We start from the raw sequence: 57671 nt of genomic DNA on the forward strand, positions 1-57671 counted from the left end.
CTTATTTTGCTATACACATTTTTAATCGACTTGAAGAAGCCCTTTTTGTGTTGTTTTCAGGTTTGCAGGCGGGGTTATTTTTGATTTATAAAATAACAAATTAAAAAGTAGAGGAGATAAAAAATGAAAAACGATTGTAGACACTTAAGACTAATACCAACAGTAGAGGAACATAAAAAACGAATGGAAAAAAACCGGAAGTCATATGCTGCATCAGCAATGTTAATCGAATCCAGATCGAGAATTAATCAATTGCGAGGTTGTTTAGAGGCAGAAATCATATTACCTGATGGTAAAATGCAATATTTTAAACCAAACGCCATTCATGAAAAGGAAGCCATTCAAGAAATTGCATTATTTATTGAAGGCGTACAGGAAGCAAAAGGAGGCTATGTTATCTTATGGCGCTTTGTCGGGCAACAAAGTTTTTTCCAGGGTACAAAGGTCGTAGCTGAACCGAAGTTTCGTAAAATTATGCGTAAGCTGAAAGATTATTTTTTTGACTACGAGGAAGTTGTTTATGAGACTGAAAAATAAGGAAGATAGAGGGATAGATATGAAAAAAGATAACATTTGGACAGTATTAGATGATCCAAAAGAGCAGGAAACAAGAGGGCCATCTCAAGAACCGGATGATATATTCGCTGGTGTGGATGAACTACCGGAGATTACAGATGAAGAACTACCATTCTAATTATGTCGAGGTAGTGTATAGAGGGTAAAAGGAAGAACTAAGTAATGTATATACTTGGATCTTCCTTTTTTTATTATAAAAAAAGAACTTGGAGGAAAATATAATGAGAATCGGAAATGATTTAGCGGCTGGATTTTATCCAACACCACTAACAGAAGGGAAACATTTAGTACAATTATTACAAATGGAATCACAGCGAGCTTATGCTTGCTTTGACCCGTGTTGTGGAGAAGGTACAATTTTACGAAGTTTTGCAGATGAGGTGAAACAAGTTGGTATACAACTTGATACATATGGTGTGGAATTAGATGCAACTCGATATTACAAAGCAAAAGAGCAATTAGATGTAGTGGTACGCTCGAGCTTTGAAAGCATGATGATTAGTCATGACTATTTTCCACTAATCTTTTTAAATCCACCTTATAATACGGAGCTTCGTATAGATAATGAAAAATCAGAGGAAATGGAGTTCAACTTCCTAAAACGTGCTCACCATTATTTAGCAGAAGGTGGGATTATGGTATATGTAATTCTATATGACAGATTTGCTAGAGACGATATCAGTTATTTCTTGGCTAAGAATTATGAGGAAATAGGCTTAATGCGTTTTGGTGATGAAAATAAGGAGTTCGATGCATTTAAACAGTGTGTCTTCATCGGTCGTAAGCGTGAAGCTATGAAAAATGATACATACTTTAACGATCGGTTCGCTAATTTTTGTGAAAATATGTCAGACCTTATTTTCGTCAAAAAAAATGTGAATACATTAGCAGAAATGGTGAATCGTAAAAGTTGGATTATACCTGAATTGCATCATCAGAAAAAAATCATTTTTACATCAAGAGTGGATTATAAAAGTGCTTATGAAGGAGTAGGGAAATCGGAAGGTATCTCGTCGCTCAAAAAGCGTTTAAATAGAGGGAATGGTTACTCACTACAAGGCGAGAAAACAGCTGCAGAGAGAGCAAAGATGCCAATTGCTTCTGGACAATTAGGACTATTGCTGATAACAGGTGTGGCAGATGGTTTGCTTGGTGAAGGTGATACACTCCATGCAGTTCGTGGATCTGAAAATGTGTATTATGAACATTCATTTGAGCAATTAGAAAAAACAACAAAAGAAGTTGTTTTACAAAAACGTCGCGCTAAATTTATCATTGCAACGCCAAAAGGTGAAGTCAAAGAACTTGTCTAGGAAAGGAAGAAGGCTATGTATGTACTATTAGGAATAGGAGCATTATTTATCGTATGGGAATTTAGTAATCGTATGTTTCGTATTGCTATTGTACTTACAGTCATTTGTTTATGTGCTTCTCAATTAGGTGCAGGTGATATGTTACATGCGGCTGAACAGTCATTACCAGAGTGGAAACAGTTTATAGATTTTCAGCCAATAAATTGAATGAGTAGGACATGAAACGTATCGAATAAGATGCGTTTTTTATTTTAGGAGGGAAACTTATGTTACAAGAAATGATTCAACAAGATACATTTGATCAGGGACAAACACCAGCGATGTTGCAATTGGAGACGGGAACTGCTTCCCATTCAGCCTTCTGCTTTGCTATGGCAATAAATCATCATCGTGAAATACAATTTGCAGTACTAGGGGCGAATGATAGTACATTAAAGTCATTTAGGGCTGCCATATCGATGGGAACTAGCCGTTTGTATTTTGGAGAAGGAAAAAGGGAAGAATCACATTACACATTAGATAAAAAAGTGAATGTGATCTCAAAAGGACAATTTGAATTTATTAATACGCAAACTATCAATAAAAAGAAAGCAATTATTGCGTTTTCTAAACAATTAGAGACGAAATACATTGTTGCAATTGACGAAGCACCAGAAATGCAAGTGAGAGACTTCTTAATGGCTCCTCCGTACGGCTTGCCAATTTTAGAAGAATGGGCGAAGCCAATTTATGAGGAGATGCTAACAAGAAATCTATTACAGCCATTAAAGGTATATTTTGATAAGAATGAATTTTCTTCTCTATCTATTGCACAAGTCGTACTAAAAGAAAAGGATTGTAAAGAGTTTTTATCAGAAATGATTCGCTCTGGAAAATGTCAATTTCCACAAGAGGGTACAGGTGAAAAAATTAATAAAATACAAGATTTAAATGAATATCTATTGGAATATTCACCTGTCATGCTTGATAAGGTAACAAAATTAGATGAGCCATTGCATCAACCAATGAAAGATCAGGCATTATCTCATTTTGATACATACAAAAGACCATTATTCCCTGTACAGGCACATGTAGCAACAGGTGCAGCAAAAGCATTACAAGTACAAAAAGGAATCATTATACAGGGGGAAATGTCGTCCGGCAAAAGTGCAATTATGACAGCGACAGTAGATGGATATTTCCATTTAACCGGGAAAAAAGGGTATCGTACCTGCGTATTTGTTCCACCTACTCTTACTGAGAAGTGGGCAAAAGAAGAAATACGACACTTAATACCAGAAGCAGAAGTACATCTGATTAAACGTACAGAGGATTTAATTGGCATTCATCAATCATGGATTCAATCTGGAAGACCAAAACCAGAAAAACCAACCTACTTTGTCATTAGTTTTACTACGATGCGAGGGGATTCTATTAAACACATGCCATTACGCTATAAGAAAATTGCACTTTCCAAGAAATCGGAGGAAGAGGTGCAAAGATATTATAAGAATGGATACTACTGTCCAGATTGTGGTGCTAGGTTACGTAAAAAAGTGTCTTCTATTATGGTTCAACAAGCTAATGGCGAACAAAAGGAAGTCTGTCAGTATAAAGAATTTACAGGAAGTGACTTAGATTCTAAAACCAATAAAAATAGTGTATGTGCCGATTGTAATTCAAATATTTGGAGCCCGAAGGTAAAAACAAAATATGCAAGTTTTAAAGAGTGGACAAAATATGAGAATAAATTAGTACAGGCAATTAAAGAGGGAAATAAAACTTTACAAAAACAACTAGAGTTAGAAAATCGCAACAAACCTTATAGTGCAAAACACTCAGGAAGAGCATATAGAAAAGTAGCTACAGTTGAGTATATTCGTAGGAAAATGAAGCATTTCTTCGATGCTCTTATCGCTGACGAAATACATGAACTGAAAAGCGAAACTGCACAAGGAACTGCTCTAGGGAGTTTAGTTAAAGTTTGTAAGAAATTCGTAGGTGGAACAGGAACTCTATTTGGAGGGAAGGCAAGCGATGTATTTTATACGTTATGGCGTTTATATCCTTCCAAGATGGTTAAAAGTGGGTTTGAATATAGCTCTTTAATGGATTGGAATGAAACCTACGGAAATATTGAGAGAACGTACTACCATGATGGTGAAGTTGTATCTAATGTAGCTTCACGTGGTGCGCAAGGAATGCTGGATAAGACAAAAGTTGTTCCTGGTATTTCACCTTATGTGTTTACTCAATTTTTAATGGATACAACAATAAATATACGCTTAAAAGATGTATGGCCAAATCCAGTCGAATTAATCAATGTACCTACGATTCTTGTTGATATGTCAGATGAGCAAAAACAAGCATATGAGCATATGAAAGAGTCGTTTGAAAAAGCAATTGAAGCAGCGAAAGGTACACCTGATGTCGGCAAATTATGGCTTTCTTACATCCGTACAGGCAATGCATACCCAGATAACATGAATCATTATCCTGACTATTACTTAGATGGTAATGAAAAAGATGTTGTTTGGTCCAATGGAGAATTTAGATTCGATGAGGATTGTATACAGCCTAAAGAAAAGAAGTTGCAAGAGATATTGTGTACTGAAATTTCTGAGAGCCGACCTACTATCATTTATGTATCAGATACAGGATCTACAGTGAAGGAACGAGACATTCAGCCTCGTTTACAGAAAGTTGCAGAGCAAGTACCTGGTGCGAAAGTAGCAATTTTACGTACCAATACAGTTACTCCGCCAAAACGTAGCGAATGGTTAAAAGAACAAGTAAATAGTGGTGTGAATGTTATCATCTGTTCACAAGAATTGGTAAAGGTAGGATTGGACTGTGCGACAAGAAGTTGCTAACAGATAGTGCTTCATAAGAAGTCATCTTAGTCGTTAGAGATGTTCCCGCCCAAAACTGCTTTTCGAGTAATCGAATTGTTGGGTTGCATGAGGGTTAAATGCTTAATGGAGGACTTTACACAGAAGCTCAACAGAGCTAGGGAAAGATTGAGAAGGTATAAGCGAAGCTGAACCTTTGTAGACTCCGTCACCGACAGCAGACGTACTGTGGTAGAAAAAGTCTGTAGAAGCGGATAGGAAAAGTTCTACGGTCGAGGGACTGTGCGACGACCCATAGATCCGCCGGAGGAAAGAAGGATGCCTAACCCAATCGTATCTATCGTTAGTGAAACTTGGTAAGCCCTATGTATTCCTCTCATTCGAGGTAGGAGAATCGTAAGAGACTTACAACATACAGAGGGTAAAGGATTGTGGAAAAAGCGAATGCCAACAGAACGAAAGTTCAGACGAAAGTTCATTTGTATAAGTCGTTGGATAGGGCAATACCCGAACTGAAAGGTTGCTGACTTCCACATGGTCTTCAACACGAAAGAAAGCGAAAAGAATAATCCTATAGAGAGGGAGATATGTTATGAAAACTAACGAGAGTGTTAAGTCGGCTGTTTCCCCACTAGTGGAGAATTGGCACTCAATTAATTGGGTGAAAATTCAACGCTATGTTAGGAAACTTCAACAACGAATCTATCGTGCCGAACAGTTAAACCAAACAAGGAAAGTAAGAAAACTTCAAAGATTACTTTTAAGAAGCAAGGCTAATCTACTTCTAAGTATTAGACGAGTCACTCAAGAGAATAAAGGTAAAAAGACAGCAGGTATAGACAGTTATATCTCTAACACGCCTCAAGAAAGAGTTGATTTATTCAACAAATTAAGCAGATATAGTGTTAGAAATATCAAGGTTAAACCAGCTAGAAGAACCTATATTCCTAAGAAGAACGGTAAACTTCGTCCACTAGGTATTCCAGTTATAGTTGACAGAGTATATCAAAATGTATTCAAAAACGCATTAGAGCCACAATGGGAAGCAAAATTTGAAATGACCTCTTATGGATTCAGACCTAAACGCAGTACGCATGATGCAATGAGTGATTTATTCACTAAATTAAGCAAAGGTAGTGCTAAGGGATGGATTTTTGAGGGGGATTTTGAAGGTTGCTTTGACAATTTGAATCATGATTACATTATGGGTTGTATTAATAACTTCCCTAATAAATCAATAATTCGAGACTGGCTCGAAAGTGGATATGTAGACAATGATGTATTCAATGAGACAACAAAAGGAACGCCACAAGGTGGAATTATCTCACCATTGTTAGCAAACGTGGCACTACATGGAATGGAGAAAGAAATCGGTGTTAGATACATCCATACAACACGACAAGGAGATACATTGTACTCAAATTCAGTCGGTGTTGTTAGATACGCTGATGACTTTGTAATTGTCTGTCCTACAGAAGAAGAAGCATATGGCATGTACGATAAGTTAGAACCATACCTGAACAAACGTGGATTAAATCTTGCGAAAGACAAAACAAGAGTAGTACACATTAGTAAAGGGTTTGACTTCTTAGGATTTAATTTCAGACAATATCCAACAAAAGACGGAATGCGCTTGTTCATTAAGCCTTCCAAAGATAGTGTCAAACGAGCTAAACAAAAGATTAAAGAAATATTCGAATGGGGTAAAGGTAGAGAAACGTCGGTCCTAATTGATAGATTAAATCGTGTCGTTAGAGGAATAACGAACTATTGGTCTCCTACGGTTGCCAAGAAGATCTTCAGAGATATAGATAGTTATATTCTGAAAAGAACGCTAATTTACTTGAAACATAGACATCATCGTAAATCAATTAAATGGATTAGAAAGATATATTTCAAACCCGACCATACTGGTGTGAGCAAGGACAAATGGATTCTTACGTGTCCACATGATAATACAAAACAACTCATGAAAATGAGTTGGGTAAAAATCGAAAGACATATTAAAATCAAACAATATAACAGTCCATTTGACGCTTCACTAAAAGAGTATTTCGAGCGACGAGATAAAAAAGAGTTCGATAAGGAGAACACTTTAGCGAAACAAAAACTTGCTAAAAAGTCTAAATACAAATGTAGGGTCTGCCATGAATCGCTTGTTGGAGACGAACCATTAGAAGCAAATCATATAATACCGAAAATTATAGGTGGTCGTGACACTTATGAGAACCTTGAGTTACTTCATAAGTCTTGTCATAAAACACATCATGCATTATTAGAGAGATATGGTAACGGTAAGCAATTACCAAAAGTTCAGTCTTACCTTAAAAGAAATAATGTGGATGTAAACAGTAAACAAGCGGTCAAATATATGATGGATGCATTTAAGAAGTTTGCATACTAATTGTCTTCGGATGAAAGAGGGCTTGAGCCGGATGTGCTGAAAGGTACAAGTCCGGTTCTTAGGGGGGAAAGAGATGGTAACATCTTTGACCTACCCGACTGCTGGCAACGCCAACATTGATTTTCGTGCGAAACGTTCATCATTGAAAAGATGATGCACTATCAATCAGAAGTTTCTATGTGAATAGCAACACAGAAAGATAGGAGAACTTTTATTCCGAGAAGTGGAATGACGGAGTAACGCCCCGAAACGCTTCCCCTAAAGCTACGACGTGCATTGAAAGATGTGTTTATTTCTTTGTACGAGGCTCGTTAAGGTCGGCAGAAGTTTGCCGTAAATTCATTTTTATAAATGAAATGCGAAAAGGCGCTGGAGGCAGTGTCCGTAGATGATATGCCGGGGGTCATAAAAAACTAGATATGGCGAGAATGTGTGGAAACACTGACGAACTTGCGAATGTACGGCTCCTGAAGTGACCATATAGAAACTGTATGGCACGCAACAAAAGCGTGGTATCTGTGGTTTAGTACGATTGAAGATTAGGAAAAACCATATGTAGTTATAGGCTACATCAAGGATACGGGGTTAAAGCAAGCGCCTAAGTCTAGGTCTGATAGGAATAAAGGAACGTTGGAAGCTATGGATGTGGAGGGAACACACCCGTTGAAGCAGTACAAGGGAATTCATAACCTTGTTTAATCATAGTGAAAGTAGTGGCACGACCGTTGAAGTCCTTGTAATGAGGATGGAGGAACAGCCACAAGTCGTACCTAATAGAATTGAAACCTCACACTTCATGGATTCTCGTAAGACTTAAAAGGTCACAGATCCAGAAAGGAGTGTGATAAACCATGAGATTCAATTTGGAGAACAAAGCAAGAAAAAATGCTAATCTTCGCCACGCAGAGTATTACGATATGCAAAGCGAATTTGATGCACTATACCAAGATAGCAAGGATGGTAAGAGCTTCAAGAATTTAATGAAACTCATAACATCTGACAATAACATCATACTCGCCTATCGGAATATCAAAAGAAACACTGGTAGCCCGACACCTGGAACTGATGGAATCACTATCAAGGATATAGAGAAAATCGAGACTAATGAGTTTCTTATAATGGTTAAAAAACGGTTTAATTTCTACAAACCAAGAAAGGTAAGAAGAGTAGATATTCCTAAAAGTAACGGTAAAACAAGACCTCTTGGCATACCGTCAATATGGGATAGAATCGCTCAACAGTGTATCTTGCAGGTAATGGAGCCAATTTGTGAAGCTAAATTCAATAGACACAGCTACGGTTTCCGACCATTCCGTTCAACCGAACAAGCCTTTGCCGATGTTTCACATCGAGTCAATAGTAGCAACATGCAATATGTCGTTGATATTGATATAGAAGGATTTTTCGATAACGTGAGCCATACAAAGCTAATGCGTCAAATATGGTCACTAGGAATACAAGATAAACAACTATTGGTCATAATCAGACGGATGTTAAAAGCACCAATCGTCATGCCCGATGGTAAGATCACTTACCCAACAAAAGGTACTCCGCAAGGTGGGGTTCTTTCACCCCTACTAGCAAACATCAATCTAAATGAATTTGATTGGTGGATTGCCAACCAATGGGAGGAAAGAAATCTAAAAGAAATTACACCGCAATATCGCAAAGATGGTAGAAGAAATCGTAAAAATGAAAATGTGAAGCTAAGGAAATCGACCAACCTTAAAGAAATTTACCTTGTAAGATATGCAGACGACTTTAAGATTTTCTGTCAAACCAGAAAGGAAGCGGTCAAAACATATCATGCAGCTAAATTATGGTTGGAAGAAAGGTTGAAACTAACCATTTCCAGTGAGAAATCAAGAATAACTAACCTCAAAAGAGAACCCAGTGAATTCTTAGGTTTCACATTCCGAATGGCGCAAAAGGGAAAAAGAGCATCAGGCGAAACAAAATTCGTCATACGCTCCAATGTCTCACCAAAAGCCATAAAACGAATTCATAACCAATTACGCGACCAAATTAAGAAAATTCAAAAGGCAAATAGAGGATACAAAGCCCTAGCAGAAATGAACAAATACAACAGCATGGTAAACGGTATTCACAACTACTACCGTTTAGCTTCTCATGTATCAAGAGATTTCGGCACACTAGGGGGTCACATCCTAATAACCTTATATAACAGGTTAAATGGACTTAGTAAGATAGGGAAATATGAAGGGAAGCATAAAGGCATTCTCGCATATATGGAATCATCCGGTGTGAGATACTACCGCAAATATCCCATCTTGCCCATTTCTTATGTTCAACACAAAAGTCCAATGAATGCCAAAGTTTCGATCAACAAGTATACAAAAGAAGGTAGATTAGGAATTCACAAAAATCAGTCAATCATTCCTGAATGGAAATTGAAGTGGCTGCGAGAAAATCCTGTAGTAAACAATAGGGTATCCATTGAATTTGCAGATAATAGAATATCCAAATTCATAGCTCAGGGTGGAAAATGCGCTATTACTGGAATCGAATTAGACCTTGAAACCATGCAATGTCATCACGTCAACCCTTACCATAAAACGAAGGATGACTCGTATAAAAACCTTGTAATTGTAAGTTACGAAGTCCACGCACTAATTCATGCAACCAACCTTGAAGTTATTAAGAAATATCTAAAGGCTCTGAAATTAAATGACGAGCAACTGGACAAGCTTAATAAATTGAGGAAAAAAGCAGGAAATGACAAAATTTAAAACCTAATCACCTAAGATGTTAGGAAAAGCAAACTATCCAAATTAAATTGTTGTGAGGGAAACAGATATTTTATTAGATACGAGGGAGCGCCGTATGTGTTGAAAGGCGCAAGTACGGTGTGGATCGGGGGAAAAGGTGGAGATTACCTCAAAGCCTTACCTATCGATATTATCAATTATCATTTAGCTTATTTACGTTAAATCAGGCTGCAAGAAGACATTGGCGTATTGGTCAAACAAAGCAGTGCAGAACTTTCTATCTTGGTTACCGAGAAACGTTCCAAGAACAACTGGCGCAATTAATTGCCCAAAAGAACAAAGCTGCTGAAGCAATGAACGGTGATGCAACAAGCGACGGACTGAATGCAATGCTTGGTGATACTGGTGATCTACAGACTCTATTAATTCAAAACATTAAGAGAGGGAATCAATTAAAAGGTTCAACAGAGGAATGGACAAAAGCAGCATCTGATGAATCTAAACGCGTCCTTGAAAACTTTGGCAATGTAATAAAGACTGTATTTGAACCAATTGAAATTCAATTTATGAATTGGGTGGAAAAATTGCCAAAAACAATGAACGTAGCATTTATGAAAGAGGCTAAATTTGTACAAAAAGCTGTTGAATGTATTAAAAAAGAGCAAGTACCTGGTGTTCGAATGAAGCAGAATGTACTTGAAATAGATGGAGAAATAGAAGATGTGATTCGAACTTTAACAACACTGAATACAGATAAGCGTATGCTTGTACAAAAACAAGACATTACACTGTGGGATGAATTGATTGTGGAAGTAGATACTTCTCAAAAGAAAGGGAAAGGGAAACAAAAAAATAAAGTAATTGAAGGACAATTTGAGTTTGATTTATTTGGTTAAATGAGAGGGGAAAATCATGTTTAAGATGCTTCTTATCGCATTAATTTGCTATATATGTTTTGTAGTTTACAAAACAAAAAGAAATATGTTGATAGAAGAGAAAAGTAAAGAAAAAGGACCAGAACCGGTGGAACGACCTGTTTATTGGTGTCCAAGAGAAAATAGGCCTATTGGCAGGGAACAAGAACGTGTTACTGTTCCAACGAGAGAAATTACCTTAGAAAAGGATGTAGCAAATATATATGATTTAGTTGCTGCATCGATTCAAATGAATGTAGGTGAAGAAGAAAAAACGTTAGAACAGAACAAGGACGTTGCAAAGGAAGTGGAGTATGTTGAAGATTTTCACCATACTCCTGCTTCTGAAGCAGTATATAATATCCCTTTTCCTAGCGATGAGGATATACCAGAGGAATTACTAGAATATGAGGAGACATTTCTGGAACTAGAACAGTTGCCGATCCCACAAGAAACAGAGCATATCGTCACTTTTCAACAAGGAATTTCAGGGGTAGATGATATGGATTTTGTAAAATGGATCGCAAAAGTAATAGGGCGAGAACAAGGACTGACACGTGTACTTAATATGTCTAATAACAAGCGTTATTGGATTCATACAGAGGGAGAAATATTACCAGAAAATCAACTGTTGTATATAGAATTACAAATTGATTCATTGTATTCCTATACACTAGTTAGATGGAGTGAAAGATAACTAGGAAATAGCTGAATGTATTTCCTAGTTGTATTTTCTTGGTTAAATAGCATGAAATACAGCATTTTCTCACTCATTTGTACAAGGATAAAATATTTTTTTATTTTTGTACAAATGAGTGGGACAGAATGATTCACCATATAAGGATATTCGACTATAATGAGACATTGTACGTCATTGTAATATTAAAATGTTTTGAGATTCAGGTGATTAACAGTCTTAAAACAGGAGAATTGAGAACTCTTCGTAATATTACAATGCTTTAAATAGATAGCATCAAATCATGAGAAGTGTATGAAGAATTATTTTATCAAAGTAAATAGGAGTGATAATATATGGCAATCGATCATATAAGCAACAACGTAGTAGAAAAATTAGAACAAACGGTGCGCTATGAAAAGAAACAAATCCAGGTATTACGTGTAAGTAAAAGTAGTTCAAATGTACATGCTTACATGATTTTTCCGGAATTCTCAGAGGTTAAAATTTCAAATACCGAACTGGATGAATATATAGAAAACCTGTCAACAAGCGTGAAGTATGTCATTGATCGCAAGTTGAGTCAACAAGAAATTGAAAAACAAAATCATTCTTTCATCATGACGTGTGAAGTCGAGGAAGATGGTGTGATAGATGATGAAACAATTCATTTTAATACGACGTATGTCAAACCACCAACAATTGCAAATAAAGTATTTAAGTTAGTGTGTGGATTAGGCAATCGATTAGATAGCTTAAAAGAATTACATATTACAGTATTAAATAATAATATTAATCGAATTGAAATTGAGTTTTACAATGAAAATGAAACATATGTGGCAGTAGAAAAAGAAGAAATTGCAAATGCAATTATGGGGGCATATACAAAAGCAAATATCTATTATGCAGCAGATCTTTATTATGCAGCAGTAGGAAATGAAATCAAATTAAAGAGCATCAAACCAAAATTAGCGGGTGATGTGTGATGAAACGAGATAAAGGAATGATAGGAGTCTTATGCACGCTTATTTTAATGATTTTATTACTTGTACCCTTACAAGCAGCTCAAGCTTCTGTAAAAGTAGATTTTAATGAATTAAAAGGAAATGATGTTTCGTCATCATTTAAAAATGGACTAAATAATCGAACGAAAACAACAGAGAAAGATGATTCCTTTGGATCATCAATCATACAAAAGATTGAAGGATTGTATGCACCGGCTTTTAAAGTAGGAGTCAATATCTTTTCTATTTCATTCGTATTGGGTGTTATTGTCATGGTTATGGCATTAATTACAAAGAATGGTCAATGGATGAAGTGGGCAACTGGAAGTATGATTTTCTCATTTATCAGCATGATGTCGATGAGACTAAGTGTATACTTCTTGTTTAGTTCCGATGTATTTTCATTTATGAACATCTTTACGGATTTTTTAGACCTGTTTAAAGCAACAGCACTTATTTTCACACCATTTATGTTAATCGCAGGTATTCGTTTAAGAAGAATTCATGAGAGTACGAAACAGCCGGAATATTACCGTTGGGCAAATCGTGTCATAACGGGATCTTGTTTGCTGTGTATGTTAGCCGTACTCGCTCCATGGCTATTTGCTAATATGTAAAGAACCATATGTAAAGATAGAAAAGGTACTGAATCTGCATTCAGTACCTTTTATCTACCCATTAGGTTGTTTCTTTCATATTCTTCAAAGACTTCTTCTGAAATTGGCGATAGTATGCCGCTCAAATACACAGCGGTATATAAAAAGTATTGCTCATCCCTTGTTTTAATTGTATGAGTACCGTGTTCCTCATTGTTTGGAATAATTCGTTCAATTTTGAGTTGTTTTTTATCACAAATGATCTCTTTTACTCTATATAAATTATGTATCGGTAAACGATCAATATACAAACAAAGGTACTCTAGTAGAAATAGAATAACAGTCATTTGTAGAATGAAAGCAATCTTTAATAGAGTTGGTATGGATGCAAATAATACTAGAAATATAGAGACCAAGAAAATATTTAACTTTGAAAACCACTTTTCGTGTTGATTTAAAGAAATAATACTTTTTTTATTCTGAAACACCTGGAACCTCGTTATAAGAAAAATAGTTGCAAAGATTCCTTCATAACTAAACCAGGTTTTCCACTCCGTATCAGTAAGTTCTAGCAATATATATATGATACCGGTAGATACGAGCAGTGGTACCAGCTGTACCAAACTAAATAGTATGGTATGTTCTAACATTCTTTTCTTGTAGATACGATTAGTAATTGAATCCAAGTTTCTTAACTCCTTCTGCAATTTTCATGATGACACCACCAATAAGAAGATGGTATTCGCCAATTCCTTTTTCATTTACGTACCAACACATATAGTGCCGGATACCTTCTTTTGCATCATGGTCATGTAAAGGAAAAGGAGATGCGTATTTTTTAGATGACATATTATTATCACCGAAAGGTACCTGTTCTGCAAGTACAAAACGTTTCTTTGAATCATTTATAATCCAACAACCATAGTTTACTGACCCATACCATATTGCGTCTTTATGGATTGGATCGATAGCAGGTTGTGCTGGATAGCTTTCATCTAGTATTTGTGCTTTTTCTTCACGAAGTCGTTGATGAATATGTGAATTCAATGGATCTTCCGTTCCGATTTCATAGGTTTCCTCAAAATTCCCACACTCATAAGGAATAAGGGGACTATTTGAATCAGCTGCTAATTGTAGACTGCAAGAATCTGATTTTGAAAGATAATATACGCAGTCTTTGCAGGTGAAGTAGTTTGAAAAAGCTGAATCTGTTTTTGGTTCTGGTTCTGTTACGGTATTATCTACTACAAGTTTTAACATATCTATCACAATCCTTTATAGGCTATTTCAAAATTTAATATAGACGTATCATATCATGCTTATTTTTAAATGTAAATATTTTCCATTTAAAAATACCCTAATTTATTTTGAAAGGAATGTTTGTTTTGAAAAGAAATCGAGAATATATTGCTTTGCGAAATTCTATATTAATAGGCTGGTTACTGACATGCATCGTAATAGGCTTATCTATCTATTTTTCTTCTGTTGTTTATTTATTAATCGGATGTTTCATTCTATCGTTAAAATACGGATTAATGGGTACCGTGAAAAATGTGGAAAAACGTTTGCCTACCTGGGCTAACTTTGGCGTCATTGAAAAACCAGTAAATAGAAGGGTGACCAGACCTTTTCAGTTTCGAGGTGGGCTCCTTGTTTCATTAGCATTAGGATTCGTAGAGATGGTGATAAAAGGCCTATGTATCTCATATTTTATTTTAGGATTAGAAACGCATGTATATCGTTTAATGCGCAGAAACGCAAGGGTGTAAAAAAGGGGGGGCTATTATGAAAGTATTAATATTTGAATTAGTTCTCATTGCGATTCTGATTCCGTTGAATATTGTTGTAAAAAAACATGTCCCAAAATGGAAAGGGAAAGCGGGAGAAAAATTAGTAAAACGTATATTAAGTAAATTGGATCCAAAAAGTTACTATGTGTTACATGATGTTACGGTTCATACGGAGTATGGTGATACAACGCAAATTGATCATATTGTTATCGCGGAAACCGGTGTATTTGTTATAGAGACGAAGAACTACGAGGGATGGATCTATGGAAATGAGAAATCTGCAAGGTGGACACAGGGTATTTTTAGAAAAAAATCCTCTTTTCAAAATCCATTTCGACAAAACTATAAACATATAAAAGCAATTGAATGGTTAATAGAACAACAGCTGCCGTGTATCTCTATTGTAGCGTTCCATCCAAAATGCAGTCTAAAAAGAGTAAATGTTCAATCTAAAGATAAACATGTCCTGTATTATAACGATCTACAAAAATGTATTGAATCATATACTGAAACGCAACTAACAAATGATGAGGTCCAGCACATCTACCAAACAATATTGCGAGCGGACATTATGGATAAGGATATCGAAAAGAAACATGTGAAGTATTTACACAATAAGTTTGCAAAACAATAAGAAATGGAGAAAGGAATAATGTTATATGTAATAGGGTTCATTGTAATCTCTGTAGTATCTATTCGTCTTAACATGAAGTATTACAAATTAAAAGGGGATCCAAAAGATTTGGTGAGAAAGAAAAATAAGTGAATTTATTATTATATTATATATAGTGGTGAAAAAGTAAAGGCATCAGTAGAGATGCCTTTTTTGTTTATTATAATTTTTAATGAATCGACTATGTTAATGTAATAATCAATATAATGGCCTAGTGAAGTAGTTGATTAAAGTTGTAAAATTAATCAACTTAATGAAAAAGGATAAAGTGTTTTACCAAACAAGTCTGTTCGAAAAAAGAAGATAGTTATTCATAAATTGTTTGTCTTAGTTTTATAAGATGGAAATGTGAAAAATTGGCTATTCTATGTTCCTAATAACCACTTTTACAACGGAACTATTTATTCTATTACAAATAGTTACTGTAAAAGATGATAAATAAATTCCAAATACTATGAAAAATAATTGGTATAGAAAGTGACCTAGTAAAGCGATATAAAGATGTAGCTAAAATTCCAAGCAGAAAAGCAATGAATGCATCGGTAAATGTTATTGGAAGGTGTAAAATTGAAAAAAGTGCAGCAGATAGACACATACTAATGAAAAGATTGAATTTTTCAAGTAATTTATTAAAGATAATCCCTCTAAATATAGCTTCTTCAGCTATTGCGGTTAATAGAGTCATTCCTATAATGAATAAAGTTTTTTGTGCCCATGTAGCTTCAAAATAATAAGCCGTGGGACTAGTAAGCAGTTTCCAGGTACTAAGAAGGGGGATATTTAATAGCCAGGCGGAAATTATAAATTGTAGTATAATCGCTGTGAAAAATAAAATATAGTTTTTCCACTTTAAAAGAGCAAATAAGTTCCACTCACCCTTTAAATAATGATAGGATGCACTATATAAAAATAAGAATGTTACTATAATAGAATACAAAGAAATTTCAAAGTTAAACCATGTTATAATATTTTCATTTCCTAGGTTTCTTACCAATGTAGTAGTAATCACTATAATAGATGAAGTAATCAGTATAAAAAACACTTGTAACCAAGTGATTTTTTTTTTAGAAGTCATATATGTCCTCTCCTTATTTGATTTTATTATAAAGAGTATTTTGAATTCAATGATTTAAAAATATTTTTTTAGAAGAACTTAATTTTAATTTAGCGTAATCAAAGTAATTATCCTTAATATGAGACTATTGAAATTTAATGTGAATTTTATTACTTAACGTGAAGTTTCATATTACTTTTTTTTTAATGCATTGTCAATATATTATTCTGAATATTAATATAAAACAAAAAAATTTTATTTTTCTGTTGATTTACCCCTAAAATTGGGCTATATTGGAAAATGCCTAGGCGTTATCATTATACAGGAAAGGAGTTGATATATGTGGAACAGAAAAAAATTCTAGATATTAAATTAACTGAGTCTGGAAAAATTAATTATGTAAAAAACCATGATCCCGGTTGTGCAGGAGCAGGATGTGGTGGTTCGACTTCTTGTTTGGGTCCTAAACCAGGAACAATTGGCAAAGACATATGGAAAAAATGTTCTGGATAACAATTAGAAAAAGGGAGGATTCCCTCCCTTTTTCTTTAAAATTCTCTTAGATTAATGAAACCGTGTACCTAAGCACTAATATAGGAGGGGAATAATGGATCATCTAATTCTTAATTATAAACCCATACTAGATAGCTATTGTTTTGTGAAAGAAGAGAGTGAAGAAATAGTTTTTTTTAATAGAGATACATATATAACCCTTAATGGAGATTCTGTTGAGGATATACTTGATTTAATTCCGTTACTATCTGGTGAATTAAGCACAGAACAATTAGCGAAGAAATTGGAATTACCTATCGAATATCTTTGCGAAATAATTAAAGTGCTAGATGAAAATAACATTATAAAGAATTATGATATGCTTGAAAAATATAAATTTATGGATAAAGATTTGCAAAGATATGAAAAGTTCATCTCAAATTTAACAGGTTCTGTATCCAGTGCTTTTGGAGATATAGAAGTTACTCATACAAAAAAAATAGTATTAATGGGAAATAGAGAATTACAGGAGAATTTAAAGAAAGCTTTTGGTACCAAATTTTCATTTTTAGAAATGAGTCAAATTCAAAATGCAAGTCTAATAATAGCAGTCGACTTTTTTGAAAATGAGGACTTATTTAGTGAAGCAAATGAATTATCTAAATCTTATGGAATCCCATTTTTAAGAGCTTTAGTACAAGAGCAATATTATAGTATTGGTCCAATATTTATATTTAGTGAAACTAGTTGTTATAATTGTTTTTTGAGTAGGAAAATTACGAATTGCGAAAATTCTTACCTAAGCTATAAATATCTGAAGAGATATAATAGTGAATGGAATGAAACTCATATTAGTTTAATTCCAGGGACAATAGAGATGTTTAGTTTTCAAATATTAAGTTTTATTATGAAATATTTCTCTAATTGTATGACTTGCGAAATAATTGGAAAAGAATTTACCTATAATGTATTTAGCTTAAATTCGAATTTAAACCCCGTATTAAAAGTTCCAGGATGTTCTAAATGTGGAACTTTTAATAAAAATATAATCAAAGATTTTGTATTAAATAGTTAGGAGTAAAAATTATGGGAATGCAGAATGCTTTAGAATATATTATAAATAAAAATACTGGAATTATACATCATGTAAAGAATAAGATGGATTTCAAACTGCCATTTCCAATGCACATTTATTTTGCATTTAGAAATGAATTAGTTGATGTTAGTGAGGGAGTAAAAATTCGTGGGGATTATAGCGGATTAGGATATAGTTATGACTGTCCTGAATCGGCATTAATATCAGCTGTGGGTGAGGCACTTGAGCGTTATTGTTCATGTTACCTAAATTCAGAGGTTTTAATAAAGGATTCATTTAACTCTTTAGTAAAAAAAAACGTTCATGCTTTGAATCCACTATCAATTACACAGCCGTTGAATGAACAATATCAAGAAACATATCATACTTGTAAAGAAATTGATGGTGAAACCATATTTTATTGGGTTGAAGCAATGGATGAAATCCATAATAAAAAAATACTAGTTCCTGCTAACACAATGTATTTTGATGTTGATAAAGAGTTCTTACTTCCGCATATAAGAGATTCAATTTCTACTGGTTTAGCAACAGGTTCTACAAGGTTACAAGCGATAGAAAACGCAGCATTAGAATGTATAGAAAGAGACGCAATTATGATTACATGGTTGAACCAATTGACAGTTCCATTAATAGATTCTAAGACGATTCCAGATGAAACTGTGCAGTATTATTTGAACGTTGCAAATGAAAAAGGTTTTGAAGTTTTCTTCTTTGAGATAACAACAGATATCAAAGTTCCTACATATTTTGTCTTAATAAGAAATCTCTATAATAATTACCCTTATATACAGGTAGGGGCAAAAGCACATTATGAACCTATTATAGCGTTAAAAGGAGCTCTAATGGAAACGTTAGCAAGTCTAAATTTATTAGCTGATCCTAACCTTGAAATGGCGGAATTTTCGGATATTAAAAACGTGAAAAATATAAGGAGTATCAAGGATCATATGCTTTATTATGCAGCAGGAAACGATAAAGAAGCTTTTGATTTCTTGATTTCGAATTCTGAAAAGCCATTTAATAATTATTCGAAAGTTAATAATTTTGAAGAACTAAAAGAAAATCTCGATAAGATGGAGTTAAATCTTTATTCATATGATTTAACTACAGAAGATATAAATTCTTTAGGTTTATATGTATATAGAGTGTTAATGCCAGAGTTGGCTTTTCTGGAAATAACTTTACCTATGTTAGGTTGCAATAGATTAATAGATGCCCCCAATAATATGGGATATGTTCCAGCGAAAACTTTTAATAAGAATCCACATCCATTCCCGTAAAGAATATATAAAAAGAGGAGGTAATTGTTGTGAATAAATTTGAAGATCATACAAAGCAGTATATATTATCCAGAATGTATGATTGCAATACTCGAGCAACCCCCATGAGCTCATTTGGGATTTCAAAGCATAAAGTATATGACTATTCCACAAAAATAAAAAAACAACATTATTGTATTAAAAGCATTCCTCTTTGTATAGATAAGACTATGATTAAGCAAGAATTTTATCAAGTTTTAAATAGTAGGCAATCTGTTGCAGAATTAGAAATCCGCACAAGAATTGGTTTTAAAACACTTTCAAACTTGCTTCATTTTTCATATGGATATGTTAATCAACAGCATAATGCTACCCCATCTGCAGGGGGGAAATATCCTATAAGTATTTATATAGCGATTTTTAACGTCGAAAATTTAGAACAAGGTATATATTATTATAATAAGGAAGAAAGTACCTTAGAAATGATTAGAAAAGGAAATTTTAGAGAAGTTATTAATAATCTATATGTTGATAATACACATATTCATTCCGCTTCTTTTATTATGTTTCATGTTGCAAATCTTGATCAAACAAGTAGTAAATATGAAGATAGGGGTTATAAATTAATACATTTAGATATGGGGCATCTTTCTCAAAATCTTTATTTATTAAGCAGTGCACAACACTTAGGTATTAGAGCAATTTTTGGAATATATGAAAATAAAGTAAATGATTTTTTAGAAATTGATGGAGAAAACGAATTTGTGTTACTTTCGCATGTTTTCGGAGGAATAAAATACCCTACCCCAATAATAATGGGGACTAAATATAGTGATTTATATTATGAAAATGAGGAAACAGGAAGTGAAGAATAAAGTGCTATGGAAGTTTCTCGTAAATCTGTATAAGAAGCAAAAATATAAACTTATCATATTGTTCTTATTTTCCTGCTTTCTTGCTTTAAATGAAATCGCTTTCCCACTTATTTTAAAATATATTATTGATAATGTTACAATTAGTAATTTGTATGGGTTTGCAATAAAATATGGCTGGATCTTTATTTCTATCATAATTGTTCAATTAATAATAAAATATTATGCTGTAATTTTAGATAATCAAGTTGTAATTGACAGTAATTTAGTATTAAGAAAGAAGATAAATGAAACATTAAAACGATCGGATTATTTTAGATTTATAAATCTTGAAAACAAAAATCTTACGCAGATTATTACATATGATGTTCCACAGTGTCAAGGAATTCTTAATTCTATAATATTTGACCTAATCGTGCAGTGTTTGGTATTTATAAGTACCTTCTTAATTTTAATGGCTCTTAACCTAAAATTAACTTTAATTATTTTGATGATTTTACCAATATATTATGGTGTGTTTTATCTATTTAATAGCAAACTTAATATAATCAATATGCAACTGATAGAACATCGAGATTATTTATCAAATGTAATAGAGAAAATTCAACTTAATTTTAAAAATTATAAAATATATGTAAGAAAAAATGGTTTTGATCAACAATATAACGATAGGGTCGTTAAAATTTCTCAAACTCAATCCAAGAATGCTAAATTAGTTGCAGTTATGAATATTACAATGACTATTCTATTTTGTCTATTAATTGGTTTAATTGCAATAATTGGGTTTTCAGAGGTGAAGAATAACACTTTAAGCATTGGGGCCTTGTCTGCATTTTTAGTTTATACTATGAATTTTTTCTCACCAATTCAAAGAATTATGTCATTGTTTATTGATTTTAAGATTAGTGTAATTTCTATAAAAAGAGTGCATGAATTACTATGTTTGGACTTGGAAGAAAAAAATCATGTTAAGTTAGAAAAAAATATGCAAGGTAATGTGCTTTTTAAAAATGCACAAGTAAAGCTAGGGAATAAAAATATTGTTAGTAATTTTACAGGTGAGATTGTAAGAGGAAAAATTAATTATTTAGTGGGAAGAAATGCATCTGGAAAATCAACGCTAATTTTATCTTTAATTCAATTTATAAAATCTAGTGGAATCTATATAGATAGTTATGAAGTAACAAGATATGATATTGAAATGTTAAGAAAAAACATTAGTGTTGCATTTCAAGAGCCTGAATTTATTGCAGAAAATGTTACCGATCAATTAAACTTAATTGAAGAAAATAATTATAACAAGCTTATAAACCCTGAGAAAAAAATCATAATTGATAAATATGTGAAAGTACTAGTTTCTTTATTAGAACCTAGTAAAACTATTTCAGAATTATCTGGGGGAAAAAAACAACTATTATCTATTATTAGCGTCTTGAAAAGTTATCCGGAAATATTAATTCTGGATGAAGCTTTTTCCAATTTAGATTCTGAAATTAGATACGAGATCAAAAATGTAATGAACAGTTTGAAAGAACATATAACAATTATTGTTGTAGATCATTTTGCAAATCCAGCGCTAGAAGATAATGTGATTAGCCTGGAACAAGAAAAATTTGTACGGGAGGGAAGTATAAGTGAACACACACATAATTTCTGATTTTCCTTCTTTAGTTGGAAAACATTGTTCTTCTACTGCTATTCAAGAAATTATGATGTATTATAAGCAGCCTTTAAGTGAGGCTATGATTTTTGGGATTGGGAGCGGTTTGTTTTTTAGTTATTTTAGTTTTGCAAATAACTATCCAAGGTTATTAATTACTCGTACACCCTATTTTGAAAATAATTTTTTTAATGCTATTAATCATAATTTTAAGTGGTATAGTGGTGAAGTACTGAACGTAGATAAAATAATTAGTTTTTTAGAAAATGATATCCCTATATTAGTAATTTCGGAAACTGGTTATTTGGATTTTTATGGAACTAAAGGAGGAAGAAATGTCGCTGGACATACGTTTACTATTTTAGGTTTTGATATAAGAAAGAAGACTTTCCTTGTATCTGACTTTATATCTAGTGAATATTTTTCATTAAGCCTAATAGATTTAAAAAAAGCAATTAATCAAGCGAAAGTGCCATATGATCGTAAAAATGTTTGGGCACCTGTGTATCCGTTTGTTATCGAAGATATTCGTGAAGCCATGCTGAAAGGTATGTGGAAAAATGCTAATGATATGCTTCAAAATCAAAATGATAATTATGGAATTCTGAACATTAAAAAACTTTCAGCTGAAATACCTTATTGGACTGAATTACCAGAATGGGAAGAATGTTGCCTCCATACTTATATGATGATTGAGAAAATTGGAAGTGGGGGAAGTGGATTTAGAAAGTTATATACAGAATTTTTAATAGAAGCTTCTTCGTATTTCAAAGAAATTGAGCAGTATTCCTGTATTAATAAAATGCAAAAAATCAATAAGTTGTACAAATTACTTGGTAGAAAATTCTTTGTTACAGGCCGAACTAAAGAAAGAAAAAATTTAATTGAAATTCAAAAGTGCTTAGAGGATATATACTTATTAGAAAAAGAATTTTGGGAAACAATATCTTACATCGTTAATAAAACAACTTCCTCCAAGTTAATTCTAAACTCTAGCAATTAAAAGTGGTTCCGAATGTACAAATTCACGTCAAATATTGTTAAGTTATATATGCAATATAAACATTTACGGTTTCTGGTGTTTTATAAAGATTATTTTGGATTAGCTCCATAAACTTTCTTATTTATAGTATTACGTAAGTTTTGAAAACTTCTTTAATAGCATTAAATTATAACTTCTTTACAAAAAGTGTTTAAGAACATAAAAAACTTGAACTATGTAGCAAATAATAATTATAAAGAAATAAAGCAAAAATGAGTTCTGAGCGATACCGAACAAAAACTCAAATATTTAATAAAATAACATGTTTAACTTTTTGAGGTGTGATTATGTATATTTTTATCTTTGCTGTATTTAAAATTTTAGTAAGTTTTATATTATTAGGCTTGATTTTGTTACTCAGTATTTTATGGGTTAAAATAGAAAAAATTCTAAATGACACCTTATTTAAAACACTTCCCAAAAAAGTTAAAAATATAATAATTATATTGTTTGTTATTTTAATAGAGCTCACTATAATATTTATTGTTTCATTAAATTGGAGTGTTCCATTTATTGATGCACTATTTATAGGAAGCCTCGTCCTCTTGTGTTATATTTGGTTAGTACCTTATTTTGTTAATTATCAAGAGAATATTGCTAAAGTTACTGATAAGTATTTTAATGCGGGAGTAGAGATAGGTGAAATCAAAACATTTCAAATGAAAATTTCTACATTCAGTTTAGGGAGTATACTATTTGCTGTAGTAGGTATTATTGTTACTATTTGCTGTTACTATAAATACTTTTTATAGGTGCTCTATTGCAAGGCTACTAATTTCAACTGAATTACAAGGATACACAAAACTTTTATATTTAGAAGACCTGATAAAGAAAATTAGATTTATAAACAAGAATGCAAGTTTTCAGATTCAGTAATGAGCTTTTGATACAAAGAGCTACAGAGAAATTATAATAGGCATCTAAAGCTTAGATATACTGATAACCATTATTGTAGAAATGATGTATGATTAACATAAACAAGTAAACTTGATGTCATCTAATGATTTGTAGAGAATCAACGGCATTTATATTAAAGTATAATGTAAACTGCTATATTTATATTTTATAGTTTACTACAAGAGAAATTAAATCTAATAAAATATTAAGTTAGTAGGGGATAGTTTGGTGGATTTCCACATCATAAATGGAAAATTACACCAATTAATTTCACTAGATGCTAATCTTTTACAAGATAATGTCAGGTGTAAAAATTATTGATATGTGAGTATTGAAAATGCCTTGAAGGATGTAACTTAAAGACCGGTGTATTAGTTTACTGGTTGGAAGGCAAGATATTGTTGTTTTCTAAGGAATTTTCACAATATTTAATGCTAATTGTTCTTATATTATCGGAAGTTAAACGTAACAATAGATGTTAAAGAGTTCCGTTGAATCTTAATTCTATTTGTATATAAATAGAGGGAATGTTATCATATAAAGTAATCCAATACTTAAAAATCATATTGCAAAAGGACACACCTACGCATAACCATAGCGTAGGTGTGTCCTTTTTTGTTTAAGGAGGAAAAAGGTATGGGGAAAACGTTATTTATTGCAGAAAAACCAAAAATGGCCAATGAAATTATAAAATCACTTTGATTCTAACTTTTAAAAGGAACAGACACCCTAAGATACCTGTTTATCCTGCAACAAATATAAATACATAGTACATGAAAAATAATAGAGATAGACTTGCAATTCTGCCAGCAATCGACTCTTTCATAAATTTCATAAGTATAACTTTGACAATTAATGCTAGGAATAACGGTATAAATAGTACCATGGCAAGTTTGATTGCTATGTCATTCATAACTGGACTTAATGGCTCGAAATTAATTATGATATACACCCCATTTACTTATAATTACTATATATTTATAATATAATTTATATTACTTTGTCCATAAGAAAAGACACTCATTTGAGTGCCTTTTCTTCGACTTGATAACCACTTTAAATTTAATAAGATTTATACGAGCTACCATCCAAATATAATCATATCATATTTTCTGAAAAATGAAAGCGGATTCCTTAACTTACTTAATTATTTTGTCCATTACTTCTTTATATTTGTTAAATTGGGCATCTTCCATGTCACCATTCATTTGTAAAAGAAAATTACCTTTTGCGTAAGTATGAGAGAATAACATTTGATTACCGTTACCTAAATCGTCATAGTACTTTTTCGCTTGTTCAAGATCTTGTTTGTTTTTAAACTCAAATATTCTACCACCACTATCTTCTCCTAGTGCTGGTACAAGAATGCGTTTCGCATCTTTTCTAGTATTCCCAAATTCTTTTTCCGGTAGATCACTAGGCTGTTCTGCTTCAAGTCCTGCAGTCTTAAATTCTTCAATTACTTTTCCTACTGTAACATCGCTAGCCACCGATTTGATGCTATCACAGGCTGCTAAACCAAATAATAGCAAAGTACCAATAAGAAATACTGATAATTTTTTTAACATATTTATGCGTTCCTCCTACTGTAGATAAATCCTTCGATATCATAACACAATATACATTTATAAAATGTAATATATTGTCGAATGGATATTTATATGGCAAATTTTTTTCGAATTAGAATAATATCCTTACATTTATGATAAACAATCGTCTTTTCTTTAAATATTAAAACATTAGTTCCGTTACGAGTGGGACAGGGTACTACATTTTAGTATATATTTTAATGCAGCACAAATAAGGATAAAAGCTAAACAGAGTATATTTTTTAATAAAACGGTTATATTGATGTATTGATTAATATAACGGTGAGGTGACATATTTGAGCATAGCTGTAAAAGTAATGAAATACCAAATAGTCTGTCCTGTAAATATAGAATGGAAGACGTTTGAAATATATTTACGTACACTTTCATATCATTTTAGAACTATTGGGAATAGAACTATACAAAAATTGTGGGAATATGATAATCAATCATTGAAGCACTTTAAGGATACTGGCCAATATCCAAGTGCCCAACAATTATATGGGTGTACTCAAAAAACCATAAGTGGATATATTTATGATCAGTTAAAAGAAGAATATCAAGATATTAATAAAGCCAATATGTCCACTACTCTACAGAAGACAATTAAGACCTGGAATAGTAGAAAAAAAGAAATTTGGAGTGGTGAGATGTCCATTCCTTCATTCCGAAACAATTTACCAATTGATATTCATGGAAACTCTATTCAGATAATAAAAGAAAAGAGTGGTGATTATATCGCAAGCGTATCTCTTTTTTCATCAAAATTTATAAAAGAAAACGATTTACCCAATGGTAAAATTTTAGTGAAATTATCGACAAGAAAACAAAATAGTATGAAGGTAATTTTAGATAGAATAATTGATAGTACATATGCCAAAGGCGCTTGCATGCTCCATAAACATAAAAAGAAATGGTATTTATCTATTACTTATAAGTCAAATATAAAAGAAGAACTTAAATTTGATGAAGATTTAATTATGGGCATAGATATGGGGAAAATAAATGTTCTCTATTTTGCGTTTAATAAAGGTTTGGTAAGAGGGGCAATTAGTGGTGAAGAAATTGAGGCTTTTCGAAAAAAAATTGAGCATAGACGTATAAGTTTATTACGCCAAGGTAAGTATTGTAGTGGAAATAGGATAGGGAAAGGCCGTAAAAAACGAATTAAACCAATTGAAGTACTAAATGATAAAATAGCCAAGTTTAGAAATGCTACGAATCATAAGTATGCCAATTATATAGTGCAACAGTGCTTAAAATATAATTGTGGCACTATACAATTAGAGGATTTACAAGGAATAAGTAAAGAACAAACATTCCTAAAAAATTGGACGTATTTTGATTTGCAGGAAAAAATCAAGAATCTGGCAAATCAATATGGGATTAAAGTGGTGAAAATTGACCCATCCTATACAAGTCAACGATGTAGTGAATGTGGGTATATCCATAAAAATAATCGGCAAAATCAATCTACCTTTGAATGTCAGCAATGTAGTTTTAAAGTTCATGCAGACTACAATGCTGCCAAAAACATTTCTGTGTACAATATTGAGAAGGTAATACAAAAACAATTGAAGTTACAAGAAAAATTAAATTTAACAAAATATAAAGAACAGTATATAGAGCAGATGGAAAATATTAATTAAATAATGTAGTAGGAAGTAGTTTGGCGGATTTCCACGCCATAAATGGAGAAGTGATACACGGTAAATTTACCAAGTGTCAACGCCCCGTAAGGTAGTATCGAATGTTAAAAAACATTGATACATAGGCATTCTGAATGCTTTGAAGGATGTAACACAAAGACCGTTACATAATACATTAATTTGCGGATAAAAAAGCAGGATATTGTTGATATATAAGGGATTGTCGCAATATTTATTGTTAATCATCCATATATTATCGAGATAAAACATAACAATAGATGTATTGAAATGCGGACAGCCAAGTAACCATATGAGTAGGAATCTTAGGAAAAACATAATAATAGATGTATTGAAATGCGTCCTCTTTTTATATAAAAGGAGGAACCTGGTAGGTAAAACATAATAATAGATGTATTGAAATACTTATTAATAAGTCGGTTAGGACCCTCTATTTAGGGTTTAACAAACTAATAGATGTATTTAAAAAGATAACAAATCATTAAGAAACCCTGGGTGCAGGAGTGTGAATTATTAAATTTTCGGCGGATTTCCACGCCATAAATGGAGAAGTGATACACGGTAAATTTACCAGGTGTATACGCTCCATAAGGTAGTATCGAATGTTAAAAAACATTGATACAAAGGCATCCTGAATGCTTTGAAGGGTGTAACACAAAGACCGTTACATAATACATTAATTTGCTGGTAAAAAAGCAGGATATTGTTGATATACAAGGGATTGTCGCAATATTCGTTATTAATCATCTATCTATTATCGGGGTTAAAACATAACAATAGATGTATTGAAATTGGGGAAATGCTCGGCACTTCACAAAATCATTGCGAAGTTTAAACAACCTGATAGATATTTAGGAGTCTCATTGAACATTGATTCGATTTGTATATAAATAGAGTAAATGTTATTATATAAGTAATCCAATACTGAAAAAATCATATTGCAAAAGGACACACCTACGCATAACCATAGCGTAGGTGTGTCCTTTTTTTGCTTAAGGAGGAAAAAGTTATGGGGAAAACATTATTTATTGCCGAAAAACCAAAAGTGGCCAATGAAATTATGAAATCGCCACGATTCCGTCACTCACAAAAGTACATTGGTAGCAAACCTTATTATGGTTATTATGAAAATGAACATTATATTGTCAGTTGGTGCCGTGGGCATCTGCTGGAATTAAAAAATCCAGAAGAGATGGATCCAAAGTACAAAGTGTTTAGTTTAGAACACTTACCTTTAATTTATGAGCCAGCTTATAAGGTGAAACAAGAGAATGCTGAACAATTACAAATCCTTGTTAAACTGCTGCAACGCCCTGATGTTGACCATGCGGTGAACATTTGTGACGCGGACCGCGAGGGAGAGTTAATTTATAGGGAAGTATATGAATTTGCAGGTGTGAATAAAAAGCAATCTCGTGTATATAAATCCTCTTTTGAAGCGGCAGAATTAGAGACAGCTCTCAATCGATTAGAAAGTGCGTCTAAATACGATGGACTCGCGTATTCTGCTAAAGCAAGGCAGTATCTGGATTATCTATTAGGGATGAATATAACCAGGGGATGTACCACAAAATTAGCACAAAATAAGTTCTTATTGTCATCCGGCCGTGTACAAATGTGTTTATTAAATGAGATACGCCAACGCGAATTAGCAATTGAAAACTATAAAGAACAATCTTATTATCATCTGCAGCTAATAACAGATTTAGGACTTAAACCGGTTATGAAAACAGAAGACCAAGTGTTAAACCCATCGCCATTAAGAAGTTTAGGAGAAGATTTAAAAGGACAATATCTTGTAGTAGAAGAGTTTAAAGAGGGAACCAGGAAGAAGAATCCTAAATTACTATATAACTTAACAGACCTGTATAAAGATGCTCATGCGCAATTACAAATTAATGCTGAAACTTCCAGAAAACACATTCAAACTTTGTATGAAGAAGGTTTCATAACCTACCCTCGCTCATCTTCTAGGCATTTACCTACAGAACAAGTGGACCGTGTAAAAGGTGTTATGCAGGCACTAGCTAAGAGTCAGTATTCTTTACTGGTACAATCCGTCGACATTGAAGCAATTGATGTGAAACATAAAACGTTCAATGATGAGCTTGTATCAAGCCATTTTGCTATTATACCGACGACTAAACAATATCAAGAGGAAGGTCGTCCAGAGATTGAAAAACAACTATATAGCCTCGTGGTAAAACGTTTTGTGGGTAATTTCATGCGTCCTGCAGTATACCTGGTAAGAGAAGTATCGCTTATTGACGCGATGGGAAATAACTATCAAACAAAAGAAAGTGTACTTCGAGAAAAAGGGTTTCTAGAAGTGTTTCAAGAGGAAATAGAGGAAGAAAGTGTGGAAGTATTTAAAATTCCTATCATGCAGAAAGGACAGGAACTTCAAATTTGCGATTTTGAGTTACAGGAATCCAAAACAAAGAAACCAGCTCTACACACAGAAAGCTCAATTCTGACTTTCATGGAAACAGCAGGACGGAAAATTGACGATGAACATTTAAAGGAATTAATGAAGGGGAAAAGAATTGGAACCGTTGCAACCGAAGCAACCTTTATTCCAGCTTTACATGAGAAGAACTATATAGCCATTGAAAAAGGGAAAATTACTACGACTCCAATTGGCCGTGCCTTTATTGAACAATTTCCTGTTCAGCAAATTAAAGATCCACTATACACAGCTGAAATGGAAGGAATGATACACCGTATTGAAAAAAATGAAATGAGTTATGAGGACTTCATTGCCCAAACAAATACATTTGTACAAAAAATAACACAAGAGATTATAAGAATACCTGACACGGTTTCGCACAACCTAATAGAGACCTGGAAGCAACAAATAGAAGTCTGCCAATGTCCTTGTGGAAATGGAATAATTTTAGATAGAGGGAAATTTTTCGGGTGTAGCAATCATCCAAACTGTAACATTGGATTACCCAAAAGAATAAAAGAAAAAACAATTCCTGCAGCACAAATTAAAAAACTGTTTGAAGAAAATAAAACGGACATTATAAAAGGTTTTAAATCTAATGGCAAAGAGTTTTCTGCTTATCTAGCATTTGTTAACGGTGAAGTCAGCTTTAATCTACCTTCAGTTGAAGAATTATCGCTAGGTCAGTGTCCAAAGTGTCAAAAAGGACAAATCCTAAACCGTAAAACGTTTTTTGGGTGCTCAGAATATCAAAACGGATGCGATTTTATGTTGCCGGCTAAAATTAAAGGCAAGAAATTATCCGATAGCCAGATTAAAAAGCTAGTTAATAACAATGTAACAGACTTCATTAGTGGTTTTAGTGGGGGAAAAGGAGAATTCACAGCTGCGATTCGATTAAACCCGGATCTTAGTATTTGTTTTGAATTTCCAACTACAGATGATCGTACAGTAGGTAAATGTCCATTATGCCAGAGTAGAGTCATAATAGGGAAAACAAACTATCTATGCGAACAATACAAGAAGGGCTGTGATTTCATTGTTTCAGGAATGATACTTGAAAAAAGAATTACAGCTAGTCAAATAAAAAAATTATTAGAAAAGAATATGACGGATACAATAAAAGGATTTATATCGAAAAAAACAGGAAAATCATTCGATGCGAAATTAACATATGACTCTTCACAGAAGAGAGTCTCGTTTATATATGAGAAGAAGAAATAATATCGCAAAATCTTAAATTTCATATATAAAATTAATTAGAACTATGATATGATAAAAGTAACAAAATACTTCTAAAACTATCTTGCAAAAGGACACACCTACGCATACATATGCCATAGGTGTGTCCTTTTTTATTTGTTTTTGAAATTTCAAGACTCAAAAGGGGGATATATATTGTGTACCACTAGTATAGCATCTACTAATGTTTCTTTTGAAAAATTGAAAAGTCAGGAAGAGAATGAAGAAAATATAGTTTCAATATGTCCAAGTTGTAAGAAACGCTCATTTAGAGCGCTTTATAATGATTATCCAAAATGGATACAGTTTTGCCTATGTTGTAATTATCGAGAAGTAAATACAATAGAGAGTCCGTTTGTTTTTTAGATGCGGCTATTCACGTATTTTGATTAGGAGGAAGAAATTTCGATATGAAAATATGGATTAAGGCTATTTGTATAACATCATTCGTATTTCAAATGGCAGCATGTAGCAATTCAACGCAAACAAAAAATGATTCAAGACCTGCCCAAGCAGTACAAAACGGTATACAACAGCACGTGGAAGGGAAAGGTATTGTTGATATTCCAGAAGCTTATAAGGGGAAAATAAAAGGCTTAGAGACTGTTAAAGGGAAGATATTACATATAAAGGACGGAGATACGATAGACGTGAACGTAAAGGGTCAGAAACAGACGGTAAGGTTACTGTTATTGGATACTCCTGAGTCTGTATCTCAAAAAATCCCACCACAAAAGATGGGAAAAGAAGCCTCTTCCTTTTTAAAGAAACAGCTAGAAGGGAAAAGTGTCACTTTGGTTTATGATCGGGGACAAAAAGAAGACAAATACGGTAGGAAATTGGCTTATGTATTTTGTAACGGAATACATATTAATGAATTAATGGTCAAGTCTGGTTATGGGATTATAGCCTATATTTCTAGACCTAATACTACATTTCTACCTGAAATGCTAGAAGCAGAAAAAAAAGCAAAAGAATTAAAGGCTGGTGTGTGGAGCATTAAAGGATTTGTAGATGAAAAGAATCGGCATTATAACCGTAATGATGCAGCTTAATATCAATACTTATTCCAAAAGGAGGTTTCTTGAATGAATGGAAACAAAAGAAACATGCTCTTATCTTTTTTTATTTCTACTTTCTTTATTTTTTTGAGTCTATTTTCATTTAGCGGTAATGAATATGTGTATGTTATATCAAAAATTGGAGCTGCAGCTGGTGTGATAAATATTGTCATAATGAGTGTGTTCTTGTATTTTCAAAGCAAAAAAATGAGACATCTCTTAAATTAATACAGCAAAAGCGCTTGTTTTCCTTACTCGTATATAACAGAAAAGGGTAAGGAAAACCGAAAGGGGAATGTTTTAGATGAGTCAAATACCAGGGTTCTTGAAGTTTGTTTTAGCAAAGGAAAGACGATATGTATATTTGGCTGTAGCAGAAAAGAAAAACAAACGAGTGAAAACACATATTGTATATAGATTCGGTCCACTAGAAACAGCATTAGAAACTATGTACGGAATGCGTGATGATTTTGAGAATTGCTTTCCACCAGAGTTGAAAGATAAGGGGTATGACTGGGAAGATCTAAATGATTGGATACTATCCATTGAAACCGGTTATTCCAAATACGGAAATAAGTTAGTGACATTCTAAATAGATAATTGAGATAATATCACATCCTTATTATAAAACCTTCAATGCAACTAAAATCGTGTGAGGAGAACATAAAATGGAATGGATTCGTAAGTACCACATTGCAATTGCTTGGACGATAGCTACTAGTGCAATGTTAATTAGTTTGTTTTTTAGTGAATGGATGAAGCTGCCGCCATGTGATTTGTGCTGGTACCAAAGAATGGCCATGTATCCATTAGTATTAATACTGGGGATAGGAATGTATAGAAAAGATCCGCACGTCAGCACGTATGCATTTCCATTTGCGTGTATCGGTTTAATGTTATCTGTCTATCAAATTACAATTCAAGCGTTTCCTATTAGTGAGATGAAGACTTGTTCAGTAGGAGTTTCTTGTACAGAGGATTACTTAAATTTATTCGGATTCATCTCAATACCTATGCTATCTTTTATTGGATTTTTAGCCATCATAATACTTCTATATATTAAATCTGATACAGAGACAAAAGAACAAACAATATAGTGGTTATGAACAATGTACTCAAGTAAAAAAACATACTTAAAAATAGATAATTAAAACAAAAAGAAATTATAAAAGGAGAAATTAAAATGACAACTATTCAAGCAAGTAATGAAATGTACAAAATCCCAGAGGCGGATGTAGAATTATTAAAGATTATGGCTCATCCAGTTAGATTACAAATTGTGAAGGAGCTAGAACACCGCAAAATTTGTAATGTAACACAATTAACAGAGCTATTAGATGTCCCTCAATCAACTGTATCTCAGCATTTATCTAAGATGCGTGGCAAGATTCTCCGCTCCGAAAGAAGAGGATTAGAGATGTACTATCATATTGCAAATTCCAAAGCATGTCAGATTGTTAGTGTACTAGGTTTATAAATACCTCAAATTAAATAGCGGATTATGAAATTAAAAATAAAATAAGGGCAGCCTAGCATAGCTGCCCTTATTTTATTTGTGATTTTGCATATATTTGTGCGCATTTAGTATAGCAAACATTAATCTTTGCTATCAACCTTCAATATTTTTTGTTTCTCAATATGTTTAGTATGCTTTTATTTTATAATAAACTTAATTCTTTTTATTTATCTATATTTCCTGGGGTGAATCCTTTTACTAAGGATTCCTTTTTTTATTTTTACAACTTCTTAAATTAACAAAATTCAATTTTAAGCAGATTTTTATTTATAAAGAAACCGTTGAAATAGCTTGTTTATAAAGGAATTGTTGCTTTCCGTTACTGGAGACTAGCACTGAAAATTTATCAACAGCAATAATGACTCCAGGTACTCTTACTCCGTTTATTAAAAATATCGTTACTACTCTTTGTTCCTCTATTAATTTCTTATAAAAATCTTCTTGTGTATGCATTAATAGTTGCGCCTCCTCTCTAAATGTCCCAATCTTTTTAACTCATTCTAATAAATGTATAAGGAATGGTGTAATTATATTTTTTTATAACATATACACTTGAACGGTTATTTTCTTGAAGGAATAAAACCACAAATTTTTTAATTTATTCTAATACATATTCATGTAGGTCTTCTTTATCAAAATACAACATTATACAACATTCTTGTTTTAATTGTCTTTTCTAATTTGTCGGGAGTCATTTTTTAATTTAAACTTTTAGTATTAAAATGCGATGTTCGTATTCTTCCTTTTATCTACCGTTTCCAATCCATAAGATCTTAGCTTTTCCCAACTCTTTTTAGGATGCCTTTTTCTTGTATGTCTTCTCGTTTGTTCAGTGGTTATAGCTTCTATCAAATCTAATGGGAAATGGTTATAAAGGGCATGCATATATCCTTGCTCTATCATACCGAAGCAATCACAATCGTTGTCCATGAAGTAATTATCTTCAATTAATCGCTCAAGTTCCCTTTCAAGATAGCTCAAGTCATGCACTTTACTTTCAGAAATTAAAATGCCATTAGAAGTTCTTTCGATCTTACCAAGTAAATGATCTCCAATTTCTTTAGATATATTATCTAATTCCTGTATTTTTTTCATATGTTCCTGATTTTCTAAGATAAATTCAATATACTTTTTTTTCATTATATTCAACTCCTAGTATCTTTCTATATCCATGCAATAATAACCTATCTCTAATTTAACAAATTTTTATGGTGTTATTAATTAAAAAAGTACAACCTTCAATGACAAAATGTATCTCTCGCTGAAATCTAGTTTTGTCACGTTAATGTACTTAAGGAGGAACTTTAATGAATTTTGGGTTGGTTACCTGATGATTATTTTATGAACAGAATTAATGAAAATCTATCTATTGTATTAGATTTAGGTACAATAATTTATAATTCTAACGATTCACCAAGAATTATAATAAATAGACAACAAAGTTTAGACAGTAAAAATAGAAAAATAACATATACAAAATAAAATAATCTAAAAAAGGGAAGAAAAATTTCTTCCCTTTTCATAATGCATGAGTTATGAAAAATGAATTAAATTAAGACTTTAACCACCATGATTTCCGTGTGCATATTGAATAACATCAATAGCTTTCTGTGTTTCTGTAGGGGATTGGGCACCAAACATTAAAGTAAAAATAGTAATTACACCAACTAAACCGAGCATTGTCTTTTTCATTTTAATGCCTCCTTCTCAAAAGCTTTTTTTCCTGCTTGAGAACATGAATAGAAATAATGACTTGCTTTAACATGGTTATTTTCTTTATAAAATGCAGTAGCAAGATATTCTTCATACTCTTTAATGTATTCGAAAAGTTCTTGCTCTTTAAAATATGATACGCCTTCTAACACTGTCTTTTCAAGTGTTTCGGCAGGAAAATCTCCATTCATTGCATCTAATATTTTAAAATGGTGCAGATACTCTATATTTGCAACCTCTTCACAAATGGAATGTCCTGTTACTATGAGATCTTTTGCAACGGAGTGATTTCCTTCTTTCATATGTTCCCTTGCCTCAATAAATAGTGCTTTATAATTGTTAGGCATTTTTTGATTTACTTCTGAAAGATATCTAATAGCTAATGACGAGAGGTTTTGAGTAGCATACATTAACCCTAAATTTTGACGCACCATTAAAATAAATTGCTCTTCGTCTATTTTTTGGAACATATCCATTGCTTTCGTAAAATACTCTTCTGCGAGTTCCCATTCTCTCAAATGAGTACAAGCTAGGCCTATAAGGTTATCACAAAAAGCGACATTAATTTCATACCCAGCATGTTGAGCAAAGATTTCCCTTGCCTCTGATACTTTTTTATAAGATAAGAGCCCTTGATACATATCATAATGGAAAGCTCCAACTTTATAATAAAATTCCGCTTTTTCCAATTCATCAGGAATGCAGTCTAAAAGTTTTTCTGCGTTTTCATAACTCTCTTTTGCGATTTGATATTCTCCAATAGTAGAGGCATGAATTCCTTTGAAAAAGTGATAATAATAAGCTAAGAAATTATCTGTAGGCATATCAAAAGCCTCAACTTTGTCAAAACTGCTTTTTGAAACGCTTAAATTATCAATTACAAATTGATATCTAAAATCTAGTAGTGAGTAGTAGAGCAATAAATTCTGATCCTCTTCAATACTATGAATCTTAGTATCAATTATTTCTTTTAATTGATGAGCATTACCTATACGTCTTGAGCGGATTTCAAGATACCAATCGTTTAGTAGCTTTGTAATTTCATTGTTTCCCTTAGTTGAAACAATCATTATTTATTCCCCCATCCTATAGAAGTCTACTGATGTTATATATTACCATTGTAGCAAAATCCCCATTGTATTTAACTGTTTTATTTTTATTTTTCAACAAAATTCAGAAAAATCAATCAACAAATAAAAGCGGAACAGATTTTTGAAGGTACTGGTGCAGATGGTATATGGAATAAGGCTATATTCAAAGTAAAAGAAGGTAGCTACTATTATATATCTGAGAATAGTACGATTGAGGTAGCTGCCAATGAGTATCTAAACGTAGAAGTGTTAGAAGAGGTCCATCAGGGAGAGGATTATAATTTATTTGCTGTAAAAGGGGACGAAAGAGACATGCTGCAGCAGTTAGAGATGGATAGATTTAATTTTGAAGATGTAGAACGGGGAGACCTTAATCTATTGGATAACGAAATTATGAGTAGTACAGGTGCTATAGAAGAGTGGGGAATTGAATCATCAACATTACGTAAAAGAATAAATGATTTCCCAAAAGGCTCAATCCGTAAAATTGGAACTACATATGCTGTGCCTCGATTTGGAATGCGCTGTGTCTTCGGTTCGGATAAGAAGTAAATAAAAATAAAATAGGAGGAGCGATCAATGAAGAATCACATAAGGAATTCTAAGAGTCAATTACTACAAACCAATAAGAAATGATCTCACCTAAGCAAAAACAGCGTGAAACCATATAAAATTGATTAAGAGAGGCTTATATAGAGAAGATTAAGGTTCATAACCGTAGATTGAAACCTCAGGAGCACGCGGATGTTTTAAGCTGGGTATTGTTTAAAATTCGTGAACACAGTATATGATATAATTTTTCTGATAGAGTTGGATAAGTTAACAAAAGGTGGTATTAGCTATGCGTAATGAAAAAGATGTTTCGGTTACCAAAAGAGCTTCTGATGATCTGAATGATTTGGATGATTTAAGAAAAAAGGTTATAGATTTAACAAAGGAAACAGGGGAATCAATCAAAAGAAATATTATTAGTTGTAAAGCATTTAAAGATTCAATCCCTATGGATTTACTTTATATGAGAAATACTAAAGATTCGAATTTATTAGATTTAGTAAAAAGTAATAAGTTTATTGTATTACTTGGGGATGCAGGTGAAGGTAAGAGTATATTTTTAAAAAGAAGTGCTTATGAAATTATGAGTAATCGCGATCCAAGTAACAACTATCTTGCCTTATATTATTCATTAAATATGTATGCAGATGAAGATATTCAAATGTTACTAGAAAAGGAATATGGAGACTTTACTAAATTTAAAGATTTAAAGTTTCTTTTTCTATTTGATGAATTTGATCAAGTCCAAAATAAGGCATTACTTATAAAAAAATTGCAGTCTTTTCGGGATAAGTTTTGTGATTCACACTTTTGTATTGCATCTCGCTCAAATGCTTATTCAAATAACTTTAATAATGCAGAATTGGTTCAACTATTACCTTTTTCCTCCCGTGATATTGAACAATTTGTAAAAAATAAATTACCTTTGAAATATAATGCACTTCTACAGGATGCTAAAATATTTAATTATATGGAATTTATGAAAAATCCATTCAATCTAAATGCAATTATTGATTATTATAAAATAAATAATTCTCTCCCTAAAAATACTGCGAAAATTATTAATGAAGTTATAAAATCTTCAATCAATGAAAAACTAAATGAATTAGAAGAAGATATCTTATTTAAGGAATCGTATGAATTAGAAAAAGTATACTTCAATTTACAAAAAATAGCATTAGTTATGGAAAGCATCCAATCAAATTTCTTAACAAATAAACAGCTTATGACAATTATCCCTAATAAAGAAACTAGGCATGTCATTAAAAATTTATCTATAATTAAAAAAAGATTTAATAATAATAATATTAGTTTCCAGTTTATTCATAATAATTACAATGAGTATCTTGCTGCAGACGCTTTAAAAAATAAGAGCCTCGATGATATTTTACAATTAATTACTATAGATGGATTGCCTGAATTTAATATTCTGCCATCATGGAAAAACACTGTAGCTTTTTTGTTATATTTGAGAGATAGCCAAGATCTAATTGAAAATCTAATTACTATAGATCCTTCAATGCTCTTAGATTTAGAAGTTGGAAGATTAACAAAGCAACAACGTAATCAAATTTTTAAAACTCTATATGAGAGATACTCCTCCCGTGATATTTGGTTAGGAGATAATCCATTTGATTTAGCAAAATTAGCGATGAATAATGAAACATACAGTTATTTAAAGGATAAAATCATAAGTTCAAGTAGTAATATGGATAAATACAACGCTGTTTATATAATTCGATACTTCAAAGAATATGCAGAAATGGATTTAAAAAACAAACTCATTGATCTTGTATTAAACATAGATATTAATACTGAATTGCGGGCAGTTAGCTTATCAACTTTAACAAGTTTGTACCAGGTGGATAATGAACTTGTTAATGCTGTATTACCTATTCTTCAAGAAAAAGAAAATGTAGGCTTAATTGGTTCTTTTTTTAGATTCTTAACTAAATATTCAACAGTGGATGATTATATTGAATTTATTATTGAACACATTCCTTTAATGCACTTTAATCTTGATTCAACCATTCATTTATCAAACTATGCTATTTATGATTGTATAGAAAAACTGCAATCACTAGATGCAATTATAAAACTACTGGATTATTTTATTGAAAACACCCAGATACTAAGGGATATTCATATTGATGATTTAATACCTAGCATAGTAGGTAAAGCATTAATTTATCAGGAATCTTCGGTTGTTTGGAATAAGATGCGGGAACTTTTAAGGAAATCAGATATCATATCTCCGCACAAAGCAATGTATACTATTTTCAATTTTTTTGTAGCTTCAGGTACTTTAAATCAGCTGTTCGATAGTTTTTACAATCGTGCGGAAATTAAAAAAGATCGTTATTATTACAAAGTAATTGCTTTATCGATGACAGAGGAGAATATACTAAGACTTATTTCCGATAAAAAAGATGATGTAATATCTGAAAATGAAATAATGAAAATAATTTTTGAAATGCGTGTGTATCATCAAGAGGAGGATTTCGTAGAAAAATTAGTACATGATCTTAATATCGAAGAGCCCACTTCTAAAAATTATGAAGAAATACAAAACAATAAACTAATGGAATTTATTGAAATTATTTTCTCAAAAGAAAAGTTTTTAGCAGAAGTTAAAAACATATTCATAGGTGAAGAAAAAGAAGCATTATGTTTCGATGATTTGGAAATCGATAAAATGTGGGATAATTTAAAAGGTGATGAGAAATATAATAGTTTTATGTTGCGGTGCTTAAGAGAAATATTGAAAATAAAACCTATTACATTTGATGAATTCGAAACATTAATTCCAGATTATGATGTATTCACACTGAATGAGGCGTATAAAATAAAAACGAATAATTCGAATATCGAATTTTCTAAAGAACAAAGAGAGAAAATTTCACAAATATGCTATGACAAAATAAAACACGTTGATTTTAATACTGCAATTACTTACAACGAAAATAGTGTAACATTTGGTTCAATATATGTGTCATTATGGTTTTTCCAAAGACTGTTTAACCTTCAATATCCGGAAAACATATTGTTGGATATGATATCATTTGATTATGTTATTAAAAACAATCATGTGGGAATTAAATATATAGAAAAATATGTTAGTTTGTCTTTAATGCAGGAAAGAATCCTTTGGAACCTAATAAATAAAGACATCAGGGAGCAAATACTATACAATCATTTAAGCTTTTGTAAAGAGTATAAGGTAAGGGATTCAATAGAGATAATAAAAAAATTATTTAGTAACAGTAATCTTTCTAATCGTGATAAGTTGGAATGTCTAAAAACTTTAATTTATCTAGGTGTAGAAATTTCATACTTAAAAGAGTTAATGGTGTCCACTGAAGACGAGAAGATTTTTGATACATGTGCCGCTTATTTAAGTCAGCTCGAACCTCAAAAAACTCAAGATATTTTAATAGAAAGTCTTAATAAAAAAGACAATATAGCTTTAAAGAGTGCTGCACATTTAATAAACTATCAAAATATAGAAGGTATTGAGTATTACATTAATTACATTCGAAAACAAAAAAAATATGGTTCTTTTACTTCACAAATGTTAATTCAAAAGATATCGAATATAGAAGCATTGGAACTCTTATTTACTTTATTAAATGATGTTGTAAGAAAAGAAATTAAGCAAGAACCATTTGAACGACTTCAAGAAGAAATAGTATCTGCGTTTAAAAATATAGCCGTAAAAGACGCAAGCAGCTTAGGAAAAGTACTTGAAGGGATTTTGGGATTTATTGAACAAAACAAAGAAGATATCGAACTAAACGATTTCCATGTAATCCACGATGATGTGTTGAAGTTTTATAAATCAAACTACAAAAAGAGCAATGATATTTACACTACTTTAACCTCAGTCAATCGAATCCTCTTTGTCCCAGAGGATGAAGAATATCGAAATAAACTAATAGCATGCATAAATCTTCAGACTGATATTATGGAGAATACGACTGCTATAGATATTTTCAAGTTACATCCTAAGAACATGGGGAATATTGCTTATTTAGTTTCCCTTAAATTAAGTAAAAGCAACCGCGAATTCGAGAATTTTATCAATTATATGCAGCAAATCTTTTTTGAATCACTTCACAAAGAGCAAAAGCAAAAGAAAGATATCGATGGGCGTATATATAAAGAACATCGTACACTTTTTGAAATCTTAAATCTGATTCGATGTTTAAGACATTACTATCTTCATATGGAACTTAATGATCTAAATGTGGTAGAAACAGTGAACAACTTCTTTTTAAGCTTTGGAGGTCAACCAGATACTGCCGAAAAGTGGATGTTATTACATTCGAAAATAATTAAAGATTTAGAAGAAGCTCTTCTGAAGACTAAATCTACTCTCTAAATCGCTGCAAATTACAAGGATTAATAATAGAATTTATCCAATATAAATTACGCGATTAGAATTAGTACCTTTGAATTAATTCATTGGATAAAAAAATCTTCAATTTCACATCGAGATTAAGCAACTATATTTTTACCCCCGTCCTATATATAGAACGGGGGTATGTTTGTTCAATTCTTTAAATTTAAATCGCTCAATTTTCGTTCTACAACAGGTGCTTAGTGAATAGATGAACTAGACTGTAATTCTCGGGAATTATATGCTAAATTATTCAAGTTGCCTTTTTTCTAAACAATCAATAGCTTCACGTTTCTTCTCATTACTAATATTTGTATAGATACTAGTAACTTCGACTGAAGTATGTCTAAGTTGATCTCGAAGTAATACTAGGTCTTTGTTTTCCTTATAATGATTGGTGGCATATGTGTGCTGTCGTTTATGAGGGCTACGTTTTTCATCAAATGCACTTGAATATTTGTCAAATAACTTCTGTATAGCTCTAACAGTTAACTGCGTATATTTCCCTTTATAATTTGTTACAAAAAGTAAGTCTTCATCTTGAGGGCAGTTATATTTATCAGGACGAATCCTAATATACCCCTGAACATCATCTAAGCAAGAACGAGTGGCTATCTTTTATTACCTTTACGAGTCGCTTTTATGGTTCCCTGACCGAAGTTTATACTAGAAATAGTAAGACTAGCTACATGGGAAACCAGAAGTCTATTGTTTAAAATGAGGCTTATGATGGCTATATCTCTTTCCTTATCCCGCCGGAAAAACTATATTTTTGTGGTGATATATTTTTCAATATTTCTCGGTAATCAATTATAAAAATAAAATAAGCCATATCTTACTTGTTATTCGTTTAAAAGCCTAAATAGAAATAAAAAAAAAGAGAATAAGAGCAGTGAAAATATGACTAAATATAAATAAAATACTTTCATTTTTGATTGAATGAGAATATCTAGAATTATGACGAATTAATATTTTTATTATTAATCCATATATCATCGAAATTAAAATGAGTAGAAGTAACAGCCAAACAAATTGCACCCTATTATAATCTATGGACGTAGCATTAATAATAGCAGGTTTTATAGCGATAAAAAAAATTATTAAATATATAAAAAGACTTAGAATACAATATAATGAAAAATTCAACAAGTTTCTGTACAAATAATTCCCCCCTCTCATAGAAGTAACCTAGCCCTATTTAATTATTACCATCATAGCAAAATAAAGTTAATCTGAAGTTGATTTTAAACTATTTATTAATAAGAATCAGAAGATAAAAATAAGTAAGCATAGAATTTCTATTAATAATTAAATGTATATATTCATAAATTTTAATGCGTGAATAGTATTATAATGAATTAAATGGATGGTAATAATATTCCTCTTTGAAAGGGTGTATATTAAATGCAGTATTCTTACATTAAGTATTTTGATGGTTGGAAAAAAATATTTCCTAGTGGTAACTTAATAGAATTTCAGGAGAAAAGTTATATAGAGTTAGATTCTATGATTATAGATAATGAAAAGGAAGCTAAGCTTATTAAAGGAAGAAAAGCTATATATCAGGCAATATGCCCTATATGCGAAGACATCATGTCGTTTAATAAAGGATCTAAGGCCGTTAATAAAAATCCATATTTTTTTCATTTAGATAAAGAACAATGTTTTTCATTTGAATCACTGGCACATGCTAGAACTAAGAAATACTTATATGAATTATTTAGTAAGGCTGGTTACATCGTAAAAGAAGAGAAACGATATAAAGACATTTCACGTGCCGACGTAGCAGTACTGCAAACAATTGATGGAAAAGAAGAGCTGAAGCTGGCAATCGAGGTACAGGCGTCAAATATTCGGACTAGTAATATTGCAAAGAGAACAAATATATATTTTGAAGAAAATGTACCAACTGCATGGGTGTTAATACTAGATAGTTTCTTTCCACCTAAGGAAAAAGAAGTAAATGGTGAAAAAATATACACGGATAGTTATAGTGGCACAAGAATTAGTAGTTTTAATCCAGAAACAAATTCATATGAGTATACATATATTGCTCCATTAAAAGAGGAGTACTTCTTTGTAACAGGGGAAAATAATAAAGCATTTAACTATTTGATGGATGTATACCATGTTATTGTAACTGTTGATCATAATGGACATGTATTTTTAATTCGAAGAACTCCCGAAAGTTCTAAGTTAAGGGTAGATGCATTATTAGAGAACCGAGAACATTCAACACAAGATGATATATTTCTGGTTAACCGAATAGCAGAGTCTGACATTGTACCAGTATTATTAGAAACAGAATTATTGCGTGCACCAAATAGTGAAAATGATACGAGGCTGAAAAAGAGTACTCAATTAAATGAAAAATTTAAAGGCCAAATTCATAGAAGTGATTCTGATCCCACGAAGTTAGTAGATGCTGCTATTGAGTTTGATAAAGCCTGGCAGATAGAGGAAGCATTAAATAGTATAGAATTAGCGAGAAAAACAAGAGAAGAAATAAAAATAGCCTATACTAACAAACTACTAGAGATAGAGCAACAAAAAGCAGAGGAGCGCAGAAGGCAAGAGGAAACATTGGCTGAACAAATGGCAAAGGATTATATGAACGACTTATACAATCAATATAAAAAGGAATTTAATATGCTAGTAGACCGCTTGGAGGCAGAAAAGGTTCAATTTCATTTATCTTCAATCGGTAAGTGGTATTCTTGGTTGAACTATTTAAATGAAGAGTGCCATAAGTGGTATATAGTCGTAAAAACTTTATTTAAAGGATTTCCAACACGTTTCTTAAGTGATAAGAATGATTATGAAATGTATTTTAATAAGGAACAAAATAGTTATAAAAAATGGATTGAGGGTAGAAGTTTAAATGAGTTTGTAGAGGAATTACAGCAACATTATGAACAGGAAACAAATAATACTAAGGAAAAAATATTTTATCAAAAGCTTTTGACTAAGTATGGACAAAAGTTAGATAAAGTGCAAAAAAAAGAAAAAATACAAAGGGAGCAAGAAGAGCTACGTATCCGTCAAGAAAAAATAAAGAAAGAGGAAGAAGAACGAAAACGCATTCAATTACAGAAAGAGCAATTATATAGAAAACAAGAACTTTTAAACAAAGATTATGATGATATACCACTTTTAACAAAAAATGAAATCGATAATTTTAGAAATAGGTTTTGGGAGGAATACAAATGTATTCCTAAAAAAGAACGCACTGCTTATGAAAGAAAGTATTTTCCTTCAGGACTACCACGGTGGTTTATGAAAGACAAGATTCTCCATGTAGAAAAAGAAATAGAAGCTGAATTAAAAAAGAAAAATAGCAAGAACAAGGAGCAAAAAGAAAACTTAAAAGATAACGACGATGGCTATATTCAGCTGAAGTTATTATAAAAGAAATTTTTGTAATTGGAAGATAACATATATATCATTAAACTTTATTTCTTTATATTATAATTTTAAAATCGTGTTTTTTAGGAGGATACATATGAGATTAAATAAAAGTGAAAGATCATTGCCTGTATTATTAGCCTATGAAAGAGATGAAAGTGGAAATCTTGCAGTTTGGTGCCCTTATTGTGCGACATGGCATCTTCATGGACGAGGAGACGGGCATCGTAGTGCTCATTGTCAAAATAGGAGAAGTCCATTTATAGAAACCGGGTATATTATTAAAAAGGGATCGAAAAAAGATTATGCTTTCGGTAGAACATATTATGACAGCTATGACAAATTAGATTTGAAATATCGTTACTAGAGGGTTTTTCTTTAATTTAAGAATCAATTTATAAGTAATGCCAATAAGTTAGTCTTATATAATCAGATAAGATATTAAAAGGAAGTGGAAGTTTAATGGGATATAGTACTCTATCTCTTGATTTTAAAAATAAAGTAGTTGTCGATAAAACGAAGTGGAAAGAAATATGGGATGATTGTATGGAACCAGATAGTTTTGCTGAGTATGTGTATATAGTGATTGAAAATGCGGCGCGTCGTTATAAATTTAAACATGACTTTGAACCAGAGATATACATGTTTAATTTGAATAGACCTTATAAGGTGAATCTGAGATTGGGTAATAAAAAATACATATTGATAATGAATCCCTTTGATGAAAGTCAACTTGTTAGTGGAGAATAAGGTTAATAAAAAATAAAAGAAAACCATCGTATTTTTCATTACGATGGTTTTTTAAATGGATGAAAGCCCTAGTTAATTAAGGATGAAGTGGATATTGTAACATACGTGTCGTAGTACGTAAAATGTTTTTTCTAATTACTCAATTAGTATTTTATTTTACATTATAGATGCTTCTTAAGATATTAATGAACCCTATACAAACATTTTCAAGCCAATTATGAATTAATGTTTAATTTGAAGAAATTTAAAAATTCAACGCAACTAAAATCTGATTATTTGAAAATTAATTAGATTTTATGGTAAAATTAAGGTTATTAATACAAAAAAAGGGTGGTTTGATTATTTGATAAATTCTAAAATTGTTTCATTGCAAGAAGGTTATACTTTATCAAAAAATGCAAGAAATCTATTCATTAATAGAAATAATCGTGCATTATTAATATATAGTCAATATGCAAAGCAAAATGCTCAATCTCTGTATAAATTAGCATATACGTATTTGGATAGTCCGTCCAATGAAATTGATAAAGGGTTTAATTATTTTACAAAGGATGAAATTATTTTATTTAATGATACATTAGCAAATGTTATAAATCAGTGCAGAGATGAGTGGATTGGTGATGTAAATCCTTATGAGATTATTGAAGATGAGAAAAAAAGGAAAAAATGTACATTGTGTAAGCAGAAAAATAAATTAATTTTTCATATCAAAAATCAATTTAATGGAATGAAAATGAATGTGGGAAGTAAATGTATAACAGCATTTCATTCATTAGAATATCCTTCTGGTCTGACTAAAGCAGAAGTTATGAGACGTGCACACCGACAATCTCGTATTCAGAGTTTAACATTAAAATTTCCTGGTATAGAAAAAATAGTATCGTCATGGGAATCTGAATTAGAAAAGTATCACGTCTTAATTCCTGAATTTTTAGAGAATAAGTACCTTGATATTGGGAGTGAATTAAAAGAGATATATAATAACTATTTAAAAAGACGGGTTGGAAAAGCTGATATAAAAAAGATTTCTAAACTTTTAAAGTCAAGGGATTCTTTTTTGAGCAATATGAGGGATTATGAAACGGAAAACAAACTAAAGGATTATGTTGTTACACGTAAAATTGTTAAATGGCTTCAATTAAAAAATGATTATGAAACAATTAAGCATATAAAAAAAACTGGTTATGTCACTTCTGATATAGTACATAAAATTTTAGAACCGAATTTTTTGGAATCATTAATCCCTAAAATTAATAGGCTTTTTGAAAAGCAAGGAATTAGTGTTATCGCATATGAGAAAGAATATGTAAATTATAAAATCAAACCTTTTTCAAATTTGGAATTCTATTTAAAAGTAAACAGCAGAATATTATTAAAAAATTTTGGGCCATTGTTATTTAGAAAGGCGATACCAATCGCTCCTAGCTTACAAAATATTTTTAAAATATCACATTTATATTCAGAAAATGAACAGAACATGGTACTTAATGAATTAAATAGAATGGATTCTGTTATAGGAACTGAACTTTTAGATTATGGATATGCATACGATCATTTTGAAAGAAATGAATTAGATTTATTTGATAAGAGAATAAAAAGATTTATTGTAGTGAATTTATCTAAATTTCTTGAAGAATTTAAAGGAGTTGCTTTTGAATTAGGGAAGATAGCGTCTATTGAACAATATGTAGATTATCTCTTAAAAGAAAATACTAAAACGTATACCTATTTAGATTTAAGAGGCATTCGTGATAGAACTGATAATGATATAGATAACAAAGAATAAAAATGACATGTAGTTAAATAATAAACAAGAGTAATAGTGATAATTTATATATTACTTAAATAAATAAATAAATAAAATCTATTAAAAATTTTATTTTAAAACTGAATTTTGCTTTAATTGATTAAAAGCTGTGATATGTATAATGAATAATAAAGGAAAAGCATCCTAAATAGGATGCTTTTCCTTTATTATTCAAACTGTCTTTTTTCTAATCGATCAATAGCTTCACGTTTCTTCTTATTATTTATATTTGTATAGATACTAGTAACTTCTACAGAAGTATGGCCAAGTTGATCACGTAATAATACTAGGTCCTTGTTTTCTTTATAGTGATTTGTAGCATATGTGTGTCGTAGTTTATGAGGGCTACGCTTCTCATCAAATGCACTTGAATATTTGTCACATAACTTCTGTATAGCTCTAACAGTTAGCTGCGTATATTTCCCTTTATAGTTTGTTACGAAAAGTAAATCTTCATCTTGAGAACAGTTATATTTACTAGGGCGGACCTTTATATATTCTTGAACATCATCTAAGCAAGAGCGAGTGGCTAATATAGAAGATCTTTTATTACCTTTACGAGTCACTTTTACGGTACCCTGACGGAAGTTTATACTAGAGATAGTAAGACTAGCTACCTCGGAAACCCGAAGGCCAGTGCCTAAAATAAGGCTTATAATGGCTATGTCTCTTTCTTTATCACGCTGAAAAAAGTTATATTTTTTTGGTGATATATCTTTCAACATTTCACCATAATCATTTGCTAGAAATTGGAGAAAAGCTACATCATCTTTTTCATTAAATATCATGTTTGCAACGTCATCTGCTCTTGCTGCTGCATCTACTTTCTCCTTATGCAGTTCAATTTTCTCCATTACATTACGTGAGATGTAATTTTCCCCTTGTTCATTCTCTGTGTTTTGAGCTAAGTACTTGAATAGAGATTTTAAAGCAGAGAAAGTTCTGTTAATAGCTCTTGTCTCAATACCTTCTCCCTGGAGATATCTTTGAAAAGTTCTAGCTTCATTTAATGGTAGATTTTCTAGTGTTGAAATTGGTACATCACATATATTAGTGACAACCTTACCGTTTTCAACGGCTAATCGATTACTTATAAGCCAGTTTAGAAACTTTTCAAATTCAGTAATGTAAGCATACAATGTAGCGGGGGAGAGGGCTGTTTTCATTTCTGCATACTCTATGATATACCAGGGCATTTTACTTTTATGTTTATCTATTAGGATTTTAAACTTTTCTTTTTCTTGGTTACTCATGTTGTACACCTCAAATCAAATAATGTAAATAAATTTTTAAACTAATACTTAAACTAACTATTCAAATTTTTGAGCTAGAATACTATTTTAATAAATAGCTTGATTACATATATGGATACCATACTAGTCTTTGAAAAAGAAGAGAGGTATCAATATATGATTGATACCTCTACTATACTCAATTCTATGAAATCCATCAAACTGTTCGTTAAATACACTTTTAACGAACTATTGGATGCTGATATTCTATCTCAACTAGGTGTAGCATCACATTACTATTAAGTTAAGGTTTTGAAGTACCCTCTAAATGAAAATTTTCTTTCTCTATAGTTAGTTATTCTGAGAAGTCAGCTTATTTTTTCAATTTAGGGGTGTTTACTCTTCTTAAATTGATGGGCATGTGGCGGGATCACTATTATCCAATCAGTTAGTAAACATAACATGAATTATAGTATTCGATAGATTAAGGGATAAACTGAAATCTAGTCTCAAAAAGGTAATTAGTTTAAATTATATTTATAGTAGAAACATCATTGCAGCATAATGAGCAGTAATTGAATATATACCTAGATTTTAAGTAATGAGAAATTAAAAATCTCCAAATTTTAACAAGTGCTATGATTATCTTGTAAGTTAACTATTTACTCCAACATTTAACAATGTATTGAAGTAGTAGTACTTAGTTTAGTATATAATAAATTATTTTAATTCCTTTCAACTATGTCGCGATGGAGTATATCAAAATATTATAAAGTAATGTAGAGCCATAAACTTTTCATACAGATTATGAATTTAAACAAGAAGTAATGCAAAATGCCATGGATATTGGTATGGGACAAGAAAAGTTCTTATAACAGGCTTTAGAATATTATGTAATAAAAGTATAGAGGTATTAAGTATTAAATCAAATAAAAAAGAGAAAAACTAACTGAAATAGTTGTTCTCAAATAATAAATGAAAATTTATTATTTATAAGTTAATATTAATAAATAGTATACAAATTTCTATACATCTATCAATAATGATAGTGAGGAGAGAATAATGGCAAATAATATATCAGATATTGCAAAATTAGCTGGTGTTGCAAAAAGTACTGTATCCCGTTATTTGAACGGTGGATACGTCAGTGAAAAAACAAAACAAAAAATTGAATTGATTATTCAAGAAACAAATTTTTCTCCCAATACATTTGCACGGAGTTTAAAAGCGAAAACCACAAATTTAATTGGAGTAATCGTCCCTCGGTTAGATTCTTTTGCAACAACAAAAACACTTATCGGAATCGATATCTCACTTCGCGAACATGGCTATCAAATGCTTGTTGCAAACGCAAGCCAAAGCCAAGAAATAGAGATAGAAGCAATTGAAAACTTTGTAAAGCAAAAAGTAGCTGGTATCATTTTATTAACCACAAAATTAACTGCTCAGCACAATAAAATTTTGTGTAAGTTACAAATTCCTATTTTGTTTGTTGGCCAGCAATACGAAAATCAATACTGTTTGATTCACAATGATTTTGAAGCAGCATTTGAATTGGGATCTTATATTTTATCCCAAGGACATTGTGATATTGCATATGTAGGAGTGACGGAAGAAGATGTTTCGGTAGGTATAAAAAGAAAACAAGGTTTTCAAAAAGCAGTTCAAAAGTTTGCCCCATCATGCAATGTTACATACTATAAGACAACATTTCAAGTGAAAGATGCTATGAAACAAGTATCAGACATTTTAAATAATCAGTTTCCAACTATTATTGTTTGTGCAACAGATAATATTGCAATTGGGGCAATTAAGGTGATTCATGAAAGGAAGCTTTCTGTACCAGCAGATATATCAGTTACTGGTTTTGGAGGATATGATATTTCAGAGATGATTCATCCTAGTTTAACAACCGTCTCGTTTGATTACCATTACACTGGTACTGTTGCAGCGACATCTATTATACAATTAGTTGAGAACAAGGAAGTACCAAAAATAATCAGTTCAAAATATGAATTGAAAATTCGAGAAAGTGTTGACAAAGTGTGAAAGCGCTCTATAATCTATTGTAGAACCGGTTCCATTCCGGTAAGGTTAAGACAGGATTTTTTTACATTTAAAAACCTGTCTCCTATTTTGAATATTTACGGAACCGGTTCCATAAATATTTAGGAGGATTTCGGATGGATATGAAAGCAATTGCTAACAGTGTATTACAGCATATTGGCGGAAAAGAAAATATTGTAAGTGCAACGCATTGTGCAACACGTCTCCGCCTCGTTTTAAAGGATGACTCAAAAGTAATACAAACAGAAATCGAAAACATTGAAGGGGTAAAAGGTGCATTCTCTACAGGTGAGCAGTATCAAATTATTTTCGGAACGGGACTTGTTAACAAGGTATATGAACCTTTTGCAAATCTTATTGGCTCATCTCAAATCAATTCGCAAACAGATACAAGAGTCGTAAAGAAAAATATGAATCCAATTGTTCGATTAGCAAAAGTTTTATCTAATATCTTCGTGCCAATCATCCCGGCAATTGTAGCAAGCGGTTTATTAATGGGTCTACTAGGAATGTTGAAAGCGTTTAAAGTGGTGCCGGCTGATCATGCTATGATTCAATTATTTGATATATTTTCAGGTGCTACTTTTATAATTTTACCAATCTTACTTGGTGTTAGTGCTGCAAAGGAATTTGGTAGTAATATTTTCTTAGGAGCTGTAATTGGTGGGATTTTAACTCATCCTGCATTAACGAACCCTTGGACACTTGTAAATGCGAAGCCAACAGTTTTACATTTTCTTGGTATGGATATTGATATGATTGGTTATCAAGGTACAGTCCTTCCAGTTTTATTATGTGTATACGTTATGAGTGTTATAGAGAAACAATTACGAAAACATGTACCAAATACTTTAGACTTATTAATTACACCTTTTTTAACAGTTATGATTACAGGTTTTCTATCGCTCATTATTATTGGTCCTGCGGGTTATAAGATAGGTGATGGAATTACTTACATTTTAAATACTGTATACGAAGTTGCAGGACCAATAGCTGGTTTTATCTTCGGTGGTTTATATTCAACTATTGTATTAACAGGTTTACACCATAGTTTCCACGCAATTGAAGCCGGATTGCTTGCAAATAAAGAAATTGGTGTGAATTTTTTACTCCCGATATGGTCAATGGCCAATGTTGCACAAGGTGGAGCAGCCCTAGCTGTTTACTTTAAAACAAAGAATACCAAAACAAAGGGAATTGCAATTCCGTCTGCAATATCAGCATTTTTGGGTGTTACAGAGCCGGCAATTTTTGGTGTGAATTTAAAATTAGGAAAACCATTTATTGGTGCGGGAATTGGTGGAGCTTTAGGCGGAGCATATGTTGTGTTTATGAATGTTGCAGCAAATGCTTACGGTTTAACAGGAATTCCAATGCTTACGATTGTAGTTCCATTAGGGGTAATGAATGCAGTCCATTATATAATTGGTTTTGTGATTGCGGTAATTACAGCTTTTGTAGCAACAATTATTTTATATAAAGAAAAGAATTAATATTTTGAGGTGAATACCTGATGAGTAAATATAGAAAAATACAGGATGCAAAAGAAGGTGAATTGACTTCACTTGAAAAAGTTGCAAACCAAGACTCTTGGAAGCCAATCTACCACATTCATCCTCCATATGGATTAATGAATGATCCAAACGGTGTATCTTATTATAACGATGAATATCATATATTCTATCAGTGGTATCCTTTTGCTCCGATTCATGGAATGAAGCATTGGGGGCATGTAAAGTCGAAAGATCTCATTCATTGGGAGCGTATGCCTGTGGCCATTACGCCAACAGAAGATTACGAATCACATGGTGCTTATTCTGGTGGGTCTTTTGTGAAAAATGATATACTTCATTTATTTTATACCGGAAATGTAAAATATGACGATGGCTCCAGTAATGCGAATCAATGTCTGGCTCTTATGAATAACAAATATGAAATAGAAAAAATAGCATATAATCCGATTATTCGAGGAGTCCCAGCTGGATATACTAGGCATGTTCGTGATCCTAAAATTTTGGAGCATAATGGGTGCTATTATATGCTCCTTGGGGCACAACGGAGTAATGAGACAGGAACACTTCTCATTTATCACTCAAAAAATTTGTTTAGTTGGGAACTATATGGAGAACTACAAACTAACTTGAAGGATTTTGGTTTCATGTGGGAGTGTCCTGATTTTTTCCATTTAGATGGAAAAGACATCTTGGTTTTCTCCCCACAAGGACTTGAAGGAAAAGGGGATAGTTACCAAAATGTTTATAATGTCATTTATGCAGTTGGAACACTAGATTTAGAGAATTTATATTTTCATATTGAGTCTTATAATGAATTAGATAAAGGATTTGATTTTTATGCACCGCAAACATTACAAGATTCCAATGGAAGACGCATTATGTTTGCCTGGGCGGGATCCAGTGAAATATCATACCCTTCAGATGATTTCATGTGGGCACATTGTTTAACTATTCCTCGTGAGCTTACTCTTGAAGGGAATATATTAAAGCAACGACCTGTTTCTGAATTGAAAGAATTGCGTACATCTTCAAAGTCTATATCAGGTTGTGTGCAGAATGAAACATGTGTATTATTAGACCTCCTTAAAGAACGCTCTTACGAATTAGAAGTACAACTACAAGTGGAAAAGGCTAATGTCTTCGGTATTTCGTTATTTCATCATGAGGAAGAATCATTCCCTATTACTTTTCATCGTGAAAAGGGAACTGTTTCAGTTGAACGTGGAAATTTTCAACATCGTTTTGGTGGAGAGTACGGTTATACACGTTGCAAACAAATTCAAATTCAAGATTCGATGAGTATGCAGATTTTTGTTGATCAAAGTATTGTTGAAGTTTTCTTATGTGATGGAGACACTGTCTTTACATCACGTGTGTTTCCTCGTAAAGATTTAGAAAGTGGCATCTCACTTTTCGCAGATGAAAAGATGGAATTTCAAATTACACAATACAAACTTGGGAGAGGTTTAGAATGAAGAAAGTTTTTTGCATCGGAGAATTGTTAATTGATTTTATTTGTTGCAACAATGAATCTTTAAGTGAAGGTATATATTTTGAAAAGAAAGCGGGAGGTGCCCCAGCAAATGTTGCGGCGGCAATTACAAAATTAGGTGGTAAGGCTTCCTTTATGGGGCAAGTTGGAAATGATTCTTTTGGGACATTTCTTGAAAAAACATTACAAGAAAATAATGTTGATACTTCTATGCTTGTAAAAGAAAAACAAACAACATTAGCATTCGTTTCCATTGACCAACACGGGGAACGTGATTTTACATTCATGCGTGGTGCAGATGGAGAATATCATTTTCAACAAATTGATTTTTCTAAGATGAAAATGAATGATATTATTCATTTTGGTTCTGCAACAGCTTTATTACCTGGTAACTTGAAAGAAACATATTTTAATTTATTTCAATACGCTAAAGATCAAAATCACTTCATTTCATTTGATCCAAACTATCGTGATACACTCATTACAGATAAGGAGCAATTTTCTAAGGATTGCTTATCTTTCATTGGGCAAGCTCATTTCGTAAAAGTAAGTGAAGAGGAAGCGATAATGCTTTCAAAAGAAACAAATATGATTAATGCTGCAAAATTTTTACTTGCAACAGGTGCAAATGCTGTTGCCATTACGCTTGGAAAACAAGGAACACTTATTGCAACAAATGAAGGGGAAGTACTTATTCCTTCGATTACTGTAAAGCAAGTAGATTCAACAGGTGCAGGTGATGCTTTTGTAGGAGCTATGCTCTATCAATTTGCGCAGGAAGAAAATATATTTGATGTAAACTCAGAAAAAATACACACTTTTGTTAAATTTGCAAACAAAGTGGGAGCAATTACATGTATGAATTATGGTGCTATCCCATCATTACCTACGTTAGAAGATATTATTGAAAAATAATACTGTTTATCTATTACTAATAGAGCTTTAGTAAAGTTGAATTAAACCATTTTATTTAAAGTGTGAGTAGATTTGAGTAAATATAAAAGAGTCTTTGTACAATAGTATGTAGCAAGGCTCTTTTACTTGAAGTTGTAAATCGTTTATAAAAACAAAACAATCTACTTTCTTACCTTACAAATGTATAAGAATCTTTTTTGTGTAGAAATAATAAAGTTTTTTAATTTTGTTCTTAGAAATACAATAATCGCCTATCAATAAATTTGATAGGCGATTATTGTATTTGTTTAAAAATTGCTTTAATGCTTTCATAAAACGATATTTCATGAAAAATAAAGCTATTTAAATTTGGAAAGTGATTAGTTACACATAGCCTCCTTTTTAATTAGTTATTTTAGCGAATACAGATTTAACTAAGTTTGTTTTATCATCTAAATACTTATACTTATATTTATTATCGGGATTATCCCGCTCGAATTGAGTCTTTAACTGCTCATACTCAATTCGAGCGGTTTTATTATTTCATAAGTAATCTCTAAAACACAATTGCTCAATTAAATATTTATTACCCTTTTCATACATATGGTTTGATATGTTCTCGGTTCTCCTTAGTTAAAATAATATCTTTCAAGTAATACACCTTTTCTTTTTCTATACCCATAATATAGCTGTTCTAACTTAGCGATACATTTCAAACCATTTTCAAAATTCTTTAATTCAAGTGCAATATTAATATTAGGTTTTGCACTCAAGTTTGGAGTGACAGTACTTTCACAATAGGGTGTATTGCCAAAATGTATTCTCCAATTTGTTTTTCAATTAATTTTTTCTCTTTTAAGAATTCTACCTCCTATTCCTTAGTCAAAAAAACTAAAAAACTTTACTACAGGGTAATCCTAACATTTAATTAACTCCTCCTGCATACAGCCCTTTTTTTAACAAGAAATGTTACAATATTCCTTTTTATTGAATAGCACAAAATAAAATAGAGGGCATAAAATCCTAATTCAGCCCAGCCTGTTAAATAACTATTCTATTTTTAAAAGGCTTTATTGTAATTTAGACAACTTTATTATCCATGCACATTCTTGCATTTTCTAAATTGTTATATCATTGAAGATGTTTTATGAATAGAAGAAATAAGTAATTTTAAAGGTTTTTCTGAAATGAATTTTTTTAACAAATACATACGGAGCGATAATAAATAATTTTACTTTAATATATAAAACGACAAGGATCCAAATAAATACATAATTTAACGAATAGTTTATGTAATAAAGTTATTGTCAACCTAATGCTTTTTATTACATTATATGTGCTATTGAATAGTGAACTACTGTATTGTTAAATTTATTCAACTATTAATTCTCCAAAATGGTCATAAAGTAATTTTAAACCAATAGCATGGTTTTCGTTTAAAAGTTCATATGCTTCACGAAGTAACTTATGTCTTTTGTTATAAAGTGTAGTACATGTAAATGTGTTTGAATAGCAACAAGGACAGACAATCCCCATAATGGCCGTGTTAAAAGCAACAATAGTATTCTGCTCTGGATCAATCTTACAATATAAACGAATAGAATTACCTGTGTCTGTATTTGCAATGATTGTAGCCATGTTATCTTCCTTACGAATATTTCCGTTAGAATCCATCTCTAAAATTGCACTTGTTAGTTTCAATTACTTTCACTCCTTAATTTTATATACAATTAGAATTTGAGGAGTATCTAAATAAACAAAGCTTATATTTAGATACATGACATTTCATAAGTTAATACAATTAATATTATATAATATATATATTAAAAAATAAAGTGTTCGTTAAATAGGAATTTAACGAACAGTTGAGGAAATGTGAGTTAAACTCCCCTCCTATCTTAATGTACTGTACAAAGGCATGAAACTCTAAACTCTCATTTTTGGGACTAGCTTGGGCCAAGAAAATCCAAACTAAAGTTTTATAGATTTACAGAACTAAATACATGTGATCTTGTGTGAACGTATATGTTTAAATACTACGTTACTTTTATTTATAAAAAAGGCATCCTAAGATGCCTATCTATTCTGTAACAAATTTAAATACATAGTACATAAAAAATAGACAAGATAGATAGGCTAGCCTGCCAGCAACGGATTCTCTCATAAATTTCATAAGTATGACTTTGACAAGCAATGCTAAGAATAACGGTATAAATAGTACCATAGCAAGTTTGATCGCTATGTCATTCATTATTGGATTAAATGGTTCGAAATTAATTATAATATTCACTTACCTTTCTCTTATCGTTCTATTTAAAGAATAAAATTATACAAATAAACTCGCTAAAAAGATACCATAAGGTTCCTTCCTCCAACTGAACAATCTTAATTTTAACCGGTTCTTTTGCAAATATAAGACGCATTTCAGGGAACAATCAGGATTCCTACCGAAATTGTTCTTTTTTGTCATATGCATGGCTTCTACTCCTATATAATATTATCCTTTATAACAAAAAAGCACTGCTATGATTTCTAGGAGTATTGAAAATGTTCTATCGTACTAAATTCACTTTATAAATAGAACATATAATAAAAGACCTTGCTACACAAAATAGCAAGGTCTAGATATAGTAAAATAAGCACCTTAGAGATTTATAGGTGCTTTTATTTAAATTCATTTCCACAAAATAAAATGTAAAAAACTAAAAAAGCAAAAAGGACACTTTTTTAGTTTTTTAGCTTCCCAGCACAAATTTGAAAAAAGATTTCAAGCTATCCTTCACTATCTTTAAATTTTCCTCTTAAATTCTTCTCAAAGATAACCCTATTATCTTCCATCTTATTATAAGTTTGAAATAAAGCTTCTCTTTTCTTTTTTCTTACCCTTGGTTCTGGAAGATAACATGACGGACATTTTGCAGCCCCTTCATGTCTAGCTTTGACCATTGCTTTATATTCATGTCCACACTTACCACAAATCCACCATGCTCTTTCGTTACATCTGGTAGATGTCTCCTCTGGTGTTGTTACACCATATACTTCTTTATTCTTTGTAGGATGCCATTCTTTTGCTATTTCTGGGTTATGAAGAGCAATTGACTGTTGATACTTTTCACAAGTTCTACATCCCTTACCATTTTTCACTCTTAAATTTATTTTTTCTCTCCACATATGACCTTCTTTACAAACCCACATTACTTCTTCATTTGAAGTATAAATTGCCTCATATGGATTTCGGAATTTCTGCCGATAACATGTGTCAAAGATACAAAACTCCTTTGCTATCTCTGGATACATTGTTGCTAATGAGTTGTCTTTGCAAACTTTCTTATTTGAACAGTATGGACACACAG

The 57671-nt window shown here is 31.7% G+C and carries 50 protein-coding genes and 4 pseudogenes (1 of these 54 only partly in view); 38 read left to right on the forward strand and 16 right to left on the reverse strand.

From position 1 onward, the window contains the following. The first annotated feature begins 123 nt into the window (after window positions 1-123). The 11 genes and pseudogenes from RTP99_RS21300 (at window position 124) to RTP99_RS21350 (ending at window position 13064) form a co-directional block, all read left to right on the forward strand. The gene (locus RTP99_RS21300) at window positions 124-537 is read left to right on the forward strand and encodes a DUF6018 family natural product bioysynthesis protein (RefSeq protein WP_046648621.1); all 414 of its coding nucleotides are present in this window, start codon (window positions 124-126) and stop codon (window positions 535-537) included. After that, the gene (locus RTP99_RS21305; protein WP_154304934.1) at window positions 521-694 is read left to right on the forward strand and encodes a hypothetical protein; all 174 of its coding nucleotides are present in this window, start codon (window positions 521-523) and stop codon (window positions 692-694) included. The genes RTP99_RS21300 and RTP99_RS21305 overlap by 17 nt, the downstream gene beginning before the upstream one ends. 103 nt (window positions 695-797) lie before the next feature. After that, window positions 798-1889 (forward strand): DUF6094 domain-containing protein, encoded by a 1092-nt coding sequence (locus RTP99_RS21310; RefSeq protein ID WP_046648623.1) that lies wholly within the window; start codon window positions 798-800, stop codon window positions 1887-1889. Between the two features lie 15 nt (window positions 1890-1904). After that, window positions 1905-2096, forward strand: a complete 192-nt coding sequence (locus RTP99_RS21315) for a hypothetical protein (protein ID WP_046648625.1) — start codon at window positions 1905-1907, stop codon at window positions 2094-2096. Window positions 2097-2155: 59 nt separating this feature from the next. After that, window positions 2156-4741 (forward strand): DEAD/DEAH box helicase family protein, encoded by a 2586-nt coding sequence (locus tag RTP99_RS21320; protein WP_046648627.1) that lies wholly within the window; start codon window positions 2156-2158, stop codon window positions 4739-4741. A 571-nt stretch (window positions 4742-5312) separates the two neighbouring features. Next, window positions 5313-7124, forward strand: coding sequence for a group II intron reverse transcriptase/maturase (gene ltrA, locus RTP99_RS21325; protein WP_046648629.1), 1812 nt, complete (start codon window positions 5313-5315; stop codon window positions 7122-7124). 851 nt (window positions 7125-7975) lie between these two features. After that, a complete protein-coding gene (gene ltrA, locus RTP99_RS21330; protein ID WP_172656215.1) occupies window positions 7976-9874 on the forward strand; it encodes a group II intron reverse transcriptase/maturase in 1899 nt (632 codons plus the stop codon). Between the two features lie 158 nt (window positions 9875-10032). Further along, window positions 10033-10749, forward strand: a pseudogene (locus RTP99_RS21335) (hypothetical protein); the annotation flags it as partial. Between the two features lie 16 nt (window positions 10750-10765). Then, complete coding sequence (locus tag RTP99_RS21340; protein WP_046648633.1) at window positions 10766-11464, forward strand: hypothetical protein; 699 nt, start codon at window positions 10766-10768, stop codon at window positions 11462-11464. Between the two features lie 335 nt (window positions 11465-11799). Continuing rightward, on the forward strand, window positions 11800-12429 hold the full coding sequence (locus RTP99_RS21345) for a hypothetical protein (protein WP_046648635.1): 630 nt from the start codon (window positions 11800-11802) through the stop codon (window positions 12427-12429). Further along, on the forward strand, window positions 12429-13064 hold the full coding sequence (locus tag RTP99_RS21350; RefSeq protein WP_000817512.1) for a hypothetical protein: 636 nt from the start codon (window positions 12429-12431) through the stop codon (window positions 13062-13064). The genes RTP99_RS21345 and RTP99_RS21350 overlap by 1 nt, the downstream gene beginning before the upstream one ends. 50 nt (window positions 13065-13114) lie before the next feature. On the opposite strand, the gene RTP99_RS21355 is transcribed toward RTP99_RS21350, so the two are convergent. After that, on the reverse strand, window positions 13115-13693 hold the full coding sequence (locus RTP99_RS21355; RefSeq protein WP_003305759.1) for a hypothetical protein: 579 nt from the start codon (window positions 13691-13693) through the stop codon (window positions 13115-13117). Between the two features lie 19 nt (window positions 13694-13712). After that, a complete protein-coding gene (locus RTP99_RS21360) occupies window positions 13713-14303 on the reverse strand; it encodes a hypothetical protein (RefSeq protein WP_046648638.1) in 591 nt (196 codons plus the stop codon). Window positions 14304-14428: 125 nt separating this feature from the next. On the opposite strand from RTP99_RS21360, the gene RTP99_RS21365 reads away from it, so the two are divergent. Next, window positions 14429-14812, forward strand: coding sequence for a hypothetical protein (locus tag RTP99_RS21365; RefSeq protein ID WP_071713414.1), 384 nt, complete (start codon window positions 14429-14431; stop codon window positions 14810-14812). 16 nt (window positions 14813-14828) lie between these two features. Next, the gene (locus tag RTP99_RS21370; RefSeq protein WP_000866032.1) at window positions 14829-15467 is read left to right on the forward strand and encodes a nuclease-related domain-containing protein; all 639 of its coding nucleotides are present in this window, start codon (window positions 14829-14831) and stop codon (window positions 15465-15467) included. Window positions 15468-15915: 448 nt separating this feature from the next. On the opposite strand, the gene RTP99_RS21375 is transcribed toward RTP99_RS21370, so the two are convergent. Further along, window positions 15916-16581, reverse strand: a complete 666-nt coding sequence (locus RTP99_RS21375; RefSeq protein WP_046648641.1) for a CPBP family intramembrane glutamic endopeptidase — start codon at window positions 16579-16581, stop codon at window positions 15916-15918. Between the two features lie 321 nt (window positions 16582-16902). Here RTP99_RS21375 and RTP99_RS21380 point away from each other — a divergent pair, with 321 nt between their 5' ends. The 7 genes from RTP99_RS21380 to RTP99_RS21410 all read left to right on the forward strand — a co-directional run bounded on the left by RTP99_RS21380 (window position 16903) and on the right by RTP99_RS21410 (window position 23733). After that, window positions 16903-17073, forward strand: coding sequence for a hypothetical protein (locus tag RTP99_RS21380; RefSeq protein WP_162837638.1), 171 nt, complete (start codon window positions 16903-16905; stop codon window positions 17071-17073). Between the two features lie 94 nt (window positions 17074-17167). Next, window positions 17168-18127, forward strand: coding sequence for a hypothetical protein (locus tag RTP99_RS21385; protein WP_046648643.1), 960 nt, complete (start codon window positions 17168-17170; stop codon window positions 18125-18127). An 11-nt stretch (window positions 18128-18138) separates the two neighbouring features. Continuing rightward, window positions 18139-19428 carry a YcaO-like family protein gene (locus tag RTP99_RS21390; RefSeq protein ID WP_046648645.1) on the forward strand — a complete coding sequence of 430 codons (1290 nt, stop codon included), beginning with the start codon at window positions 18139-18141 and terminating at the stop codon, window positions 19426-19428. Window positions 19429-19457: 29 nt separating this feature from the next. Continuing rightward, window positions 19458-20282 carry a SagB/ThcOx family dehydrogenase gene (locus tag RTP99_RS21395; protein WP_046648647.1) on the forward strand — a complete coding sequence of 275 codons (825 nt, stop codon included), beginning with the start codon at window positions 19458-19460 and terminating at the stop codon, window positions 20280-20282. After that, window positions 20272-21936, forward strand: coding sequence for an ABC transporter transmembrane domain-containing protein (locus RTP99_RS21400; RefSeq protein ID WP_046648680.1), 1665 nt, complete (start codon window positions 20272-20274; stop codon window positions 21934-21936). Before RTP99_RS21395 ends, RTP99_RS21400 begins: the two co-directional genes overlap by 11 nt. After that, a complete protein-coding gene (locus tag RTP99_RS21405; RefSeq protein ID WP_046648648.1) occupies window positions 21914-22942 on the forward strand; it encodes a BtrH N-terminal domain-containing protein in 1029 nt (342 codons plus the stop codon). Before RTP99_RS21400 ends, RTP99_RS21405 begins: the two co-directional genes overlap by 23 nt. A 326-nt stretch (window positions 22943-23268) precedes the next feature. Continuing rightward, window positions 23269-23733, forward strand: a complete 465-nt coding sequence (locus tag RTP99_RS21410) for a hypothetical protein (RefSeq protein ID WP_225991071.1) — start codon at window positions 23269-23271, stop codon at window positions 23731-23733. A gap of 887 nt (window positions 23734-24620) precedes the next feature. On the opposite strand, the gene RTP99_RS21415 is transcribed toward RTP99_RS21410, so the two are convergent. After that, window positions 24621-24830 carry a hypothetical protein gene (locus tag RTP99_RS21415; RefSeq protein WP_071713415.1) on the reverse strand — a complete coding sequence of 70 codons (210 nt, stop codon included), beginning with the start codon at window positions 24828-24830 and terminating at the stop codon, window positions 24621-24623. Between the two features lie 187 nt (window positions 24831-25017). Continuing rightward, complete coding sequence (locus RTP99_RS21420; RefSeq protein WP_046648649.1) at window positions 25018-25446, reverse strand: hypothetical protein; 429 nt, start codon at window positions 25444-25446, stop codon at window positions 25018-25020. Between the two features lie 308 nt (window positions 25447-25754). Between RTP99_RS21420 and RTP99_RS21425 the strand changes: the two genes are divergently transcribed. From RTP99_RS21425 to RTP99_RS21455, 7 genes are all read left to right on the forward strand, one after another. Next, a complete protein-coding gene (locus tag RTP99_RS21425) occupies window positions 25755-27116 on the forward strand; it encodes an RNA-guided endonuclease TnpB family protein (RefSeq protein WP_080344570.1) in 1362 nt (453 codons plus the stop codon). Between the two features lie 1027 nt (window positions 27117-28143). Beyond that, on the forward strand, window positions 28144-30807 hold the full coding sequence (locus RTP99_RS21430; protein ID WP_046648653.1) for a type IA DNA topoisomerase: 2664 nt from the start codon (window positions 28144-28146) through the stop codon (window positions 30805-30807). Window positions 30808-31235: 428 nt separating this feature from the next. Then, complete coding sequence (locus RTP99_RS21435; RefSeq protein WP_000708129.1) at window positions 31236-31880, forward strand: thermonuclease family protein; 645 nt, start codon at window positions 31236-31238, stop codon at window positions 31878-31880. Window positions 31881-31913: 33 nt separating this feature from the next. Then, the gene (locus RTP99_RS21440) at window positions 31914-32114 is read left to right on the forward strand and encodes a hypothetical protein (protein WP_044797021.1); all 201 of its coding nucleotides are present in this window, start codon (window positions 31914-31916) and stop codon (window positions 32112-32114) included. A gap of 76 nt (window positions 32115-32190) precedes the next feature. Next, the gene (locus tag RTP99_RS21445) at window positions 32191-32478 is read left to right on the forward strand and encodes a hypothetical protein (protein ID WP_000078380.1); all 288 of its coding nucleotides are present in this window, start codon (window positions 32191-32193) and stop codon (window positions 32476-32478) included. 76 nt (window positions 32479-32554) lie between these two features. Further along, window positions 32555-32983 carry a disulfide oxidoreductase gene (locus RTP99_RS21450; RefSeq protein ID WP_046648657.1) on the forward strand — a complete coding sequence of 143 codons (429 nt, stop codon included), beginning with the start codon at window positions 32555-32557 and terminating at the stop codon, window positions 32981-32983. An 86-nt stretch (window positions 32984-33069) separates the two neighbouring features. Further along, window positions 33070-33363, forward strand: coding sequence for an ArsR/SmtB family transcription factor (locus tag RTP99_RS21455; RefSeq protein ID WP_000207870.1), 294 nt, complete (start codon window positions 33070-33072; stop codon window positions 33361-33363). A gap of 306 nt (window positions 33364-33669) precedes the next feature. Here the strand turns inward: RTP99_RS21455 and hfq are convergent, their stop codons facing one another. The 4 genes from hfq to RTP99_RS21475 all read right to left on the reverse strand — a co-directional run bounded on the left by hfq (window position 33670) and on the right by RTP99_RS21475 (window position 36185). Continuing rightward, a complete protein-coding gene (gene hfq, locus RTP99_RS21460) occupies window positions 33670-33855 on the reverse strand; it encodes an RNA chaperone Hfq (protein WP_046648658.1) in 186 nt (61 codons plus the stop codon). A 264-nt stretch (window positions 33856-34119) separates the two neighbouring features. Further along, a complete protein-coding gene (locus tag RTP99_RS21465; protein ID WP_046648660.1) occupies window positions 34120-34542 on the reverse strand; it encodes a hypothetical protein in 423 nt (140 codons plus the stop codon). A 420-nt stretch (window positions 34543-34962) separates the two neighbouring features. Next, complete coding sequence (locus tag RTP99_RS21470) at window positions 34963-35094, reverse strand: Phr family secreted Rap phosphatase inhibitor (RefSeq protein WP_086706967.1); 132 nt, start codon at window positions 35092-35094, stop codon at window positions 34963-34965. Further along, entirely contained in the window at window positions 35091-36185 is a 1095-nt protein-coding gene (locus tag RTP99_RS21475; RefSeq protein WP_046648662.1) for a Rap family tetratricopeptide repeat protein, read from the reverse strand. Before RTP99_RS21475 ends, RTP99_RS21470 begins: the two co-directional genes overlap by 4 nt. Window positions 36186-36308: 123 nt before the next feature. Here RTP99_RS21475 and RTP99_RS21480 point away from each other — a divergent pair, with 123 nt between their 5' ends. The 3 genes and pseudogenes from RTP99_RS21480 to RTP99_RS21490 all read left to right on the forward strand — a co-directional run bounded on the left by RTP99_RS21480 (window position 36309) and on the right by RTP99_RS21490 (window position 41139). Beyond that, on the forward strand, window positions 36309-36758 hold the full coding sequence (locus RTP99_RS21480) for a helix-turn-helix domain-containing protein (protein ID WP_046648664.1): 450 nt from the start codon (window positions 36309-36311) through the stop codon (window positions 36756-36758). Window positions 36759-36785: 27 nt separating this feature from the next. Next, a pseudogene (locus tag RTP99_RS21485) lies at window positions 36786-36994 on the forward strand (transposase); the annotation flags it as partial. Window positions 36995-37047: 53 nt separating this feature from the next. Next, window positions 37048-41139 (forward strand): NACHT domain-containing protein, encoded by a 4092-nt coding sequence (locus RTP99_RS21490; RefSeq protein ID WP_046648666.1) that lies wholly within the window; start codon window positions 37048-37050, stop codon window positions 41137-41139. Between the two features lie 267 nt (window positions 41140-41406). Here RTP99_RS21490 and RTP99_RS21495 read toward each other — a convergent pair. Together RTP99_RS21495 and RTP99_RS21500 are read right to left on the reverse strand one after the other, a co-directional pair. Next, window positions 41407-41968 (reverse strand): annotated as a pseudogene (locus tag RTP99_RS21495) (tyrosine-type recombinase/integrase); the annotation flags it as partial. A gap of 47 nt (window positions 41969-42015) precedes the next feature. Beyond that, on the reverse strand, window positions 42016-42318 hold the full coding sequence (locus tag RTP99_RS21500; protein WP_061130459.1) for a hypothetical protein: 303 nt from the start codon (window positions 42316-42318) through the stop codon (window positions 42016-42018). Window positions 42319-42561: 243 nt separating this feature from the next. Here RTP99_RS21500 and RTP99_RS21505 point away from each other — a divergent pair, with 243 nt between their 5' ends. The 4 genes from RTP99_RS21505 (at window position 42562) to RTP99_RS21520 (ending at window position 47098) form a co-directional block, all read left to right on the forward strand. Then, complete coding sequence (locus RTP99_RS21505; RefSeq protein WP_046648668.1) at window positions 42562-44565, forward strand: competence protein CoiA family protein; 2004 nt, start codon at window positions 42562-42564, stop codon at window positions 44563-44565. Window positions 44566-44659: 94 nt separating this feature from the next. Further along, window positions 44660-44929, forward strand: coding sequence for a hypothetical protein (locus RTP99_RS21510; RefSeq protein WP_046648669.1), 270 nt, complete (start codon window positions 44660-44662; stop codon window positions 44927-44929). A gap of 95 nt (window positions 44930-45024) precedes the next feature. Continuing rightward, window positions 45025-45312: a hypothetical protein gene (locus RTP99_RS21515; protein WP_046648672.1), complete on the forward strand. Its 288-nt coding sequence runs from the start codon at window positions 45025-45027 to the stop codon at window positions 45310-45312. Between the two features lie 343 nt (window positions 45313-45655). Further along, entirely contained in the window at window positions 45656-47098 is a 1443-nt protein-coding gene (locus RTP99_RS21520) for a hypothetical protein (RefSeq protein ID WP_046648674.1), read from the forward strand. Window positions 47099-47286: 188 nt separating this feature from the next. On the opposite strand, the gene xerS is transcribed toward RTP99_RS21520, so the two are convergent. Then, window positions 47287-48372, reverse strand: a complete 1086-nt coding sequence (gene xerS / locus RTP99_RS21525) for a tyrosine recombinase XerS (protein ID WP_046646355.1) — start codon at window positions 48370-48372, stop codon at window positions 47287-47289. A 1041-nt stretch (window positions 48373-49413) separates the two neighbouring features. Between xerS and RTP99_RS21535 the strand changes: the two genes are divergently transcribed. The 4 genes from RTP99_RS21535 to RTP99_RS21550 all read left to right on the forward strand — a co-directional run bounded on the left by RTP99_RS21535 (window position 49414) and on the right by RTP99_RS21550 (window position 54339). Beyond that, window positions 49414-50400 (forward strand): LacI family DNA-binding transcriptional regulator, encoded by a 987-nt coding sequence (locus RTP99_RS21535; protein WP_046646353.1) that lies wholly within the window; start codon window positions 49414-49416, stop codon window positions 50398-50400. Window positions 50401-50534: 134 nt separating this feature from the next. Next, the gene (locus tag RTP99_RS21540) at window positions 50535-51911 is read left to right on the forward strand and encodes a sucrose-specific PTS transporter subunit IIBC (protein WP_046646351.1); all 1377 of its coding nucleotides are present in this window, start codon (window positions 50535-50537) and stop codon (window positions 51909-51911) included. Between the two features lie 20 nt (window positions 51912-51931). Beyond that, window positions 51932-53407, forward strand: a complete 1476-nt coding sequence (locus RTP99_RS21545) for a glycoside hydrolase family 32 protein (protein ID WP_046646350.1) — start codon at window positions 51932-51934, stop codon at window positions 53405-53407. After that, entirely contained in the window at window positions 53404-54339 is a 936-nt protein-coding gene (locus tag RTP99_RS21550; protein ID WP_046646349.1) for a carbohydrate kinase family protein, read from the forward strand. The genes RTP99_RS21545 and RTP99_RS21550 overlap by 4 nt, the downstream gene beginning before the upstream one ends. Window positions 54340-54720: 381 nt before the next feature. On the opposite strand, the pseudogene RTP99_RS21555 reads toward RTP99_RS21550, so the two are convergent. From RTP99_RS21555 to RTP99_RS21570, 4 genes and pseudogenes are all read right to left on the reverse strand, one after another. After that, window positions 54721-55242 (reverse strand): annotated as a pseudogene (locus RTP99_RS21555) (GrpB family protein). Between the two features lie 447 nt (window positions 55243-55689). Further along, window positions 55690-56019: a hypothetical protein gene (locus RTP99_RS21560; RefSeq protein WP_225991072.1), complete on the reverse strand. Its 330-nt coding sequence runs from the start codon at window positions 56017-56019 to the stop codon at window positions 55690-55692. 379 nt (window positions 56020-56398) lie between these two features. Beyond that, window positions 56399-56608 (reverse strand): hypothetical protein, encoded by a 210-nt coding sequence (locus tag RTP99_RS21565; RefSeq protein WP_001021329.1) that lies wholly within the window; start codon window positions 56606-56608, stop codon window positions 56399-56401. Between the two features lie 482 nt (window positions 56609-57090). Further along, a protein-coding gene (locus RTP99_RS21570) for a zinc-ribbon domain-containing protein (RefSeq protein ID WP_312367498.1) crosses the window boundary here: on the reverse strand, window positions 57091-57671 show its 3' portion. 430 nt of this gene lie beyond the right edge of the window; the window shows 581 of its 1011 coding nt (coding positions 431-1011); the start codon falls outside the window, past its right edge; the stop codon is at window positions 57091-57093.

The organism is Bacillus sp. (in: firmicutes) (assembly GCF_031983925.1).
Classification (GTDB): Bacteria; Bacillota; Bacilli; order Bacillales; family Bacillaceae_G; genus Bacillus_A; species Bacillus_A pacificus.

Bases quoted from the DNA above. Each gene is read 5' to 3' on its own strand.
- RTP99_RS21300 (WP_046648621.1), top strand. From the start codon at position 124: ATGAAAAACGATTGTAGACACTTAAGACTAATACCAACAGTAGAGGAA.
- RTP99_RS21305 (WP_154304934.1), top strand. From the start codon at position 521: ATGAGACTGAAAAATAAGGAAGATAGAGGGATAGATATGAAAAAAGAT.
- RTP99_RS21310 (WP_046648623.1), top strand. From the start codon at position 798: ATGAGAATCGGAAATGATTTAGCGGCTGGATTTTATCCAACACCACTA.
- RTP99_RS21315 (WP_046648625.1), top strand. From the start codon at position 1,905: ATGTATGTACTATTAGGAATAGGAGCATTATTTATCGTATGGGAATTT.
- RTP99_RS21320 (WP_046648627.1), top strand. From the start codon at position 2,156: ATGTTACAAGAAATGATTCAACAAGATACATTTGATCAGGGACAAACA.
- ltrA (WP_046648629.1), top strand. From the start codon at position 5,313: ATGAAAACTAACGAGAGTGTTAAGTCGGCTGTTTCCCCACTAGTGGAG.
- ltrA (WP_172656215.1), top strand. From the start codon at position 7,976: ATGAGATTCAATTTGGAGAACAAAGCAAGAAAAAATGCTAATCTTCGC.
- RTP99_RS21340 (WP_046648633.1), top strand. From the start codon at position 10,766: ATGTTTAAGATGCTTCTTATCGCATTAATTTGCTATATATGTTTTGTA.
- RTP99_RS21345 (WP_046648635.1), top strand. From the start codon at position 11,800: ATGGCAATCGATCATATAAGCAACAACGTAGTAGAAAAATTAGAACAA.
- RTP99_RS21350 (WP_000817512.1), top strand. From the start codon at position 12,429: ATGAAACGAGATAAAGGAATGATAGGAGTCTTATGCACGCTTATTTTA.
- RTP99_RS21355 (WP_003305759.1), bottom strand. From the start codon at position 13,693: ATGTTAGAACATACCATACTATTTAGTTTGGTACAGCTGGTACCACTG.
- RTP99_RS21360 (WP_046648638.1), bottom strand. From the start codon at position 14,303: ATGTTAAAACTTGTAGTAGATAATACCGTAACAGAACCAGAACCAAAA.
- RTP99_RS21370 (WP_000866032.1), top strand. From the start codon at position 14,829: ATGAAAGTATTAATATTTGAATTAGTTCTCATTGCGATTCTGATTCCG.
- RTP99_RS21375 (WP_046648641.1), bottom strand. From the start codon at position 16,581: ATGACTTCTAAAAAAAAAATCACTTGGTTACAAGTGTTTTTTATACTG.
- RTP99_RS21385 (WP_046648643.1), top strand. From the start codon at position 17,168: ATGGATCATCTAATTCTTAATTATAAACCCATACTAGATAGCTATTGT.
- RTP99_RS21390 (WP_046648645.1), top strand. From the start codon at position 18,139: ATGGGAATGCAGAATGCTTTAGAATATATTATAAATAAAAATACTGGA.
- RTP99_RS21410 (WP_225991071.1), top strand. From the start codon at position 23,269: ATGTATATTTTTATCTTTGCTGTATTTAAAATTTTAGTAAGTTTTATA.
- RTP99_RS21420 (WP_046648649.1), bottom strand. From the start codon at position 25,446: ATGTTAAAAAAATTATCAGTATTTCTTATTGGTACTTTGCTATTATTT.
- RTP99_RS21430 (WP_046648653.1), top strand. From the start codon at position 28,144: ATGGGGAAAACATTATTTATTGCCGAAAAACCAAAAGTGGCCAATGAA.
- RTP99_RS21435 (WP_000708129.1), top strand. From the start codon at position 31,236: ATGAAAATATGGATTAAGGCTATTTGTATAACATCATTCGTATTTCAA.
- RTP99_RS21440 (WP_044797021.1), top strand. From the start codon at position 31,914: ATGAATGGAAACAAAAGAAACATGCTCTTATCTTTTTTTATTTCTACT.
- RTP99_RS21445 (WP_000078380.1), top strand. From the start codon at position 32,191: ATGAGTCAAATACCAGGGTTCTTGAAGTTTGTTTTAGCAAAGGAAAGA.
- RTP99_RS21450 (WP_046648657.1), top strand. From the start codon at position 32,555: ATGGAATGGATTCGTAAGTACCACATTGCAATTGCTTGGACGATAGCT.
- RTP99_RS21455 (WP_000207870.1), top strand. From the start codon at position 33,070: ATGACAACTATTCAAGCAAGTAATGAAATGTACAAAATCCCAGAGGCG.
- hfq (WP_046648658.1), bottom strand. From the start codon at position 33,855: ATGCATACACAAGAAGATTTTTATAAGAAATTAATAGAGGAACAAAGA.
- RTP99_RS21465 (WP_046648660.1), bottom strand. From the start codon at position 34,542: ATGAAAAAAAAGTATATTGAATTTATCTTAGAAAATCAGGAACATATG.
- RTP99_RS21470 (WP_086706967.1), bottom strand. From the start codon at position 35,094: ATGAAAAAGACAATGCTCGGTTTAGTTGGTGTAATTACTATTTTTACT.
- RTP99_RS21475 (WP_046648662.1), bottom strand. From the start codon at position 36,185: ATGATTGTTTCAACTAAGGGAAACAATGAAATTACAAAGCTACTAAAC.
- RTP99_RS21490 (WP_046648666.1), top strand. From the start codon at position 37,048: ATGCGTAATGAAAAAGATGTTTCGGTTACCAAAAGAGCTTCTGATGAT.
- RTP99_RS21505 (WP_046648668.1), top strand. From the start codon at position 42,562: ATGCAGTATTCTTACATTAAGTATTTTGATGGTTGGAAAAAAATATTT.
- RTP99_RS21510 (WP_046648669.1), top strand. From the start codon at position 44,660: ATGAGATTAAATAAAAGTGAAAGATCATTGCCTGTATTATTAGCCTAT.
- RTP99_RS21515 (WP_046648672.1), top strand. From the start codon at position 45,025: ATGGGATATAGTACTCTATCTCTTGATTTTAAAAATAAAGTAGTTGTC.
- xerS (WP_046646355.1), bottom strand. From the start codon at position 48,372: ATGAGTAACCAAGAAAAAGAAAAGTTTAAAATCCTAATAGATAAACAT.
- RTP99_RS21535 (WP_046646353.1), top strand. From the start codon at position 49,414: ATGGCAAATAATATATCAGATATTGCAAAATTAGCTGGTGTTGCAAAA.
- RTP99_RS21540 (WP_046646351.1), top strand. From the start codon at position 50,535: ATGGATATGAAAGCAATTGCTAACAGTGTATTACAGCATATTGGCGGA.
- RTP99_RS21545 (WP_046646350.1), top strand. From the start codon at position 51,932: ATGAGTAAATATAGAAAAATACAGGATGCAAAAGAAGGTGAATTGACT.
- RTP99_RS21550 (WP_046646349.1), top strand. From the start codon at position 53,404: ATGAAGAAAGTTTTTTGCATCGGAGAATTGTTAATTGATTTTATTTGT.